At 39.9% G+C, this 57671-nt stretch carries 54 protein-coding genes, 4 pseudogenes and 1 riboswitch (1 of these 59 running past the window's edge); of the genes and pseudogenes, 26 read left to right on the forward strand and 32 right to left on the reverse strand.

Annotation, left to right across the window (positions count from 1 at the left end):
- Positions 1–174 (forward strand): annotated as a pseudogene (locus AC5YCE_RS09725) (IS982 family transposase); the annotation flags it as partial.
- Positions 175–186: 12 nt separating this feature from the next.
- Here the strand turns inward: AC5YCE_RS09725 and AC5YCE_RS09730 are convergent.
- The 8 genes from AC5YCE_RS09730 to AC5YCE_RS09765 all read right to left on the reverse strand — a co-directional run bounded on the left by AC5YCE_RS09730 (position 187) and on the right by AC5YCE_RS09765 (position 6738).
- The gene (locus AC5YCE_RS09730; protein ID WP_496125992.1) at positions 187–513 is read right to left on the reverse strand and encodes an H-NS histone family protein; all 327 of its coding nucleotides are present in this window, start codon (positions 511–513) and stop codon (positions 187–189) included.
- Positions 514–650: 137 nt separating this feature from the next.
- Positions 651–1079, reverse strand: coding sequence for an acyl-CoA thioesterase (locus AC5YCE_RS09735; protein ID WP_496125991.1), 429 nt, complete (start codon positions 1077–1079; stop codon positions 651–653).
- A gap of 7 nt (positions 1080–1086) precedes the next feature.
- Positions 1087–2280, reverse strand: a complete 1194-nt coding sequence (locus AC5YCE_RS09740; RefSeq protein WP_496171916.1) for a heme biosynthesis protein HemY — start codon at positions 2278–2280, stop codon at positions 1087–1089.
- A gap of 1 nt (position 2281) precedes the next feature.
- Complete coding sequence (locus AC5YCE_RS09745; RefSeq protein ID WP_496171917.1) at positions 2282–3124, reverse strand: hypothetical protein; 843 nt, start codon at positions 3122–3124, stop codon at positions 2282–2284.
- A complete protein-coding gene (locus AC5YCE_RS09750) occupies positions 3121–3903 on the reverse strand; it encodes a uroporphyrinogen-III synthase (RefSeq protein WP_496171918.1) in 783 nt (260 codons plus the stop codon). The genes AC5YCE_RS09745 and AC5YCE_RS09750 overlap by 4 nt, the downstream gene beginning before the upstream one ends.
- 15 nt (positions 3904–3918) lie before the next feature.
- Entirely contained in the window at positions 3919–4839 is a 921-nt protein-coding gene (gene hemC, locus AC5YCE_RS09755) for a hydroxymethylbilane synthase (protein ID WP_496171949.1), read from the reverse strand.
- Positions 4840–4933: 94 nt separating this feature from the next.
- Positions 4934–5671: a LytR/AlgR family response regulator transcription factor gene (locus AC5YCE_RS09760; RefSeq protein ID WP_496125987.1), complete on the reverse strand. Its 738-nt coding sequence runs from the start codon at positions 5669–5671 to the stop codon at positions 4934–4936.
- 56 nt (positions 5672–5727) lie between these two features.
- Entirely contained in the window at positions 5728–6738 is a 1011-nt protein-coding gene (locus AC5YCE_RS09765; protein ID WP_496171950.1) for a sensor histidine kinase, read from the reverse strand.
- 146 nt (positions 6739–6884) lie between these two features.
- Here AC5YCE_RS09765 and argH point away from each other — a divergent pair, with 146 nt between their 5' ends.
- Together argH and AC5YCE_RS09775 are read left to right on the forward strand one after the other, a co-directional pair.
- The gene (gene argH / locus AC5YCE_RS09770; protein ID WP_496125986.1) at positions 6885–8315 is read left to right on the forward strand and encodes an argininosuccinate lyase; all 1431 of its coding nucleotides are present in this window, start codon (positions 6885–6887) and stop codon (positions 8313–8315) included.
- An 11-nt stretch (positions 8316–8326) separates the two neighbouring features.
- A complete protein-coding gene (locus tag AC5YCE_RS09775) occupies positions 8327–8596 on the forward strand; it encodes an oxidative damage protection protein (RefSeq protein WP_496125985.1) in 270 nt (89 codons plus the stop codon).
- Between the two features lie 728 nt (positions 8597–9324).
- Here the strand turns inward: AC5YCE_RS09775 and phoU are convergent.
- Complete coding sequence (gene phoU / locus AC5YCE_RS09780) at positions 9325–10050, reverse strand: phosphate signaling complex protein PhoU (protein ID WP_496125984.1); 726 nt, start codon at positions 10048–10050, stop codon at positions 9325–9327.
- A gap of 231 nt (positions 10051–10281) precedes the next feature.
- Complete coding sequence (gene abuO / locus AC5YCE_RS09785) at positions 10282–11616, reverse strand: multidrug efflux outer membrane protein AbuO (RefSeq protein WP_496126000.1); 1335 nt, start codon at positions 11614–11616, stop codon at positions 10282–10284.
- Between the two features lie 285 nt (positions 11617–11901).
- Between abuO and AC5YCE_RS09790 the strand changes: the two genes are divergently transcribed.
- From AC5YCE_RS09790 to AC5YCE_RS09820, 7 genes and pseudogenes are all read left to right on the forward strand, one after another.
- Positions 11902–12960 carry a hypothetical protein gene (locus AC5YCE_RS09790; protein ID WP_496171919.1) on the forward strand — a complete coding sequence of 353 codons (1059 nt, stop codon included), beginning with the start codon at positions 11902–11904 and terminating at the stop codon, positions 12958–12960.
- A gap of 107 nt (positions 12961–13067) precedes the next feature.
- A riboswitch (TPP riboswitch) is annotated at positions 13068–13177 on the forward strand.
- 141 nt (positions 13178–13318) lie between these two features.
- Positions 13319–15214, forward strand: a pseudogene (gene thiC / locus AC5YCE_RS09795) (phosphomethylpyrimidine synthase ThiC).
- A 76-nt stretch (positions 15215–15290) separates the two neighbouring features.
- The gene (locus AC5YCE_RS09800; protein WP_496171920.1) at positions 15291–15911 is read left to right on the forward strand and encodes an NUDIX domain-containing protein; all 621 of its coding nucleotides are present in this window, start codon (positions 15291–15293) and stop codon (positions 15909–15911) included.
- A gap of 11 nt (positions 15912–15922) precedes the next feature.
- Entirely contained in the window at positions 15923–16729 is an 807-nt protein-coding gene (cpdA, locus tag AC5YCE_RS09805; protein ID WP_496171921.1) for a 3',5'-cyclic-AMP phosphodiesterase, read from the forward strand.
- A 209-nt stretch (positions 16730–16938) separates the two neighbouring features.
- On the forward strand, positions 16939–17463 hold the full coding sequence (dksA, locus tag AC5YCE_RS09810) for an RNA polymerase-binding protein DksA (protein WP_496125980.1): 525 nt from the start codon (positions 16939–16941) through the stop codon (positions 17461–17463).
- 1 nt (position 17464) lies between these two features.
- The gene (gene gluQRS, locus AC5YCE_RS09815; protein WP_496171922.1) at positions 17465–18388 is read left to right on the forward strand and encodes a tRNA glutamyl-Q(34) synthetase GluQRS; all 924 of its coding nucleotides are present in this window, start codon (positions 17465–17467) and stop codon (positions 18386–18388) included.
- Positions 18389–18582: 194 nt separating this feature from the next.
- Positions 18583–18810 (forward strand): zinc-ribbon domain-containing protein, encoded by a 228-nt coding sequence (locus AC5YCE_RS09820; protein ID WP_496125978.1) that lies wholly within the window; start codon positions 18583–18585, stop codon positions 18808–18810.
- A 108-nt stretch (positions 18811–18918) separates the two neighbouring features.
- Here AC5YCE_RS09820 and ftsW read toward each other — a convergent pair whose 3' ends face one another.
- The 5 genes from ftsW to AC5YCE_RS09845 form a co-directional block, all read right to left on the reverse strand.
- On the reverse strand, positions 18919–20115 hold the full coding sequence (gene ftsW / locus AC5YCE_RS09825; RefSeq protein ID WP_496125977.1) for a putative lipid II flippase FtsW: 1197 nt from the start codon (positions 20113–20115) through the stop codon (positions 18919–18921).
- 20 nt (positions 20116–20135) lie between these two features.
- Positions 20136–21482, reverse strand: a complete 1347-nt coding sequence (gene murD, locus AC5YCE_RS09830; RefSeq protein ID WP_496171923.1) for a UDP-N-acetylmuramoyl-L-alanine--D-glutamate ligase — start codon at positions 21480–21482, stop codon at positions 20136–20138.
- A gap of 162 nt (positions 21483–21644) precedes the next feature.
- Positions 21645–21896 (reverse strand): DUF6587 family protein, encoded by a 252-nt coding sequence (locus AC5YCE_RS09835; protein WP_496171924.1) that lies wholly within the window; start codon positions 21894–21896, stop codon positions 21645–21647.
- A gap of 60 nt (positions 21897–21956) precedes the next feature.
- Entirely contained in the window at positions 21957–23813 is a 1857-nt protein-coding gene (gene feoB, locus AC5YCE_RS09840; protein ID WP_496171925.1) for a ferrous iron transporter B, read from the reverse strand.
- On the reverse strand, positions 23810–24070 hold the full coding sequence (locus tag AC5YCE_RS09845) for a FeoA family protein (RefSeq protein WP_496125973.1): 261 nt from the start codon (positions 24068–24070) through the stop codon (positions 23810–23812). Before AC5YCE_RS09845 ends, feoB begins: the two co-directional genes overlap by 4 nt.
- A gap of 173 nt (positions 24071–24243) precedes the next feature.
- Here AC5YCE_RS09845 and xerD point away from each other — a divergent pair, with 173 nt between their 5' ends.
- The 4 genes from xerD to thrC all read left to right on the forward strand — a co-directional run bounded on the left by xerD (position 24244) and on the right by thrC (position 28799).
- Positions 24244–25161 carry a site-specific tyrosine recombinase XerD gene (gene xerD, locus AC5YCE_RS09850; protein WP_496171926.1) on the forward strand — a complete coding sequence of 306 codons (918 nt, stop codon included), beginning with the start codon at positions 24244–24246 and terminating at the stop codon, positions 25159–25161.
- Between the two features lie 197 nt (positions 25162–25358).
- The gene (locus AC5YCE_RS09855) at positions 25359–26174 is read left to right on the forward strand and encodes a DsbC family protein (protein WP_496171927.1); all 816 of its coding nucleotides are present in this window, start codon (positions 25359–25361) and stop codon (positions 26172–26174) included.
- A gap of 124 nt (positions 26175–26298) precedes the next feature.
- Positions 26299–27603 carry a homoserine dehydrogenase gene (locus AC5YCE_RS09860; protein ID WP_496171928.1) on the forward strand — a complete coding sequence of 435 codons (1305 nt, stop codon included), beginning with the start codon at positions 26299–26301 and terminating at the stop codon, positions 27601–27603.
- A gap of 56 nt (positions 27604–27659) precedes the next feature.
- Entirely contained in the window at positions 27660–28799 is a 1140-nt protein-coding gene (thrC, locus tag AC5YCE_RS09865) for a threonine synthase (RefSeq protein ID WP_496125969.1), read from the forward strand.
- Positions 28800–28882: 83 nt separating this feature from the next.
- Here the strand turns inward: thrC and AC5YCE_RS09870 are convergent, their stop codons facing one another.
- Positions 28883–29929 (reverse strand): serine hydrolase family protein, encoded by a 1047-nt coding sequence (locus AC5YCE_RS09870; protein WP_496171929.1) that lies wholly within the window; start codon positions 29927–29929, stop codon positions 28883–28885.
- Positions 29930–30159: 230 nt separating this feature from the next.
- Between AC5YCE_RS09870 and gacA the strand changes: the two genes are divergently transcribed.
- The 4 genes and pseudogenes from gacA to AC5YCE_RS09890 form a co-directional block, all read left to right on the forward strand.
- The gene (gene gacA, locus AC5YCE_RS09875; RefSeq protein WP_496125967.1) at positions 30160–30795 is read left to right on the forward strand and encodes a response regulator transcription factor GacA; all 636 of its coding nucleotides are present in this window, start codon (positions 30160–30162) and stop codon (positions 30793–30795) included.
- Positions 30796–30847: 52 nt separating this feature from the next.
- Complete coding sequence (locus AC5YCE_RS09880; RefSeq protein WP_496125966.1) at positions 30848–32419, forward strand: sensor histidine kinase; 1572 nt, start codon at positions 30848–30850, stop codon at positions 32417–32419.
- Positions 32420–32440: 21 nt separating this feature from the next.
- Positions 32441–33602: pseudogene (locus tag AC5YCE_RS09885) on the forward strand (sigma-54-dependent transcriptional regulator); the annotation flags it as partial.
- A gap of 92 nt (positions 33603–33694) precedes the next feature.
- A pseudogene (locus AC5YCE_RS09890) lies at positions 33695–33865 on the forward strand (helix-turn-helix domain-containing protein); the annotation flags it as partial.
- 69 nt (positions 33866–33934) lie between these two features.
- On the opposite strand, the gene AC5YCE_RS09895 reads toward AC5YCE_RS09890, so the two are convergent.
- The 4 genes from AC5YCE_RS09895 to lptF all read right to left on the reverse strand — a co-directional run bounded on the left by AC5YCE_RS09895 (position 33935) and on the right by lptF (position 39051).
- The gene (locus AC5YCE_RS09895) at positions 33935–35113 is read right to left on the reverse strand and encodes a S41 family peptidase (protein WP_496125965.1); all 1179 of its coding nucleotides are present in this window, start codon (positions 35111–35113) and stop codon (positions 33935–33937) included.
- Positions 35114–35148: 35 nt separating this feature from the next.
- Complete coding sequence (gene gpmI, locus AC5YCE_RS09900; RefSeq protein WP_496171930.1) at positions 35149–36696, reverse strand: 2,3-bisphosphoglycerate-independent phosphoglycerate mutase; 1548 nt, start codon at positions 36694–36696, stop codon at positions 35149–35151.
- Positions 36697–36880: 184 nt separating this feature from the next.
- Positions 36881–37951: an LPS export ABC transporter permease LptG gene (lptG, locus tag AC5YCE_RS09905; RefSeq protein WP_496125963.1), complete on the reverse strand. Its 1071-nt coding sequence runs from the start codon at positions 37949–37951 to the stop codon at positions 36881–36883.
- A complete protein-coding gene (lptF, locus tag AC5YCE_RS09910; RefSeq protein WP_496171931.1) occupies positions 37951–39051 on the reverse strand; it encodes an LPS export ABC transporter permease LptF in 1101 nt (366 codons plus the stop codon). Before lptF ends, lptG begins: the two co-directional genes overlap by 1 nt.
- 142 nt (positions 39052–39193) lie before the next feature.
- Between lptF and AC5YCE_RS09915 the strand changes: the two genes are divergently transcribed.
- The 4 genes from AC5YCE_RS09915 to AC5YCE_RS09930 all read left to right on the forward strand — a co-directional run bounded on the left by AC5YCE_RS09915 (position 39194) and on the right by AC5YCE_RS09930 (position 42048).
- Positions 39194–40633: a leucyl aminopeptidase gene (locus tag AC5YCE_RS09915; protein ID WP_496171932.1), complete on the forward strand. Its 1440-nt coding sequence runs from the start codon at positions 39194–39196 to the stop codon at positions 40631–40633.
- Positions 40626–41033, forward strand: a complete 408-nt coding sequence (locus tag AC5YCE_RS09920; RefSeq protein ID WP_496171933.1) for a DNA polymerase III subunit chi — start codon at positions 40626–40628, stop codon at positions 41031–41033. Before AC5YCE_RS09915 ends, AC5YCE_RS09920 begins: the two co-directional genes overlap by 8 nt.
- Before the next feature lie 38 nt (positions 41034–41071).
- Complete coding sequence (blhA, locus tag AC5YCE_RS09925) at positions 41072–41692, forward strand: cell division protein BlhA (RefSeq protein ID WP_496171934.1); 621 nt, start codon at positions 41072–41074, stop codon at positions 41690–41692.
- A gap of 137 nt (positions 41693–41829) precedes the next feature.
- On the forward strand, positions 41830–42048 hold the full coding sequence (locus AC5YCE_RS09930) for a hypothetical protein (RefSeq protein ID WP_496125958.1): 219 nt from the start codon (positions 41830–41832) through the stop codon (positions 42046–42048).
- A 93-nt stretch (positions 42049–42141) separates the two neighbouring features.
- Here AC5YCE_RS09930 and AC5YCE_RS09935 read toward each other — a convergent pair whose 3' ends face one another.
- The 7 genes from AC5YCE_RS09935 to glnK form a co-directional block, all read right to left on the reverse strand.
- The gene (locus AC5YCE_RS09935; RefSeq protein WP_496171935.1) at positions 42142–42687 is read right to left on the reverse strand and encodes a VTT domain-containing protein; all 546 of its coding nucleotides are present in this window, start codon (positions 42685–42687) and stop codon (positions 42142–42144) included.
- Between the two features lie 113 nt (positions 42688–42800).
- Positions 42801–43460: a riboflavin synthase gene (locus AC5YCE_RS09940; RefSeq protein WP_496171936.1), complete on the reverse strand. Its 660-nt coding sequence runs from the start codon at positions 43458–43460 to the stop codon at positions 42801–42803.
- 29 nt (positions 43461–43489) lie between these two features.
- On the reverse strand, positions 43490–44782 hold the full coding sequence (locus AC5YCE_RS09945; protein WP_496125955.1) for a DNA adenine methylase: 1293 nt from the start codon (positions 44780–44782) through the stop codon (positions 43490–43492).
- A gap of 1 nt (position 44783) precedes the next feature.
- Positions 44784–45890, reverse strand: coding sequence for a bifunctional diaminohydroxyphosphoribosylaminopyrimidine deaminase/5-amino-6-(5-phosphoribosylamino)uracil reductase RibD (ribD, locus tag AC5YCE_RS09950; RefSeq protein WP_496171937.1), 1107 nt, complete (start codon positions 45888–45890; stop codon positions 44784–44786).
- A 41-nt stretch (positions 45891–45931) separates the two neighbouring features.
- The gene (gene nrdR / locus AC5YCE_RS09955) at positions 45932–46393 is read right to left on the reverse strand and encodes a transcriptional regulator NrdR (protein ID WP_496125953.1); all 462 of its coding nucleotides are present in this window, start codon (positions 46391–46393) and stop codon (positions 45932–45934) included.
- A gap of 170 nt (positions 46394–46563) precedes the next feature.
- Positions 46564–47964 (reverse strand): ammonium transporter, encoded by a 1401-nt coding sequence (locus tag AC5YCE_RS09960; RefSeq protein WP_496171938.1) that lies wholly within the window; start codon positions 47962–47964, stop codon positions 46564–46566.
- 61 nt (positions 47965–48025) lie between these two features.
- Positions 48026–48364: a P-II family nitrogen regulator gene (gene glnK, locus AC5YCE_RS09965; RefSeq protein ID WP_004650081.1), complete on the reverse strand. Its 339-nt coding sequence runs from the start codon at positions 48362–48364 to the stop codon at positions 48026–48028.
- A 275-nt stretch (positions 48365–48639) separates the two neighbouring features.
- Between glnK and AC5YCE_RS09970 the strand changes: the two genes are divergently transcribed.
- The gene (locus AC5YCE_RS09970) at positions 48640–48867 is read left to right on the forward strand and encodes an accessory factor UbiK family protein (RefSeq protein ID WP_496125951.1); all 228 of its coding nucleotides are present in this window, start codon (positions 48640–48642) and stop codon (positions 48865–48867) included.
- Positions 48868–48944: 77 nt separating this feature from the next.
- Positions 48945–50432 (forward strand): YifB family Mg chelatase-like AAA ATPase, encoded by a 1488-nt coding sequence (locus AC5YCE_RS09975; RefSeq protein ID WP_496171939.1) that lies wholly within the window; start codon positions 48945–48947, stop codon positions 50430–50432.
- Positions 50433–50507: 75 nt separating this feature from the next.
- Here the strand turns inward: AC5YCE_RS09975 and AC5YCE_RS09980 are convergent, their stop codons facing one another.
- Both AC5YCE_RS09980 and AC5YCE_RS09985 read right to left on the reverse strand, forming a co-directional pair.
- Complete coding sequence (locus tag AC5YCE_RS09980) at positions 50508–51269, reverse strand: TorF family putative porin (RefSeq protein WP_496171940.1); 762 nt, start codon at positions 51267–51269, stop codon at positions 50508–50510.
- Positions 51270–51628: 359 nt separating this feature from the next.
- A complete protein-coding gene (locus AC5YCE_RS09985) occupies positions 51629–52396 on the reverse strand; it encodes a TorF family putative porin (RefSeq protein WP_496125948.1) in 768 nt (255 codons plus the stop codon).
- Between the two features lie 470 nt (positions 52397–52866).
- On the opposite strand from AC5YCE_RS09985, the gene AC5YCE_RS09990 reads away from it, so the two are divergent.
- Entirely contained in the window at positions 52867–54165 is a 1299-nt protein-coding gene (locus AC5YCE_RS09990) for an OprD family outer membrane porin (protein ID WP_496171941.1), read from the forward strand.
- Between the two features lie 93 nt (positions 54166–54258).
- Here AC5YCE_RS09990 and ppa read toward each other — a convergent pair whose 3' ends face one another.
- Both ppa and AC5YCE_RS10000 read right to left on the reverse strand, forming a co-directional pair.
- On the reverse strand, positions 54259–54795 hold the full coding sequence (gene ppa, locus AC5YCE_RS09995; RefSeq protein WP_496171942.1) for an inorganic diphosphatase: 537 nt from the start codon (positions 54793–54795) through the stop codon (positions 54259–54261).
- 119 nt (positions 54796–54914) lie between these two features.
- Positions 54915–55313, reverse strand: coding sequence for an MAPEG family protein (locus AC5YCE_RS10000; protein ID WP_496171951.1), 399 nt, complete (start codon positions 55311–55313; stop codon positions 54915–54917).
- 271 nt (positions 55314–55584) lie between these two features.
- Between AC5YCE_RS10000 and AC5YCE_RS10005 the strand changes: the two genes are divergently transcribed.
- Positions 55585–55968 carry a hypothetical protein gene (locus AC5YCE_RS10005; RefSeq protein WP_496125945.1) on the forward strand — a complete coding sequence of 128 codons (384 nt, stop codon included), beginning with the start codon at positions 55585–55587 and terminating at the stop codon, positions 55966–55968.
- Between the two features lie 58 nt (positions 55969–56026).
- On the opposite strand, the gene AC5YCE_RS10010 is transcribed toward AC5YCE_RS10005, so the two are convergent.
- Positions 56027–57671, reverse strand: the 3' portion of a protein-coding gene (locus tag AC5YCE_RS10010; protein WP_496171943.1) for a long-chain-fatty-acid--CoA ligase. 29 nt of this gene lie beyond the right edge of the window; only the last 1645 of its 1674 coding nucleotides appear in the window; its start codon lies beyond the right edge, outside the window; the stop codon is at positions 56027–56029.

The following is a 57671-nucleotide window of genomic DNA, read 5'->3' on the forward strand; positions in this document are numbered from 1 at the left end:
CAGCGCAATAAAATAGAAACGTTATTCAGCCTATTGAAAGGTCAATACAATTTAGTGACGAGTAAAGCACGCAGTGTTCGTGGATTTCTCAGTGGAATTTACGCCTCGTTATGTGCATATCAATTAACCCATCGAAATAAGCCAACAATTCAAATTATTGATTCATCGGCTTAAGCAGGATTCGGGTTAAATTAGAAAATCTTCTAATTTTGCACCCTTTTCAAGTTCAGCCACCAACCAACGCGGTTGTTTGCCACGACCTGTCCAAGTGTCTGCAACATTATTTTTGTTACGGTAACGAGGCTCGACAGATTTACGTGTGGTTTTTTTACGTTTATGCGACCCATACTCAATGAATTGTTCTAAAGTCAAACCCGCTGAGTTTGCAATTTCAATAATTTGATTATAAGCATCTTCTATTGCTTGATCTTTTTTTGATTCGATTAAAGCTTCAGCCTGCGCTGTTAATTTTCTCAATTCTTCAACTGACAGATTACTAATATCTGGCATCATACATACTCCAAATGAATTCAATAAAATACTTATTAGAATTTAACATCAAAATAACTTTAGTTATAATATTTTTATTATAAACAATTATCAACTTGATCATTAAACGGTATACATAAAAAAACACAAAATTAAAAGTATTACGTTAAATGATTATTTATTTGCTTTTCCAAACGAATAATAGCCATTTTAATCTCTTCAGGAAGGGTTATTTTTTTCATTTCAATTTGATCTACACAAACAACAACTGCTTCTGCTATCGCAACAATACTATTTTGCATCTCACTGAATAAATAATATTCCATACGAAATGCAGAATTACGTATCTCTACAACCTTTGCACCAATATGTAGCGTATCTGGATAAACAACAGGTTTTAAATATTGGCATTGACTCGAAGCAACAACCGTATTAATAGCATGAGAAAATAAATTCAACTGATTGAAATACTCAATTCGTGCACTTTCTATATATCGATAATAGATCACGTTATTCACATGACCAAAGGCATCCATGTCACCCCAAGCCACCTTTTGCTCGAAGCTTACTGCACAATTTTCAACTTTCATTTTAAACTCATATTTTAACTTGCATATAATTACTATCTTTTTCAAAGACCGAATTTAACTGTTGAATCAGTAATTCATCACCATTTAAAGTCGATTTAATTCGCAAATAATTCATCATAATATTATCTGGATAGAGCTCTAAAATTTTATTTGCTTCATCTTCTCGCTCTGTTGCTTTATAGATATGCCATAAAGCAAAAGACAATATTGGCATGCTTGGATATTTTATCTCTAAATCATTTATCTGTTTTTCAACCAATAGAAAATCCGGGTTTTGTTTCAACAACTGTTGTTGAAACCACAAATAAAATACATCTTGATCAAAACGCTCATCCAGCAACCTTATAGCTAAATCACCATGCTGTTCCGCCATATCTGGAAAACGAGATAATAGTTTAAGCCACAAAACTTTAGTTTCATAAGCTAAGCTTAAAATATACTCTTGTTGCTCTAAATATCGCTCCTTCAATAATTCCAAATCATATTCAGAGGCATTATCAATATTTTTTAACAATTGAAAAAGCCAATCATATTTAGCCACAGCATCTAGATGACCGTGTTGTGTCGATTTTAAATAAATCCAAGGAAATTGAACTGCAAAAATACCCCACAGTTGAATCAGCTTTTTTTCATAGCTTTCTTGTAAGTCCACAAGCCAAGGAGATAATTGATGCCCATTCAAGAATTCTAGATGTGTCAGTGCTTGATCACCATCATTTTGGATCAAGTACGCTTTAATACGTTGTAATTCAGCCAATTCAAATGCATCGGCAGGACTATCTTCGAGGATGTTCAGTGCCTCGCTCGGTTGATTCTTTTTAATCAACAAATTCGCTTGAATGGTTTGGTTTAATAAACCCGAGTGTCCAAAAGTGGGCTGAATAAAACGCTCCTCTTGAGCTTCAGCACCCAACAACCAAAGAACCCCTAATTGTTCATAACTATGTAAATCTTTAAAACTTGTCACATGCTGTATTTTTCTTTTTTCTCGATTTAAATATCTTTTTATAACAATAGCGCAAACTCTAATGATGAAGCTGAAAAACAATACCGTAAAAACAATGACCCATACATTAGTTTGCAACTGTATACCGTGCCAAAGTACATAAACATAGCCACCACCTACGCCATAACTAAGCACACTCATCAAAGCAAATAATAACAGCGCGATTACTGCATAAATCATGATGATCTGCTTCATTCTATGACTCCAAAATAGCTAAGCTACTTAATTTTGGTACTGGATTCATTTTGTTCTGCTTAAGCTTAATTATGCTTTGTTTTAATTTTTGACTATAACCATCTGGAAGTTTTTCTAATTCACTAATCATTAAATCCAGCATAGATTGATATTCTAAAAACTCTCCACGTGTTAGCGCCTGCTGAGCCAATATCATACGCAATTGGATTTCTTTCAAAGTCAGTTTTCTATTGATCAGTACTGGCGTATTTTGTTCAATACGATCTAATTTAAACCAATGACTCCACCAAGATTGCTGACCATCCTGTACTAACTTTATTTCTGATGAGTTAAGTTCTGTTTTAAGATGACGTTCAATCGATTGTAAAGCTTCAGACAGTTGCTCTTGTTGGGTCGCTCGTGAAGCAACATACTGCTGTATGACGAGTTTATCCTGAGCTATGGCTTGATGCAGAGCCAATTTCAAAGTTTCAGCGAGGTCATTTTTTTCGACGCTTTGATCAGTTTCATTTAACTGTTCAAGCGCATAAATATATTGTTGCTGCTGAATTGCAAAATTGACTAACTCTAATCGTTGTTTAATCAAAGTTATAGGATTTAATCCTGCAATTTCATTATCAGTCTGTTGCTCTTGAAACTTGGGATGACTTTGTGAAGTAGGTGCAGGTATAGATTTTCTCTGTAATGAAACCAATTGATCATTCACATGTGCTGCAGTCTGCTCAGCTTTACGCAAATTATTCTGTGTTTCGAGTAGCTGTTTTTGCATCAGCACCACATCATAACTGAGCTTAGCAAGCCAACAGAGCATTAAAATGCCGATCACATAGAGAAATTTCTTCATAGCACCTTTTTCAGATCATTTATGGTACGCACAATCAGACGAGGATCTAAATCATCGACACGCGTCATGTCAAAATCAATATTTAGATTTTTTTTATCATCTTTCAGCAATTGATACAAACGCTCACCCAAAACCAAGATGTGACACTGTTGTAAAACATCTAAATGCTGTTCACATAGCTTTAACCAATTTTTCCAGCTCGCCTCACTACTGATACACATCCAATAAGGTGGCTTAAAATCACGAGTTAAGCTTAACAATGTTTGAAAATTCACATCAGCATTTTCAGGGCAAAATCGCTCATACAATACAAAGTTGAGTACCTTTCTTTGTTGTTGCTGAAGTGATTGCATCATAAATTGACGACCGCCTTCCCCACGCCAAAATGCAATATTTTGATCTGGTTGCAAATGTTCAAACAGCGGTAAACTCAACATCCCTTCTGAGGTTTCAACCTCTGGAATATGACTTTCAATACCATAACGCTTTAATGCATTCGCAGTCTTTTTACCTACAGCAACCCATTGAATATGAGCTAAATCACTGATCGTAAGCCCTGAATGCTCTAAATACGATAGTCCGATTTCAACAGCAGTAGGACTGACGACAACAATAATTCGAGTTGACTCTAATTTTAAATAGAGTTCTTGAAGTGATTGATCAAATGGTCGCGCACGCAGCTCTAACACAGGCAAAACAACCACTTTGAAATTAACCTGCTCAAGACATTGTGTTAATGCTTGAGCACGATCAGCTGGGCGAGTATTTACAAACAGCATGTGATGATTTAAAGCTTATTGATAAAGTGCTTTAAGTAATTCACCCGCACCCTGATCTAATAATTTTTTAGCAAGTTCAATACCAAGTTCCTCAGCATCATTTGGATGACCTGAAACTAAAGCCTGTAGCAAAACTTGACCATCAACACTACCCACTCGACCTTCTAGGTGAAGTTGATCATTGTTTAAAGTTGCAAATCCAGCAATAGGTACTTGGCAACCCCCTTCCAGATAAGCATTAAATGCACGCTCAGCACGCACACAAGCATTCGATTCTTGATGCATTAACGGCATAATCAAATCCAATACATCTTGATCTTGACTACGACACTCTAAACCTAGCGCACCTTGCCCTACAGCAGGCAGACTCACCTCTGCAGATAATGTATGTCGAATACGATCATTCAGATTTAAACGTTTTAATCCTGCACTAGCCAAAATAATCGCATCGTACTGACCTGCATCGAGTTTTGATAATCGTGTTCCTACATTTCCACGTAAATCAAGAACCTCTAAATCTGCACGTTGTTTTAGAATTTGGCTTTTACGGCGTAAACTTGAGGTGCCTAGCTTGGCACCTTGAGGTAAATCATCAAAATGTGCATATTGATTCGATACAAAGGCATCAAATGGATCTTCACGCTCGCAAATCACTGCAAGCTCCAAACCTTGAGGCAACTGCATTGGCACATCTTTCATTGAGTGCACTGCAAGATCAGCACGACCATCCAGTAAGGCAGCTTCAAGCTCTTTAACAAATAAACCTTTACCACCAATTTTTGCCAAAGGTGTGTCTAGAATCTTGTCTCCTTGCGTTACAAAAGTAACCAATTCAACTTTAAGACCTACATGCAAGGTTTCTAATCGCTCACGAATATGTTCTGCTTGCCATAATGCAAGTGGACTCTGACGCGTTGCGATTTTTAAGGTTTTGATCATTTCAGCACTGCCAAACTTTAAACACCCTAAACTTACCCTGCTATATCAAAAATGCAAGTAAATAATTTAGGACTTAGCATTAAGATCATATTCAAAAGTTTTGAATTCTCTCTCTCAGCATTGGCAAATGACGTCGACTCACAGCCAATTTTTCACCTAGTTCACGACATCTGACTTGATATTGACCAGAGGCAACCAATTCCAAACCATCTAAATAATCCAAAGCAATTAAAGCATTTCGATGTATTCGAATGAACTTATTCGCAAATTCTTGCTCTAAATCCTTTAGCGTTTCATCAATCAATACACTGCCATTTTTATGTCTCACCGTGACATATTTTTGATCGGCTAAGAAATAATAAATATTTTCAATTGGAATGAGCTCCAATCCTCGATAGGTTTTTGCAGCAATCTGCTGTCTTTGCGCTTTTTCTTCCATATGTTCTTTTTGTTCTAGCTGAGACAATTGGGCCTGCGTTAGTTTGGTCACATTCTCTAACACTTGTTCTAGTTCTATTTTTGAAATGGGTTTAAGCAAATATCCTTTTGCTTGAGACTGAATTGCAGTTAAAGCGTGCTCATCGTAAGCCGTACAAAATACCACTGCGGGCATCGGATGGATTTGATTTAAATGCTGTGCACAAGTCAGACCATCCATTTCAGGCATCTGAATATCAAGTAACACGACATCAGGTTCATACTGTTGGACATAATCAATTGCTTGCTGACCATGATGCGCCGTTGCAACCACATGATGCCCCAATTGAGTCACCAGTCGTGATAATCGTTCGACGGCGAGTGGTTCATCATCACAAATTAGGATGTCCATTGCTCCTCCTTGGCTTGAGTTAACGCTGTTTATTTTAATATGTTAACTTGAATTTTCTACTTATATCGGTATTGGACAAAGGTTGTGAAAATTCCATTTCCTGCGTGGCTTCGAAATTGCACCTGATATCCAAAGTGCGCTTTCAATCTCTGCTTTACATTATCTAAAGCAATACCATTGCTCTCCCTCATTGCCATTTTATCTGCAATAAACGGGTTAGTAATGACTATAGTGACTTGATTTTGCAATATTTCAACCAGTATCCCAATTTTGCCATCAATCAACTTTTTCTCAACGCCATGAAAGATACTGTTTTCAATCAAGGGTTGTAAAGTCAAGATCGGGATCAAAACCTCTTGAATTCGTTCAGGTTGTTGGATGTTCCACTCTACTTCTAAACGACCACCCAAACGTATTTTCTCAATCGACAAATAGTGCTTACACAGCTCAATTTCTTCTTTTAAAGACACCAGTTTCATCTCTTTAAAACTGGCTCTAAACAAGCGAGACAAATCGATTAACATTTGTTCCGCTTTATCAGGATCACTTCCAATCAAGCTCACTACACTATTTAAACTATTAAATAAAAAATGTGGATGGATCCTTGCTTGCAACGCTTGAACCTTCGCACTGAGCTCACTATTTTGCTGTTTTAACCATTCATCACGGACATAGATATATCGCAAACAAAAGGCACCTAATAGCACCCCATAACTACTGTGTAGTACCAATTGTTCTATTAATATTCGGTATGGAAAATTTTGTAAGGAAAAATTTCGACCATAGTAGATTACGATATTTAATACCGTACTACTGAGCAAAATAATCCCTTGTAATAACAGAAAACCGATCAGAATCGCTTGCAACGGAGAAATTGATCTCAATTGCTTTTGTAAAAAATCAGCCGTTGCAACAAAAGCCAAGATCACCCAATTGATATAAAGAATATAAGAAATAACATGTGTCCATTGCAGATTTTGCCAAGACTGTGCTTCAGCCAAAGAAAGCAATAAGGACAAAACGATGCTGGCAATAACAAGCTCAACGAGATATTGTCTTTCCCCAATTGATTTAAAGAAATTTAAATGCATATCATCCTTTTTGTCATTTACTTCATTATCTAACCAATTATCGTTGTTCAAGGCTTCGGCAAGTGAAGTTGAATTTGCTATACTCTGATTCAAATTACTGCTTTAAAGTTTGTTGAGCTCTCATGACCACTTCTTCTCATTCCTCAAATCCGTCACAAACTCAAACTTCGGGTATGTGGGGCGGTCGTTTTTCTGAAGCGACTGATGCTTTTGTTGCTGAATTTACAGCATCTGTTCAATTTGACCAACGCTTTTATAAACAAGATATTGCAGGTTCCATTGCACATGCAACTATGCTTGCAAAAGTCGGCGTACTGACCAATCAAGAACGTGACGACATTATCGAAGGCTTAACTGCAATTAAAGCAGATATTGAAGCTGGTCATTTTGAATGGCGCATTGATTTAGAAGATGTGCATATGAACATTGAGTCGCGTCTAACTCAACGCATTGGTATCACAGGTAAAAAACTACATACAGGTCGTAGCCGTAACGACCAAGTGGCAACTGATATCCGTTTGTATGTCCGTGACGAGATTGATGCAATTTTGCAGTTATTACAAAAATTACAAAAAGGTATTTTAAGTCTTGCGGCTCAAAACACCGATACCATTATGCCTGGTTTTACTCATTTACAAACCGCACAGCCTGTGACCTTTGGTCATCATTTAATGGCTTGGTTTGAAATGCTGGTTCGTGACTCTGAGCGTTTGATCGACTGCCGTAAGCGTACCAATCGTATGCCATTAGGTTCCGCTGCGCTTGCTGGTACAACCTACCCAATCGACCGCGCATATACGGCTGAACTTTTAGGTTTTGAAGCTATTGCTGAAAATTCACTCGATGCTGTATCTGATCGTGATTTTGGTATTGAGTTCAATGCAGCAGCATCTTTAATCATGATGCATTTATCTCGTATGTCAGAAGAACTGATTCTTTGGACATCTGCACAATTTAAGTTTGTAAACATTCCAGATCGCTTCTGCACAGGTTCTTCAATCATGCCGCAGAAGAAAAACCCAGATGTTCCTGAGCTGGTACGTGGTAAAACAGGTCGTGTTTATGGCGACTTAATGAGCTTATTAACACTCATGAAAGGTCAGCCATTGGCGTATAACAAAGACAATCAGGAAGACAAAGAACCTTTGTTTGATGCAATTGATACCGTTCGTGGTTGTCTAATGGCTTTTGCTGACATGATCCCTGCACTCGTTCCTAACATTGAAGTGATGCGTGAAGCAGCACTACGTGGTTTCTCTACGGCAACCGACCTTGCAGATTACTTGGTTAAGAATGGCGTTGCCTTCCGTGATGCACACGAAATTGTCGGTAAAGCAGTTGCTCTCGGTGTTCAAGAATCTAAAGATTTGTCTGAATTAACACTTGAGCAACTACAACAATTCTCTGATTTAATTCAAGCGGATGTATTTGAAAAAGCATTAACACTTGAAGCATCTGTGAATGCACGTAACCATATTGGTGGTACTGCACCGACTCAAGTGGCTGCTGCTATCGAACGCGCTCATACACGCTTAGAAGCCCTTTACGCTTAAGGAACTTAAAGATGACTCGACAAGTATTTTGCCGTAAGTATCAAACCGAAATGGATGCCTTAGATTTTGCTCCGTTCCCAGGTGCAAAAGGTCAGGAATATTTTGATACGGTATCTAAACAAGCGTGGGGTGAGTGGCTTAAACATCAAACGACGCTGATTAATGAGAAACGTTTAAACGTGTTTGAACCTGATGCTAAAAAATTTCTTGAAGAACAACGTGAGAAGTTTTTCAGTAATGATGAAAGTCTCGAAAAAGCTGAAGGCCTAAAGCCTGAGTAAAAAAGAAGGCATTGCTTTATTTTTTACGCAGGACAAACACCCAAGGTTTACGTAGGCTTCGACCAAAAAGAATCACCGTAACAGGTGATTCTTTTGTATGTACAGCTCTAAAATTAGGCAAGATAAGCTAAGCGCGTAGTTTCAGCATCGAAAAGGCTTTAAAAGACCCTTTCTGAATACTTCAAATAAAGCCCATTTATTTTAATAGAGCATATTGAGTTAGGGATAGAAAAAAGAGCTTAAAAATTGTTCATAGCATTAAACGCATTCGACCTCAGATTAATTTAAGATTGACTTATTAGCAGCAAAATAATTCAGTGAGCTGAATTAGTGATTAAGATCATTATTGTCAATGTCAAAATATGACATTGTTTAAATATTATCAAATCTAAACAAAGAGTTAACTTTACATTAAAGCGAATTATCTTTACATAGCGTCACAATAAGCCAGCTGACGATTACACTAAAACGCGTTATATTAATTTCATCACAAAAGATTGAGTTAATGTAAAATTTAACACAGTTGATAATATTATACTGATCCCTTAATAAAGATTCAGTTTTCCTTCCTAGATTTCCCCCAAAATCTAGGAATTTTTTTGTCTTCAAATTGACTATTCGTTTGACATATATACCAATACCCACTCTAACCAGCATTTAGTCCGTTAAATAAAGAGCAAGACATAAAAAAGCCTCAATAACATTGAGGCTTTTGAGATTCCATCAGATCAATGTCCGCCTTGAACCTTTTCTTCAATCTCTTCAACGCTGGTATGACGTACATCAAAACCTTTCGCCATATAGATCACTTGCTCGGAGATATTGCGAGCATGATCCCCAATACGTTCAAGTGAACGTAGAACCCACATGACATTTAATACACGAGAAATATGACGCGGATCTTCGATCATATACGTCATCAGCGTCCGTGTAGCCGATTGATATTCACGGTCAATATCGGCATCTGCCAACAAGACTTTTAATGCTTGTTCTGCATCTACACGTGCAAAAGCATCGAGTGCATCATGAATCATCACGCGAACCTGATTTCCAATATGGCGAGTTTCCATATAACCACGAGGCGACTCACCTTCTTCACATAAATTCTGAGCAATACGTGCAATTTTTGCAGCTTCGTCACCGATACGCTCTAAATCCGTATTCGCCTTTGACATCGCGATCACCATGCGTAAATCACTTGCAGCAGGATGACGGCGTACTAAAATCAACGTTAAACCTTCATCAATTTCACGCTCATATTGATTAACGGCATTGTCTTGAAATTGAACATCGATTGCTAAATTCACATTGGTATCGAGCAACGCGTGAATTGCATTTGCAACTTGTTGTTCTACCAAGCCCCCCATGGTCATAAATTTGGTATGCACATCCTGTAAATCTTCATTAAATTGAGAAGAAATATGATGGCTAAGAATAGGGTTACTTGGGCTCAAGATGCTTCACTCCATACGATGTACTTCTGTTTATAACAATTCATTCTGACAAAGTGAGTAAATACTACAACTCTGCTATTTTAAAGCCGTATTAAACACCCAAATTATGAACAATTGATGACAAAGACCAATACAACTCTGATACTGATCCATTTACGATTAGATCAAATCTCAACTTCGATCTCTGATGCTCAAATTGGCTTACAAAATGAGAGGAAATCCTAAATCTGATTATTTATAAGTCAGCCAGGCATTCATTTGACGAATTTCATCTTCATTCAACTGTCCGACGGATGCCTTTAATTTCAGAACATTCATGACATAATCATATTGCGCATTCACAAATTCTTGTTTTGTTGAAAATGCATTGCGTTGAGCCAAAAGTACATCCACCATATTTTTCAAACCTTCATCATATTGCGCTTTTGATGCTTTGGAGACTAAGGCAGATGACTCCATTGCAGCCTTGCGGGCTTGTAACGTTGCCTGATCGGTTTCAACCTGCAAATACGATTTTTTAACATCGGTATTGGCTTTACGAACTGCGGCATCTAACTGCGCATCTGATTTTTGAACGATTCTTTTAGATTTTTCAATATTGGTTTTGGTTCGACCACCTGTGAACACATTCCAATTCATTTCCACGCCCACTTGGTCAAACTGTCCATCACTTGAAATCATGGTTTTAGGGCTTTGTGCATTATAACCATAGGTCGCAACAGCATCGATTTGCGGATAAATCGCAGCCTGTTCAACACGGCGTTGATCATTGGCATATTGCAACTGCAACCGAGCTTGTTGAATTTCTAAATTTTGATTTTGCGCTAAATTGACCCATTCATTTAATACATTTGGCACAGGCTTTTGGTATTGAAAATCATCACGCAATACTGCCAATTTTTCTTGATATGGACCAATCAATTGTGCCAACTGTTCTTGCGCTAATATGAGTTGCACACCCGTTGCAATACGGTTGGCACGGGCATTTTGATATTGGGCATTGGCTTCACTCACATCACTTTTTGCAACCAAGCCTTCGCGCAATTTAGCATTCATCGTATTGAGTTGTTCTAAGAGCGCTTTTTCTTCTTGAGCATTGGTCGCAGTTAGGCTTTGTTGACGAAGTACATTAAAATAAGCATCCGCAACATTGAGCAAATGTTGTTGACGTTGAAGTTTTAAATTAACTTCACTGAGTTGCACTGAAGTCTTCACCTGCTTATAGCCTTGCCATGCATCAACCCGAAAAATCGGCTGCCTTGCTGTAATCGCAGCCTGCTTGGTCGTTGAGGTGCTACTCATTAAATTCGATCCAGCAAAAACGCCACTACTACTCGACTCATTCAAGTCTTGATGCTTACGGGTCACATTTCCAGAAACGGTCACCGTCGGCAGTAAATACCCTCTTGCAACTCCAACATCCAGTTGATCTGCTTGATATTGATATAAATTGGCTTGCCAGTTTGGGTCGGCAGTTTTAGCGCGTTCATACGCTTCTACCAAATCCAAAGCTGAACAAAGCGGACTAAGTAAAAATAAGCTAGTGAGGACTAAGGTTCTTTTCATCATTTTTGTACATAGCCTTAAGCACTTGAATAAAATAATCTTTGCGTTTCATCAAACATTGATATTAATGCCAACATGATCTTTTTACGTATCATTTTTATTACATTTTTTCAGTCTGATGACTTTTCAACAATCAGTGACATAAATACCACTAGACTAATGCAAAATCTGCTTACCGATTAACCATTTATTGCGAATCCGATACAATTTATAGCTTTGAAGCACGCTACCATCAGCAACAATATTGCACAACTCACTGCTTTTCAATTCATCCCCGATGGTCAAATGAATTTAAATTTTAAATACAGCTCATCTTATCCACTTCTATTCATGTTTATAGCTTGTGCCATGCTGGGTGCATGTAATAAACCCATCTTACCTGAAGAAGTCAAAACTGAAATTAAGCAACAACAAAAGAACAGTGTGTTCATACCCGATGTCGATGCAATCTGTAGCAATTTAAAAAAAGAAATGGCTGCAATGTCAGCTCAACGAACCACATTTGCTTTAGAAGAAATCAACCGTGATATTCGTCTGTGTTTACCGCTGATTAGCGCTGAAGAGCAAAAGCGTTTGATGAAGATGGCGGATCAAATGTATGCAAACTTTTTGACCGTTGACCGGACACCTGAGCAACAACGTGCCTTTGACCAATATGCCTTTGACCAATCCCCCTTTCCAACGATTCACCAAAGTCATATAGAACAACTTCATCCACGTGATCAATATCTGCTTCGCCATAAGGGCCAGGCTTATATTGAGCTTAGCGATCTTGGTGCTGGAAAAACAGCTTATACGCGAAATTCACAATATCTTGCCAAAGTGTTCGCACCTTATTTCCCAGAAGCTCAAAAAGCATTCATGGTTGAACTGGGTCAACAAAATCAAACTTCAACGTTTAATAAAAATACCTTAATGATTTCACCACAAGAGACATTACAGCGAGCATTATTTTGGGAATCCTACCTAAAAAAGTATCCTCAAAGCCCCTTAAAGAGAGATGCGGAATATTTACTGAATGCATATAGTCATTTTTTCTTTATCGGGTTACCTGACTCTCCTGTATCAATCAACTTTGAAGGGTCGATTGATATTCAGCCTTCCACCTTAAGTGAAATTGAGCAACTGGCTACACATCAAAACAGTATATTGGCCGAACAAGCTCATCGCTTTCTTAAGTTTATTGAGTTAGACAGTGAGCAACGTACAAAAATAGCGGCCTCTCAAGTAGGAGATATAACACCACAAGCTCAATTAAGACACTACCTAAACTTAAAACCCATTGATTTAACACAAGCTCAAACACGTAACTGTTTTACTGATGCGATTTGCCGTTCCTATTAATCTGATGTTTTCTTTTCTCCCATCTCTATTCTTTTAAATCAAAAAAAAGCCCATTCAATCGATCAGGCAATTTCAATAATTTTTTTGAAGATATGCTAGTATCTTCACATCGCTTGACGGAGCGCGAGTAATCCCTCGCTGAGATCATCTAATGAAGATGAGTACCGTTGAACCTGATCAGGTTAAGACCTGCGTAGGAATCAAGCCATCTAAAAACTAACGCACCCATTTGATCTATTTCAGTGAAAATAGCTTTATTGATAGCAATAAAATTGTAAATAAAGCAAAGAAATAGAATAAATCGCCACCGTTTTTGGTCGTGCTTGATTCGTTGATGTCATTCATAAGGATCATTGCAATGAACCAATTAACGAATCTCACCTCTTCTGATCTCTCTGCTCAACATGAGCAAGATGCTAAAGATCTGACTCGAATTTTACCCGCATCTCGTAAAGTGTATATCCAAGGCTCACAACCAGATATTCAAGTCCCTGTACGTGAAATTTCACTCTCTGACACCCCGACAGGGTTAGGTGGTGAAACAAATATTCCCATTATGGTTTATGACACATCTGGTGTGTATACCGATCCGAATATTGTCATTGACCTCAATAAAGGTTTGCCGAACGTTCGTGAAAATTGGATTGAACAACGCAACGATACCGAAATTTTAGACACGCTGAGTTCCAAATTTGGGCAAGAGCGTTTAAAAGACATTCGAACAGCAGATATTCGTTTCAAACATATTCAAAAACCACGTAAAGCGAAACGTGGAAAAAATGTCACTCAAATGCATTATGCCAAGCAAGGCATCATCACTCCAGAGATGGAATACATCGCAATTCGAGAAAATCAGCGACAACTCGATGGTGTAGATACGCGTCAACATGGTGGGGAAAATTTTGGTGCAAAGAATTTAAGACAAATCACCCCTGAGTTTGTCCGTAAAGAGGTCGCGGAAGGACGTGCCATTATTCCTGCCAATATTAACCATCCTGAAATTGAACCGATGATTATTGGGCGTAATTTTTTAGTGAAAATTAATGCCAATATCGGAAATTCAGCACTTGGTTCAAGTATTGATGAAGAAGTTTCAAAAATGACCTGGGCAACCCGCTGGGGTGCGGACACGATTATGGATCTGTCTACAGGCAAGAATATCCATGAAACTCGTGAATGGATTATCCGTAACTCTCCGGTTCCAATTGGTACTGTTCCGATCTATCAAGCTTTGGAAAAAGTGGATGGTGTGGCCGAAGACCTGACCTGGGAAATTTTCAGAGATACGCTCATTGAACAAGCCGAACAAGGCGTGGACTATTTCACCATTCATGCAGGCGTACTTTTAAGATATGTTCCTTTAACTGCAAATCGCCTCACAGGTATTGTGTCCCGTGGTGGTTCGATCATGGCACAGTGGAGCCTCGCGCATCATCAGGAAAATTTTCTCTACACGCATTTCGACGACATTTGTGAAATTATGAAGACCTATGACGTCTCTTTCAGCCTAGGAGATGGTTTACGTCCGGGCTGTATTCAAGATGCCAATGATGAAGCTCAATTTTCGGAGCTCAGAACTTTAGGTGAACTGACGCACCGTGCTTGGGAACATGATGTTCAAGTGATGATTGAAGGTCCTGGTCATGTTCCCATGCATATGATCAAGGACAATATGGATCTCCAACTCGAAGTTTGTAAGGAAGCGCCTTTCTATACCCTTGGACCTTTAACCACTGATATTGCACCAGGCTATGATCACATCACCTCTGCCATCGGGGCAGCGATGATTGGGTGGTACGGTACAGCGATGCTCTGCTACGTCACACCAAAGGAGCATCTTGGCTTGCCCAATAAAAAAGATGTGAAAGATGGCATCATTACCTACAAAATTTCAGCGCATGCAGCCGATCTAGCCAAAGGTCATCCAGGTGCTCAAGTGCGTGATAATGCCCTTTCTAAAGCACGTTTTGAGTTCCGTTGGGAAGATCAGTTTAACCTCAGTTTAGATCCGGATACTGCCCGATCCATGCACGATGAAACCATGCCAAAGGATGCGCATAAGTCAGCGCATTTTTGTTCAATGTGCGGACCAAAGTTCTGCTCAATGAAAATTACTCAAAATGTGAGATCTTATGCGCTTCATCAAAAAGATGCGATGAGTTGCGAGCAAAGCGATCAGTAAATAGAAATAGGTTTGGAAACCATGAAAATGGAATTTCAAAAACAAGGGGAAAAATTGTATCAACAGCAATAAATTCATAAATTTTTATTTGTCTTTCTAAAATCTTCGGTTAGGATGAAAAGAATAATTTCATCCTAACTTTTGACGAATGAAAATCCTTCAACAAGCAACATATAACAATAAAGATTTTGAAATTCATTCTCGTGAATATCTCTATAAAGGATTTATTCAGATTGAGAAAGTCAGCATTCGCCATCAACTTTTTAATCAAACGGCCTATACCGCACTCATTCATCGTGAATTGATTCATCGTAAAGAAGCTGCCGGTGTACTGATTTATAATGACCAGCAACAACGCTTTGCTTTAATTGAACAATTTCGTATTGGTGCCATAGATGATAAGGTATCACCTTGGCAGTTAGAAATCATTGCAGGCGTTTTAGATGGAGATGAATCACCTGAAACCTGTATTCGCCGTGAAAGCTTAGAAGAATCAGGGTGTGAAATTGATCAGCTAGAACATTTATTTAGCTTTTACCCTTCAGCCGGTGCATGTGATGAAATTTTCCATTTATATGTTGCTCAAGCTGAATTACCTGAACAAGGGGGCATCTTTGGGATGCCCGATGAAGGTGAAAATATTCAACTTCATCTTCTCAACTATGCACATTTGGATGAACTCCTCAAATCACGCCAGCTTAGAAATGCCCCTGTGATTATGGCTTTGCAATGGTTGAAACAACACCTTGTACTAAACTCAAATTCATAGCGTGATATGCGATGACAGTATTAAAAAAACAACAAAGCACTGAAAAAATCATTATTCAAATCACTGATACGCATTTGATGGATCAGGTCAGCTCCACTTTTGTTAAAATGAATCCTGAGCAAAGTTTCCATGCCGTGATTGAAGACATTTTAAAAAATTATTCAGATATTGATGCCATTGTTCATACAGGTGATTTAGCCCAAGTGGCTAAACCTGAAACCTATGCTCGTTATCAGCGGTATATGCAAAGCTTGAATATCCCTTTTTATCAAATTCCTGGGAATCATGACAATGCCATCCATTTTCCATTTTTAACGCCTGAGCCCATGCCTGGAGTACTGTCTTTTGCCAATTGGCGTGTTATTTTGCTAAATAGCGCTGTTGCGGGTAAAGTTGACGGTTGGATTCAAGCTGAACAGATTCAACATTTACGTGAAATATTAGAACAAACCCAACACAATAATGTGATCGTCGCTTGTCACCATCATCCGCTCGAGATGCAATCACATTGGATTGATCAACACAAACTAAAGAACAGCGATGAATTGAAAGATGTTTTGGCAGAGTATCAGCAAATTCGTGCCGTGATTTGTGGTCATGTGCATCAAGATTCGTTGAATATCTGGAATCAAATCCACTTTCTATCGACACCATCCACGTCTGTTCAATTTAAACCTAAAAGTTATGATTTTGCTTTAGATAGTGTTGCACCAGGTTACAGATGCTTACTTTTAAAAGACAATAGTACCTTTGAGACGCAAGTTCATCGCTTAACTCACTTTACACAGCATATTAATCAAGATATTTCAGGATATTAGCTTTTCTTTTGATTGAATATCGATTAGTTTATTCGACCAAATGGATTTGTATAAAGATAAAACCCGATATACATCACTTTCATCTTTAGTAAAAAATCTATATGATGACGCCCCCGATGGCTCCAATCTATCGGGAGCGATAAAAATATTTGGATATCACCATATTTTTTACGTACACATATATACGTATATGATGAGGAATGCCCTTTATGGCGAATGAAAACCAAAATCAAGTCTTGGATGATGCAAACACTGTAGTGGAAGAGAAAGCTAAACGTGTGCGTAAAACCAAGCCAAAGGCTTCTGAAGGCGGTACAACAGCAAGTCTATTTGGCATCGAGCCTTATCAGCCGAAAAAAAATGAAGAATACATGTCCGAAGGACAGCTTGAACATTTCCGCAAAATTTTATTGGCGTGGAAAGAAGAGCTTATGTCTGAAGTCGACCGTACTCTAAACACCATGCAAGATGAAAATACTGCACTTCCAGACGTAAATGACCGCGCAACTCAAGAAGAAGAGTTTGCGATTGAATTACGTACTCGTGATCGTGAGCGTAAATTGATTCGTAAAATCGAGCAGTCTATTGAAACGATCAAAAATGATGATTACGGTTTCTGTGAAACGTGTGGTATCGAAATTGGTCTGCGCCGTTTAGAAGCACGTCCAACTGCAACATTATGTATTGACTGCAAAACTTTGGCTGAAATCAAAGAGAAGCAAAACAACGGTTAATATGTATTCGAATAATCCCCTCCTCACTTCTCCTTTGCACAAGGAGGAGACAGATCAGGTGGTGGCTTATCGGGGTCGGTTTGCGCCTTCGCCAACCGGCCCTTTGCATTTTGGCTCATTGATCACTGCAGTTGCTAGCTATTGCGAAGCCAAATCTCAACACGGGCAGTGGCTTGTTCGTATTGAAGATACCGATATGCCGCGTATCTATTCTGGCAGTGAAGAACATATCCTCAAATGCTTAGATGCATTCGAACTGCATTCAGACAGCGAAATTATCTTCCAAAAAGATCGCCTCGAACTCTACCACGCAATACTCGAACAACTCCATCAACAAGCTTGGGTGTATGCATGCCAATGCACACGTAAGATGCTGGGTTCAAATCATATCTATCAAGGCACTTGTCAGGGTTTAAATTTAGCCTTTGAAGATCAAGCCATTCGACTCAAAGTGAATGACGAGCTGATCTGTTTTGATGATCTATTGCAAGGCACACATTGTTCGAACTTAAAACAAGATTTGGGTGATTTTGTCCTAAAACGCCGTGATGGCATTATTAACTATCAACTGGCAGTCGTGGTGGATGATTACTTGCAAGGGATCAATCATGTCGTTCGTGGTTCAGACCTTTTGGACAATACGGAAAGGCAAATCTGGTTAGGACGGATATTGGGTTACCCTGAGATCACTTATATGCATTTACCCTTAGCGATGAACGATCGTGGTGACAAGCTTTCTAAACAAAACCATGCTCAAGCACTCAATATTCAACATGCACCTGAATTACTGTTAAAAGCGCTCAACGCATTAGGTCAACAAGCTGTCGACTTAGATCGACCACGAAATATGCTTATACAAGCTGTTCAACAATGGGATCGAAATCGTATACCCAAAGGCACAACGATTCATGGAATTTTTGAATAAGATTCGAACTTGATGTGACGCAATCAAAATTAAGACTTTATAAAATCATGCTTGACTCATAAAAGTGATTCAAATGATCTTTAATCACAAGATATGAACAGTTTTTATCTGCTTTTGTATCTATATTGATTTCAACCTGATCATTTAGATGGAATGCTTAAAGTATTCATCCTCTTCAATCATAGGAGCTTGATATGTTTTTTATTTTTGGTGTGGGACCTAAAACAATGAAGACAGACAAAGGACAATTTTTATGCCCAGTCTGCAAAACCTATAGCGCGTATGAAATGAAACAACAGCGCAACTATTTTTCTTTATTTTTTATTCCGTTGATCCCACTTTCAAAACCTAAGTCAGGACAAGTCGTTTGTCTAAACTGTGGAACACATATGCCACCGATGGTCTTAACCAATCATCCTTAAATCAATGTTTTCACCCTTCAAATACCCAACAAAAAAGCAGAACATCTAAATCAATAGAAATTCTGCTTTTTAATATTTTGAATGAACCGATCGAAGATTCGAGTCAAATTAGAAACTTGACTCTTCTTTAGCGCTATTTTTCTCTCGCGTTGTTGCATCAATTTTCAACATCAAACTGATCATTACAGCACACATAATGAGAGATGAACCACCATAACTAATGAAGGGTAATGTTAAACCTTTGGTTGGCAAAATCCCTAAATTCATACCCGCATTTACAATAATCTGCAGTAAGAAAATAATACTGATGCCATAAGCCAAATAGCCTGCACGCAGATATTGATGCTTAAGCGCACGATGACCGATCTTAATGCATGAAGCCACCATCAGAAAAGACAACACCATGACGGTGGTAATCCCCAGAAAGCCGAACTCTTCTGCCAAAATGGCGAGCATAAAGTCGGTATGTGCCTCAGGCAGATAAGACATCTTTTGGATGCTGTGACCGAGTCCAACACCGAACCATTCTCCACGACCAAACGCCATGAGTGCATTGGTCAACTGGTAACCTGTACCGAGTGGATCTGCCCAAGGGTTGGTAAAGGAAATCAAACGCTCAAAACGATAAGGCTCAAATACAATCAAAAATCCAAATGCGCCCAGAATCGCACCGAGTGCAATACCGAATTGAATCAGCGGTGCGCCTGCTAAGAAGAATACACCCAGCATCGTCAGCGCAATCACCACAGTTGCTCCTAAGTCTGGTTCTGCAATAATCAAACCCACTGTTAATAGCATAATCACACCTAAGCGGATTAAACCTTTAACGTTGTTTCGAACCTCTTCGGCACGGCGTACCACATAATCTGCAGTAAAAATCGCCATCATCAACTTGGCAGCTTCTGTGGGTTGGAAGGTAAATCCAGCCACACGAATCCAACGGGTCGAACCATTGACTTCTGAACCGACGACCAATACCGCGATCAGTAATACAATGGTCACCAACCACAAGGGAAAGGTATTCTTAAACCATGTATTCAGCGAAATACGATATGCCAACAGCGCTGCGACAAACGCAACTACAATTGAAATCGCGTGACGAATGACATAGTGAAATGGATTTTCATGCAATCGTTCTGCATACGGCATCGACGCCGAACCCACCATGACTGTACCAATACATAGCAATACAATCACACAGAAAATCAGTACATTTCTAGGCGTAATTTCACTGGGTACACGAGGCAACCAGTGATTATATTTTTGAGAAATTTTATTGATCGTTGTCTGAGCCAACCCAGCCATAATCTATTCCTTGTTCTTTTTTAATGTAGCTCATTCACTAAAGCAACAAATTGATGACCACGCTGTGGATAGCCACTAAACATATCAAAACTCGCACATGCTGGTGACAGTAATACCACATCATTCGCTTGAGTGTGTTGTTGACACAGTGCAACCGCTTCCGCTAAAGATTCAGCATGCAATAAGGTCGTCGTACCTTCAACTGCTTTTTCAATCACAGGACGATCTTCACCGATCAACACGGCAACTTTTGCAAACTTAGTAAGTGACTCACGCAGTGCGGTAAAGTCCTGACCTTTACCTTGACCACCCAAAATAATCGCCACTTTACCTTGCTCAACTTCAATTGCAGCACCCAAACCATCCAATGCAGCTAAGGTTGCACCGATATTCGTGCCTTTAGAATCATTGTAATAGCGAACACCATTGACATCTTTCACAAACTCACAGCGATGCTCCAAACCTTTGAAGGTTTTAAGCGTTTCAAGCATTGAGTCTAAAGGTAAATCAATCGCCTCACCCAAAGCCAAACATGCCAAAGCATTTGCTACGTTATGTGTACCTTGCATATACATGTCTGAACTCTTGAGCAAACGTTCACGACCACGTGCTAACCACATCGTGCCATCCGTCTCACGTAACACACCATATTGATTCATATCAGGTGCGTTCAAACCAAAGCTTTGCATGGGTGTTGCATCTGGAACCAGAGGACGTGTTAAAGAGTCATCACGGTTATGGACAACTTTCTTCACCCCTTGGAAAATACGATGCTTGGCCGTGTGATAGCCCATCATATCGCCATGACGATCTAAATGATCTTCGCTCAGATTTAATACGACAGCAACTTCAGCATTGAGATTTGATGTCGTTTCTAACTGAAAGCTTGATAACTCTAAAATATAGAGCTCAGGATCATCTTTGGTGAGATCCAAAGCAGGACGTCCCAAATTCCCCCCTACCGCCACTTTTTTTCCGGCATTTTCAGCCATCAAACCAATTAAGGTCGTCACGGTACTTTTTGCATTTGAACCGGTAATTGCCACAATAGGTTTATCGGTTGCACGGCGTAACACCTGAATCTCACTGATCACAGGAATGCCTTTGGCAATCGCCACTTGAATTTCAGGTAGTTTTGGATCTAAACCTGGACTGATAATGATTTCTTCTGCACTGAGCAATAATTCTTGATCAAATTGACCAAAACTGGTTTGTACCTCTGCAGGAATTTGATCATGACCCGGAGGGACAGCACGGGAATCGGTGACTGCAACACGGTAGCCCTTCTCATGTAAAAAATTGACTGCTGAAACACCCGAAATTCCAAGTCCAGCCACAACTTTAAGCCCACCGCGTTGTATTAACATTTTACCCCACCAGTATTGATATTTTTAAATCTGCAAAATGTTAGCACTTTGCCGTTTTTATTGCTTTTTTTGTTTTCATTTTATGACAATTATTTTGTGTCCGTGCGTAAAAAAAGCCGTCTAAATAGACGGCTTTTTTTTAATCGAAACATCAAACTATGATTACTTCCACTTCACCGCTTGAATTTCAGATTTGTTGGCACTTTTTTCTTCAGTTGCAGGACAACTACAATTACCTCCACAACCTGAAGCCAGCGTGGGTTGTAACCATTTGGCTAATTGATTCAAGCCTCGCTTATCACATGCCGTCGATAAAGAAGAGAAAACTGAATTTGAAGTTTTCGGGAAAACCTTCTTAAACACAACAACCGTACTCCAAAGCACCAAAGCAGCAATAATTGCAATTTCAATCATGTCTTTCTCCTCAATCACTTACACAAGATCAATTACGTAAAATCATTTACACACGATCATTTATACAAAGATGCGTGAAGCGATTTGATATGTTAAGAACGCCATTAAATAAGCCAAACCAAACAAGTACGCCGTCATGATGCCTACAGTTTTCCATGAACCTGTCTCACGACGAACTGTCGCCAATGTCGGTAAACAATGTGGTGCATAGATAAACCAAACCAAGACAGCCAAACCAGTTGCCATTGACCATCCAAGCTCACCACCGCCACTAATGATTGCCGCAAGACCTTCAGACATGGCATCTTCATCGACTGTAGACAATGCATAGATAGTACCCAATGCAGCCACAGCAACTTCACGTGCAGCCATCGCAGGAATCAATGCAATACAGATCTGCCAGTTGAAACCGAGTGGTGCAAAGATCGGCTCTAACACATGACCCAACATGCCAGCCAAGGTGTAGTCAATCGCAGGAAGCGTTGCACCTTCAGGGGGTTGTGGGAATGTACACAAGAACCAAAGCAAGATAGACAATGCAAAGATGATCCCACCGACACGCTTTAAGAAAATCTTGGCACGATCAAGCAAACCAATCCAAATATTCTTTAAGTCAGGAAAACGATAGCTCGGTAATTCCATCAACAGCATATGCTGTGATTTATCTTTATGGAAAAATTTAATCACAAAAGACACACATAGTGCACTGACAATCCCAGCCATATACAAGCCAAACAACACTAAACCCTGCAGATTGAAAATCCCACCCACCGTTTGATCAGGAATGAATGCTGCAATTAACAGAGCATAGACAGGCAAACGTGCTGAACACGTCATCAAAGGTGCGACAAAAATCGTGGTTAAACGATCTCGTGGATCACTAATGGTCCGTGATGCCATAATCCCGGGAATCGCACAGGCAAAACTTGAAAGCAGTGGAATAAATGCACGACCTGATAGACCTGATTTATACATCAGCTTATCGAGCAAAAATGCTGCTCGTGGTAAGTAGCCTGACTCTTCTAAAATCAAAATGAATAAAAACAGGATTAAAATTTGTGGTAAGAAGACCAACACCCCACCAGCACCCGCAATGATCCCGTCCACGACCAAACTATTGAGTAAGGGATGCGAAATACTGCCTCCAACCAACTCACCAAGCCATCCGAATAAGCTTTCAATACCATCCATAAATGGTGCAGCCCAAGCAAAGACAGCTTGGAAAATCACAAACATCATTAGGGCTAGGCTAATTAAGCCCAAAATTGGATGTAAGAAAATTTTATCCAGAAAAGCTGAGCGCTTGTCATCTTGCTCAATGAATTGCACGGCATCATGAACAATCGCTTCAACTTTTTCATGATCTGTGCCCTTCAAACCTGTGAGTTCAGTTTGAGGAACGGTATATTTGCCTTGATCCAAGGCATTCATTAGGTTTTCAATGCCTGCATTACGCACAGCAACTGTTTCAACAACAGGGATACCTAGACGCTCAGACAACTTTTGGGTATTGATCTGCATACCACGACGGCGTGCTTCATCCATCATGTTTAAAACAAGCAACATTGGACGACCCAAATTGATCATCTCAAGTACAAGCCCTAGATGTAGCTTTAAGTTGGTTGCATCGACCACACACAAGAACGCATCTTGCTGACCTTCTTCTGCAATTTTACCTTGCACAACATCGCGGGTAATTTCTTCATCAGGACTGGTTGCATCTAAACTATAAGTCCCTGGCAAATCCAATACACGAACTGGCTTGCCAGAAGCTAAAGTAAAATGACCAACTTTACGTTCAACGGTCACACCTGCATAGTTCGCAACTTTTTGGCGTGTCCCCGTTAAATGGTTGAATAGAGATGTTTTACCGCAGTTTGGGTTACCTACAAGGGCAATACGTAATGCATCACTCATGCAGATGCTCCCTCAAGTTGAATTTCAATTTTTTCAGCTTCATTTTTACGCAGTGCAAATCGTGTAAATCCAATTTGGATTAAAATCGGGTCACCACCAAAGATCCCTTTGGTAATCACCTGCACTTTTGTACCTGGAATAAAACCTAGAGTTTCTAATCGACTCGCGACCAAATCGCTTGAGATTTCGCCATCCAAAGTTCGATTCACTTTGCTAATGATGGCTGATTGTTTAACCTTTAAATCAGATAAACGCACTGCATCCAACCCTTTAATATTTTGAACAGTATACAAACAAATGAGAATAATTACCAAATAAGCTAGATAATGATTCGCATCTGTTATAACACATCAAATTCAGATTATTATGATAATAGGGTCAATTAAACCAATCATATTTATCGGTTTAATAAATTAATTTTGAGAGCATTATGCTAAATAAAAAACCGCGTATTCCTGTTGCAGTAAACATTCCAAAACAGCTGTTCTTTTTACAAAGCTTTAAAGATTACTTGATTGCACAAACCGTCAGTCCGCATACGCGAAATGCCTATCTCTCTGATTTAATTCAATGCAGTCAGGCAACATCCAAATCTATGCAAGATTGGAATCACGATGATATTTCGGATGTGCTCATTTATCTAACTAAAATCGGGAAAAGCCCACGTTCTATTGCGCGGACACTTTCAGCACTCCGATCATTTTATAAGTTTTTAAGAGAGCAAAAACTCAGAACAGACAATCCTGTTGCATCGCATAAAACACCGAAGCTTGGTCGTGCTTTACCTAAAGACTTATCAGAACAAGATGTCGAAGCTTTGATTCATGCACCAGACACCAATACGGCGTTAGGGCTTAGAGATCGCGCCATGTTCGAAGTACTTTATGCATGTGGTCTACGGGTCAGTGAATTAATTAATCTCCGAATAGATATGATTAATCTAAATCAAGGCTATTTACGAATTCTTGGAAAAGGCAATAAAGAACGTCTTGTGCCATTGGGGCAAATCGCGGCAGAGTGGATTGAGAAATATATTCAAGAGTCTCGTCCACAACTCTACAAGTCTGCAACGGATTATCTTTTTTTGACCCAACATGGTGGCATCATGAGTCGTCAAAATTTTTGGTATGCCATTAAGCGCTATGCCTTACAAGCCAATATTCAAACAGAACTATCGCCACATACTTTAAGACATGCGTTTGCAACCCACCTGCTCAATCATGGTGCAGATTTACGTGTGGTACAAATGCTGCTGGGTCATAGTGATCTGTCAACAACACAAATTTATACCCATGTAGCGCAAATTCGGATGCAACACCTTCATGCCACACACCATCCTCGTGCTTAATCCACTAAGTCATGCCTTGAGAAATAAGATATTTTTAAATTCTAACGTTTAAGTTTAGGGTTTGGGTGGTCATCAAAGATTGAAGCTAGATATTAGTGATAAGCCAAGCGCAACAGTCATCTAAGTTTTTTGAAACATCGTCTTTTTTTGGTATGCTTGTCCCTCATACAATAATGTAAAACTTTAAAGGGTTGTTTATGCATTTTACCCGTTCAAAATTAGTATTGATGTGCGCACTCGCAACCAGCTTTATGCTCACAGCCTGCTCTGAATCCGATCAACCTAAAAAGGATGATGGCACTCTTACAGCAACCGCACCTGCCACAGGACAAGCATCTAATCTGACTGAACGTAATGCACAACAGCGATTGATTCAAAATTTAGAAAAGAATTTTAAAACCGCCAAGATCAATGCCAAAATTATTGAAATCAAAGCCACTGAAGTACCAAATATTTATTGGGTGAACTTAGAAGGGATGTCTCCGATTTACACCACAGCCGATGGGAAATACTTAATTGAAGGTGAACTCATTCGTTTAGGTGATAAAACTTTGCATAACGTCGGTGAATCATTCCAATCCGAAGTCAGCAAAAAAGCCCTAGCTTCTTTGAAAGTTGAAGACTTGATTGTGTATCCAGCCAAAGGCAAAACCAAGCATGTCGTGTATGTATTTACCGATATTAGCTGTCCGTATTGCCACAAATTGCATGAACATATGGATGAGATCAATTCGGCTGGAATCGAAGTACGTTATATCGCGTGGCCAAGAGGCGATCAATTTATTCCTGCTATGCAAAGCGTTTGGTGTAGTGCTGATCGTAAAGTTGCCTTTGATCAAGCCATTGCAGGTGCTCAACTTCCACCAGCAAGTTGTAAAAATCCTGTTGTAGATCAATACAAACTCGGACAAAGTATCGGCGTAAATGGTACTCCTGCGATCTACAATGAAGCGGGTGTTTATTTGGGTGGCTACCTGACACCAGCAGAACTATCCAAACGCTTAAATAACTAATATTTATAAATTAAATTACTGTTTTTTATACCTAAAGATAAATATAGATATGTGCTAGAGATTGGCTGGCTTTTTAGCTATGATCTAGCATCAACAAAATTTTTAAACTAATTTGGAGTGTGACGTGAAACCAGTTCGTCTGGCTATACTCGGTCTAGGAACCGTAGGTGGTGGAGCCCTTAAACTATTACAAGAAAACGCTGCTGAAATTAGACGTCGCACCGATCGTGAAATTCAAATTACACATGTTGGAACTCGCCGCCCACGTCCAGATCTTAATCTTGCTGATTCGGTTAAACAAAGTGCTGATTTGATGGAAATTGTCCGTCAGCCCGATGTTGATGTTGTCGTCGAAGTGATGGGTGGCATCCACCCTGCTTATGAACTCATCATGGAAGCCATGAAGCATGGTAAGCATGTGGTTACGGCAAACAAAGCTTTACTTGCTGAGCATGGTACTGCCCTGTTTAAGGCTGCTGATGAATATAAAGTACAAATTGCTTATGAAGCTGCAGTTGCTGGCGGTATTCCAATCATTAAAGTGATTCGTGAAGGTCTATCTGCTAACCGTATTGATTGGCTTGCAGGCATCATTAACGGTACAGGTAACTTTATTCTTTCAGAAATGCGCGAAAAAGGTCGTACTTTTGAAGATGTACTGAAAGAAGCTCAAGAACTTGGCTACGCAGAAGCGGATCCAACATTCGATGTGGAAGGGATTGATGCTGCACACAAGCTGACTCTGTTAGCCTCAATTGCTTTTGGTATCCCACTTCAGTTTGACAAAGTATTCACCGAAGGCATCAGTAAAATTACAGCGCAAGATGTAAAATATGCTGAAGAGCTGGGTTTCCGTATCAAACACCTTGGCATTGCACGTCGTGCTGCACATGGTGTCGAACTTCGTGTACATCCGACCCTGATTCCAGCTGAAGAATTATTGGCCAATGTAAATGGCGTGAAGAATGCTGTTCTTGTTCAATCCAATGCTGTTGGTCCAACGCTTTATTATGGCGCTGGTGCAGGTGCGGGTCCTACAGCTTCTGCTGTGGTTGCTGATGTGGTCGATATCGTCCGTGACATTCTCTACACAGAAGATGGTGCAGGTACAATTCCACAGTTGGCATTTGAAAATCTAAGCGACTTGCCTATTTTAAGCCGTGAAGAAATGACCACAGGACACTACATTCGTCTTAATGCCGAAGATCAAACAGGCGTTCTTGCAGATGTGACGACTATTTTAAGTCGTGCAGGGATCAGTATCGATGCCATCATGCAACAGCCGCGCTTAAAAGATTTAATTCCAATCGTGATTTTGACTGATCCAATCGTTGAATCAAAAATGGATGAAGCTTTAGCACAAATTCAAGCTTTGCCAGCAATTCATGGCGAAATTGTGCGAATTCGTTTAGAATCGCTTGATAATTAATCGGGTTGAGGGGATGATTCCCCTAACCAAGCTCTACATACAATTGGAACATCATCATGTCGAATCCAACTCGTTATACTGGTTTAGTTGACCGTTATCGCGACCGCTTACCAGTGTCTGCAACAACTCGTGCAATTTCATTAGGCGAAGGTAATACGCCACTGATTAAGCTTGAGAATATTCCAGGCATTATTGGTAAAGATGTTGAAATTTATGTGAAGTACGAAGGTTTAAACCCGACTGGTTCATTTAAAGACCGTGGTATGACCATGGCTGTGACAAAAGCAGTTGAAGAAGGCTCTAAAGCGATTATCTGTGCATCTACAGGTAATACCTCAGCGGCAGCGGCTGCTTATGCGGCACGTGCAGGCATCAAAGCGTTTGTTCTTATCCCAGAAGGCAAAATTGCCATGGGTAAAATGGCGCAAGCGATGATGTACGGTGCGATCACCATGCAAATTCGCGGTAACTTCGATGACGGTATGCGTCTGGTGAAAGAAGTGGCTGACCAAGCGCCAGTCACGATTGTAAACTCAATCAACCCGTACCGTTTGCAAGGTCAAAAAACCATTGCTTACGAAATCGTAGAAGCGCTAGGTCGTGCGCCTGATTACCACTGCTTACCGGTAGGTAACGCTGGAAACATCACGGCACACTGGATGGGTTATACAGAAGCTGTTGCAAACCAGTCGAAAGACGAGTTTGAACAAGTGGTTTATGATGCTACTACTGATCAGTTCACAGGTCCAAAACCTGCGGGCTTACCCATCATGGCGGGTTACCAAGCTTCAGGCGCTGCGCCATTCTTACGTGGTGGCCCAGTCGAAAACCCTGAAACAGTTGCAACTGCTATTCGTATCGGTAATCCACAAAGCTTCAACCATGCTAAAGCTGTGGTTCGTGATTCAAATGGTTGGTTTGATGAATTGACTGATGCTGAGATTTTGGAAGCTCAACGCTTACTTTCTATGTATGAAGGTGTGTTCGTTGAACCAGCTTCTGCTGCTTCTGTAGGCGGTGCAATCCGTGACATCAAAGCAGGTAAAATCAAAGAAGGTTCAGTGATTGTATGTACAGTCACGGGTAATGGTCTTAAAGATCCTGATACAGCGATCAAACAATGCCAAGATGCTGTCATGCTTTCAATTGATGCAACAATGGATCAAGTGAAAACATCTATTCTTTCAAATATGTAATTTCATCTTCTGAATGAAAATAAAAAGCCCTGCAATTGCAGGGCTTTTTATTTATCACATCATGATGAGATAAATAAAATGCGTTAGATGCGTTTTGGTAATTGGCTCGCCCAATTCATCAAACGTGTCGCATCATTGGTACGTGCTTGGCTATTACTCGCCCCTAATAATACAACGACTGCAGGACGCGAATTATTTAAAGTCGTATGCATCACGACACAACGACCTGCTTCGTTAATAAATCCTGTTTTAGAGATATTAATATTCCAACCACCATTACGTACCAATGCATTGGTATTATTTGATTTAAGGACACGATAGCCTAAATTAAAATCATAACTTGGGGTGGTTGAGAATTGACGAATCAAGCCGTACTGAGATGCCGTACTCACCAAAATGCCCAAATCACGTGCTGAAGCCACATTGCGTGGATCTAAACCACTAGATTCAGTAAATCGACTAGAGGTCATGCCTAACGCACGTGCTTTCGCATTCATCGCGTTTACAAAGGCTGTACGTCCACCTGGATAAGTGCGTGCCAAAGCTGCCGCAGCAGGGTTCTCAGATTTCATCAGTGCAAATAGTAAAGCTTCAGCACGATTCATCGTATCGCCAGCACGCAAGGTTGAACTTGAATTTTTACCGCCCGCACCAGCAAAATCAATTTGCTGCAAAGTGATATTTTCAGACATGTTTAACTTAGCATCAGCGATAACCACAGCCGTCATCAGCTTGGTTACCGAAGCAATAGGTAAAGCAGTATTGGTATTTTTACTGTAGAGCACTTCGCCTGTTTGTGCATCCATCACTAACGCAGCGCGTGCATTGACAGAAGGCTGACTACTATAACTATTGGTATCTAAAATACGAACGGACTGCGCACTGGGGTTCTGATTCACCACCCCATTCGATTGGCGAATGGTGGTGGTTACCGTTGTCGTCGCCTGTGGTGTGTCAACGTCATTCTGAATGGTTGAAGCACGATCATTATTGAGTAATTGGCTCGCATCTTCCGATGACCAACTAATGGCTGCTTGACCCGTCGAGTGATTTACAAGTTCTGCAGAGCTCAATGAACTCAAACTGAGTAGTACTGATGCACTCAGTACATGCATTAACGTTTTTCCCATTTTTTTCACGATAACTTACTCATTTCATAGAGGTTCTCTGCATAATTGCGATTCACCTCAAATATGACTTACATTTACACGCAAACGTGATTAATATTAAACCACGTGATTATGCACATTATTTTAGTAAAGATTAGGAATAGGATTGCTATTTTTGTTATGACAATGCAAGTATTTTTTGCATTGTGTAACAAAATAATTGTGATGAGAATAAATAAAAGGGGGTATGAGTGATCACGGTTTTAGTGGTAGATGACCATGAATTGGTTCGAACAGGCATTTGCCGAATGCTAGAAGATCAAGACGGTATTCAAGTCATTGGTCAAGCAGAATCAGGCGAAGAAGCAATTAATATCGTGAGACAACAACATCCGAATGTTGTGCTCTTAGACGTCAACATGCCTGGCATTGGTGGTGTGGAAACCACGCGTCGTCTTTTACAAACAGCACCGGACACCAAAGTTCTAGCCGTGAGTGGTTTGTCAGAAGAACCTTACCCGTCTCTATTGCTTAAAGCAGGTGCACGAGGTTATATCACCAAGGGAGCACCGATTACTGAAATGGTTCGTGCCATTAATAAAGTCATGCAAGGTGGTAAATACTTTAGTGCAGATATTGCAGAACAGTTGGCAAGTTCTTATTTATCCGATACACAGACCTCGCCTTTTGACTCATTATCGGAACGTGAAATGCAAGTGGCTATGATGGTGGTGAACTGTATCAGCGCTCAAGAAATTTCAGATAAACTTTTTGTCAGCGTTAAAACCGTCAACACTTACCGCTACCGTATCTTTGAAAAACTCAATATCGACAGCGATGTCAAGCTTACGCATCTCGCGATTCGTTACGGATTAATTAAGCCTTAATTTTAAGAATTGCTCATAAACTTAGTAATTTTATACACTCAGGTCGATTTGTATGATGCCTACGGGATCCATTCCGCTTTATCAAACGATTTATCGCATAGGCACGCTATACACCAATTATCGACTGATTATTGCTTTAAGTCTGACGCTGATTTTTCTGATCACGATTGAAGACTCATCCGATCATTTTGAATATCCGACTCTTTATTTCTATGCCCTAATTAGTTACAGCGCTTTGAGTCTGGGTCAATTGCTCTTACTCAAATATTTTCCAGATACTTTAAGTAAACAAATTCTCGCACTCTATATTGTAGATTTGGTGTTTCTCAGTGTACTCACCTTTGCCTTGGGCGGACCGAACATTTCGATTGGTTTGCTGTTTGTCATCTGTGTCTTTACCTCGAATTTTTTACTGAATAAACATCAAGCCTTATTTATGACTCTGGTGGCTGTCATTTGTGTCGTTTATCAACAGTTTTTTGGCAGCTTATTCACGCAAACCAGCTTAAATAATATCGGGAATAGTGCTTTTTTAGCTTTTTTATTTTTTGTGGTTTATGCACTTGGTCAATTTGCGATTCAGCGCTTTCACGTTTTAGAATCACTGAATACTTTTCAATCCAATGAACTGTTTAAACTTCAAAATATCAATCGTTATATTTTGGAGCAAATCGAAGTCGGTTATTTGGTTTTAGATGAAAGTTTTAAAATTGTCGTCAGTAATCCTGCTGCATGTACGCTGTTAGGTATTTCACCTCTCTATGCGCATGAGCAATTTCATCTGGCGACCTTTCAACCTGATCTTTATGACATTCTTCGACAAAAAACCATTCATGATGGTGAACGCTTCCAATTTGAATCTATTCAATCGACCTATACTGTCGATATTCGCATTCAAAATCTCATTGTTCCTAACCAAGCCCTGACTTTACTGACGCTTGAGGATACTCAAAGATTGAACCAAAAAGTGCAACAATTAAAACTCGCTGCCTTGGGTCAACTCTCTGCAAGTATCGCACATGAAATTCGCAATCCATTGGCAGCCATTGTTCAAGCCAATGAATTAAATGCTGAAAGCGACGATGATCAAAGACGATTATTGAACACGATGATTTCTAAACAAGCACAGCGTATTGATCGAATCATCACAGATACCTTGGATATGGCTAAAAATCGAAAAACTGATAGCTCGATAATTGGATTGTCATCTTTCATGAATGAATTAATCATTCAAGATTTATCAGATATACAACACCAAATTAAATTAGATGTTGATCCTGATCTTCATACTCAGTTTGATGAACCACAATTACGCCAAGTGATGATTAATTTGATCCGTAATGCAATTCGACACAATGCCTCAGATATTGAGCAAATTTTAGTTCATGTCTATACACATAATGCTATGATTCATATCGATGTGGTAGATTTTGGTCAAGGTATAGCTCAAGAAAATTTATCACAACTGTTCCAACCATTTTTTAGTACCGAAATCAATGGAACTGGTTTAGGATTGTACTTATCACAAAGTATATGTGAAGCAAACCAAGCCAAGCTTTCTTATGTAGAGCGACAACAACAAGGTGCTTGCTTTAGAATTGAGTGCCAATTGATAAAATTGTAACTTTTTGGGTTTTTTGGGGATATGGCAAAACAACAACCATTGGTTTTATTGATCGATGATGAGCCTGATTTATGTATGTTGATGCAAATGACGCTATCGCGTATTGGTGTCAAAACGCATATTGCACATCATCTGGCTCAAGCGAAGCACTTTCTAAGCGAATATAAATACGACGCTTGTATTACCGATCTTAATTTGCCTGACGGTAATGGGATTGATCTGGTCAAATATGTCACGCAACATTATCCGAAAACGCCAATCGCTGTATTAACCGCCTACGCCAATATGGATATTGCGATATCGGCATTAAAATCGGGTGCTTTTGATTTTGTCAGTAAACCCATTAATCAACAGCATCTACATCAATTGGTCAAAAAAGCATTGAACGTTCCGGACGTCGATCCAAATATTGATCAACTCCCTCTAGAACAAAAAATGCTGATTGGATGTTCTGAAAGCATTAAAACCCTTAGAGAATCTATTAAAAAAATTGCACGTTCGCAAGCTCCTGTTTTTATTACAGGTGAATCAGGTACAGGAAAAGATATTGTTGCCAATTTGATTCATCAGTTGAGCAACCGACATGATCATCCATTTGTTGCGATTAATTGTGGTGCAATCTCTGAAGAATTAATGGAAAGTGAGCTTTTTGGACATACCAAAGGTTGTTTCTCAGGTGCAACTGAAGATAAACAAGGACTCATTTTAAGTGCGGATGGAGGCAGTTTATTTTTAGATGAAATCGCTGAATTGTCTCTAGCCATGCAAGCCAAATTGCTGCGTGCCGTACAAGAAAAGAAAATCCGACCTTTAGGCAGTGAAAAGGAAATTGAAGTAGATTTTCGAATCATTAGTGCCAGTCACCAAAACCTTGAACAATGGGTTCAACAAGGTAAATTCAGACAAGATTTATTCTTCCGTATTCATGTTATGGATGTACGAATTGCTCCTTTACGTGAAAGACCCGAGGACATTTCGGTCTTGGCAAATCATTTTATTCAAATCATTTGCACCGACTGGGGAATTCCACTCAAAAAACTATCTGATAAAGCGATAAAGTTTTTATCCAATCAACACTTTCCAGGCAATGTGCGCGAGTTACGCAATGTGATAGAACGCGCGATTACTCTAAGTGATGATGATTCTATTGAGATTGAACATTTACAGTCCAGTGCGCTTCGTACGCAGAATTATGCTCCTGAACTACCAATAACAGCTCACGTACAACCACCAATTGCTGTGCAATCTGTTCAAGAGAATAAATTAGACTATCGACTACCGGAAGAAGGACTCGAACAATATTTAGAAAAAGTAGAGAAAGAAGTGCTGATTAATGCGCTTAATTTAACCCATTGGAACAGAACACTTGCTGCTAAAAAATTGGGAATGACCTTTCGATCACTGCGTTACCGACTAAAAAAGTTCGGATTAGATACTGACGAATAGTTTTTGATTGCGAGCAGAGAATTTTTAAATCGAACACATCATGTTCAGAATAATTGATGAGTGCTTAAATCATTTAGCTCTCAAGAGTTGATCTGCCGAATGTAGAAGATAAGTTTCTTCCTTCATCTCATTCGGCCATGGAAATTGAATATTAGGCACAATTCCTTGTCCGTCGATAGCATGGCCATTTGGCGTCAAATAGTGTGAGACTGTCATTTGTAAGGCAGCACCATTTTCGAGTGGAAATAGTTTTTGGACGACACCTTTACCATAGCTTTTATCGCCAATAATCGTTGCACGACCTAATTCTTTCATCGCAGCAGTAAAGACTTCCGCAGCAGATGCAGAACGATTATTAATGAGTACACCCAGTTTCAACTGACTGAATTCATTCCCAGGTAAAGCTTGAAACTGCTGATCACCTTCAGAGCGACTTTTTGTCGAAACAATCGTCCCCTGATTTAAGAATAAATCTGCAGTTTCAACCGCAGAAGATAATAAACCACCCGGATTATTGCGCAGATCAATCAACACCGCTTTTAAACGATGATTATTCTGATGTTCTTCGATCAGTCGTTTAATTTCATTGGCTGTGTCTTGCTGAAAAACTTTAACTTTTAAGACAAGTACTTGATTACTAAGCATGCTGGCTTGAATATCAGCCACATCCAATTTTTGGTTACGAATCAAACTTAGTACCGGTGTTGAAGGGGACAACTGGATTTGTATCGCTGTACCCATTGCACCATTAAGAACATCATCCACCTGACCTGCATTGAGCTGTTTTAATTCCTGCTGATCAATTTTATAAACAGTCAAACCATTCTTTAAACCCAATTTGGCTGAGTCAGCGTCTGGTTTCAAATTTTTGATCTGCCATTGAGATTGGATTGCATCATAAGCCAAACCAAAATCGACTGTGGCAAGATCACCTTCAGTGTATTGTAAGAGTTGACGGTATTCATCTGAACTAAGATAACGTGAATAACGATCTAAGCCACCGACTAAGCCTTTAATCGCTTGAAGAAATAAAGCATCGTCAGATTTTTCACTAACATAATTATCTTTAACCGTGCCATAAATCTGCACAAATTGCTGAATAGACTCAATCGGAACTTCAGCAACATTTTCAACCCATTCATCATTGGATTTCAAGGCTGCGAATCCTTTTGAATCCGCAACAGCAACAGAATGAACCGTCATCAAAAGCGCAATAGCGACTAAGCTTTGGTGCCAATTTCGATTCATTCTATTGTCCTTTTTATTTTATTTTAAACATGCTCTTATGATTTTAATGTCACAAGATTACGCCCTTTCATATCACTTGGGATTGGTAAATTCATTAAGCTCAACAACGTTGGTGCGACATCGGCAAGCACACCACCTTCTGCAATTTCCGCAGGCGTTGGGCCAACATAAATGAAAGGCACATGCTCAGTGGTATGCTGTGTGTGTACTTGACCGCTGACATAGTCTTGCATTTGTTCAACATTACCATGATCAGCTGTGATCAGCATATGACCTTTTTGTGCCATAACAGCATCATAGACACGACCAAGACTGATATCCACCGCCTCAACTGCTTTCACTGCAGCATCAAATACACCTGTATGTCCGACCATATCACCATTGGCATAGTTCACCACCAATAGATCAAACTCACCTGAATTGATCGCAGCAACCAACTCATCTGTCACTTCATAAGCACTCATTTCAGGCTTTAAATCATAAGTGGCTACATTTGGAGATGGAATCAAAATACGTTTTTCACCTGGATATTCATCTTCACGACCACCACTAAAGAAGAAGGTCACATGCGCATATTTTTCAGTTTCAGCGATACGTAATTGAGTCTTACCTAAATTTGACAGATATTCACCAATGGAGTTCACCAACGGCTCAGGCATATAGGCAACTGGTGCATCAATCGTTGCTTGGTAACGCGTTAACATGACAAATTTCGCTAAATTTGGCACAACTTGACGTTCAAATCCTGCAAAGTCTTTTTCAACAAATGCTTTGGTGATTTCACGCGCACGATCGGCACGGAAATTCATAAATACAATGCTGTCGCCATCTTCAACTTTCGCAATCTCACCGATACGCGTTGCTTTCACAAACTCATCAGACTCATCTGCTGCATAAGCGGCTTCTAGACCTTCAATAGCAGTGGTAACGGTACGCGCTGCCTCACCTTCAGTCAGTAGTCGATAAGCCTGTTCGACACGATCCCAACGATTGTCGCGATCCATGGCAAAATAACGACCAATCATGGTTGCGATACGACCTTGACCTGGATATTGAGCAAATAAAGCATCTAATTTTTCTAAAGAAGGTTGAGCACTTCTTGGCGGTGTATCACGACCATCTAAGAAGGCATGTAGATAAACTTGAGCACCACGTTTTAATGCCAACTCAGCCATCGCGACAATATGATCTTGGTGAGAGTGAACCCCTCCTTCCGACAATAAACCGAGAATATGCACGGCTTTATCATTTGCTTTGGCTTTTTCTACAGCATCAATCAGCACTTCATGTTCGAAGAACGCGCCAGTACGAATATCTTTGGTAATACGAGTAAAGTCTTGATACAACACACGCCCTGCACCAAGGTTCATATGACCCACTTCTGAGTTACCCATTTGACCATCAGGAAGACCGACATCTTCACCTGAACCTGAAATTAAACCATGCGGATGATTGTTTTTCATAGCAGTTAAATTCGGCGTTTTTGCTGCTAAAAATGCATTATCCTCTACCGCTTCACGATGCCCCACACCGTCCATAATTACCAATACGTGTGGGATTTTGCCAGCAGTTGCATCCGTCATGATGTACACTCTTTTGTTTACAAATTAATCAATCTATCTTACCTTTTTTCAAGGTAAGACTCTATCTGAACACGATGGCTTTGACTCATCTCCACCATCTCATGTTCAATTTAAAAAATCTTTTACTTCACACTGATCGGACACAATGATCATATAAAGCAATAATAAAGTAATAAAAGAAAGCTTAACGCGCACGATAAAGCAGGTAGCTCCCCACTCCGAACATTAAAATAATAGGTAAAAATACAAACCATGCAGGTGAGGGTGAATACACTAAACTTGCATAACCCAAGAAATCTTGTAAGTAATAAAAACCTAAACCAACAAAGAGCGCAATCACTAAGCGAAAACCCATTGACTGTTGGCGTAAGGGTCCAAAGATAAACGAACAAGCGATCAAAACCAAAGCCAACAAGGCAAATGGAGCACTGACTTTTTGCCAAAATGCCAATAAATAGGTCTTCGGTACTTGGCTGTATTCATGCATATAACCCATGAAGCTAATCAGTTGGCTCGGTGCTAAATCTTCTGGATCAATGGTCACCATATGCACGTATTTCGGTTGCAAGGCCAAAGCCAAATCTTGCTTCTTGGTTTGAAGCATTTGTGAATCACCTGTTTTCAGAATATCCACTTGTTGAGCATTTGTTAAGCTCCACTGACCGTTTTGAATAAACTGACCACTTTCTGCTTTTAACACTGAATTTAAACGATATTCATTGTCAAAGTCATACATATCTACATTGTTCAGTTTCCCTTGGGAATTTGCATAATCAATATAGATATAGCGCTGACCTTCGCGCGTCCAATAGCCTTTCACCTCACCTAATTCAGCTGCAGAACGGTGACTTTTGACACTTTCAGCTTTTTCGCTGGTATAAGGAATCACATATTCACTTAAGGCAAATGAAAGCACGACCAAAAGCATCGCTGAGCGCATGACCCAACCCACGATACGCCATAGGCTGATCCCCGATGCACGCATGACAATGAGTTCACTGTTCGATGCCAGCGTCCCTAGGCCCAAGACCGCCCCAATTAAGGCTGAAATCGGTAAAATTTCATATAAATACTGAGGTGCACCCCAAAGGACATAAATCAGTGCTTGCCAAGCGCCATAGCCTTCTTTCAAGCTTCCCAATTCACCCATATAGGTAAAAAGTACCTGTAAAGCAGACAAAATAGCGGTTGCACCGAGCATCGCAAGTGCAGTCGTCTTGGTCACATGTTTGGCGACAATTCTACGTGCTAACATTAAGATCTCACCTGCTCAATACGCTTTTTCAATTTAGGCGCTAATTTTTGTTTTCTGGAGAAAATAGCGGCAGCCACTGCATAAATCAATAACACAGCAGGATATGCCCACATCCCCATTTCATCTTTAGATACACGCGTTTTAATCGCCATCAATGCCACAATCAAACTGGCAAAAATCAGTAAGGCAGGGAATAATTTTAAGTAACGCCCTTGGCGAGGACTCACCTCAGACAAGGCGGTGGCTAACATCAATGCCACGATCATGGTGAAAGGGACAAACAATCGCCAACCTAATTCACTCGCAACCACTGGATCTTGGCGTGCTTCAAGCAATTGACCGATCGGTAAGGCTTCAACTTCAGCGCTTTCAAATTTTGCTTCTTTATCACTTTCTAGCCGTAAACGATAGGACTCAAATTCGGTTTGGCTGTACTGCGGACTGTTTGGATAAATCTCATATCGGCGACCGAGTGTCAGATCAACTACACTCGCTGAGTCATCTGCCATTTCTACACGTGTCGCTTCTTTCGCCAAAATCATGACATCGGGCTTACCCGCTTTTTCGGCACGTTGATAAAAGAAGACTTCTGTTAAATTCTTACGATCGTCTGACAAGGAACCTGCATAGATTGTATAAGGCCCCGATGAGATAAATTCTTTAGGTCGTACCAAGTCAAAGCCTGAACGCACCGCCTGACTGGTGGTTAGCTGTTCAAATTGACGAATCCCCCAAGGTGACATCCACACCATCAAAATCGTTTGCACCACCAAAAAACACACGGTTAATGGCATTAATAAACGTGCTAACTGGTTTCGACTCACCCCACTTCCATTGAGTACCGCCATTTCGTGATCGACATAAAGTCGACCAAAAACCAACATCAAACCAATAAAAAAGCCTAGAGGTAAAATAAGGGTCAAGAATTCGGGTAAACGATAACCAATGATGCTAAACAAAATACTGGCATCTAAACGTCCTTGTGCTGCCACACCAAAATACTTGATCAAACGCCCACCCATCATAATGAGTGTCAGTAAAGATACGACGACTAAAGAGGTCGACAAAACTTGTTTGACGAGATAACGTCTGATAATCAAAGTAATCTTCCAAAATGGGGTGAATTCGGCTAGCGCTAGTTTACCCGAATGTTAAAAATATAAAACCTCATTGAAATTCTATCATTGGTAGTGGTTCAATGGTTTAATGATTTAAAACGTCTCATTAGGCACACATAAGCATATGAAACTTACTATTAATACGTCATTTCCCGAGAATTCGTCTAGCCAACATTTGTTGATTTTAGTTGATGCTGAAAATATTCAAACTCAATATACAATCAACGGCTTAGACCAAGCGATTCAAGCGACACAGTTTAAAGCAACACTTAATGAAAGCTTAGCTTTGATTGGAAATATCCAACAGCAAGCCAACAGTGCTTTACTCGGTTTAGATAAAGCAGCTGAGCTGAAGCCTGCTAAACTTGCGAAAATCGCACAAAATATTATCAAAGCGACACAAAAAAAATTCAAACACATCAGTATCGATATCTCTGCATTGCCTGTGGAGCATCATTACTTATTTGCCTTGGCTTTAACGCAAGCAGATTACCGCTACGATCAATATAAATCTAAAAAAGCTGAAACAATTTTAGAACACATTGATTTGATCGCGACTGAATCAACCTTGGATGATACACAAATTGCATTAATTGCTGCCGTTGAACAAGGTCAATCTACAGCGCGTGATTTAGGCAACTGCCCTCCAAATATCTGTTTCCCAGAGTATTTAGCTGAACAAGCGCTGCAACTTGCTCAAGAATTCCCAGCGCTTGTAAAAGTGACTGTGCTCGATGAACAGCAATTGGCTGATTTAGGCATGAACGCTTTCCTCGCAGTGAGTAAAGGTTCTGAACGCCCAGGTCGTGTGATTACCATTGAATATCTTGCAAAAACAGAAGATGCTCCAGTGGTTCTCGTGGGTAAAGGTGTGACCTTTGATACTGGTGGTATTTCTTTAAAACCAGGCTTAGGCATGGATGAGATGAAATACGATATGTGTGGTGCTGCATCTGTTCTAGGGACAATGCGTGCACTTTGCGAATCTAAACTTCCAATTCATGTAGTCGGTGCAATCGCTGCTGCTGAAAACATGCCTTCTGGTCATGCAACACGTCCAGGTGACATCGTTACGACCATGAGTGGTCAAACCGTTGAAATTCTAAATACAGATGCTGAAGGTCGCTTGGTGTTATGTGACACGCTCACCTATATCAAACGCTTTAATCCTGCATTGGTGATTGATATCGCAACCTTAACAGGGGCCTGTGTTGTTGCACTCGGTTCTGTACTCTCGGGTCTATTCTCACCTGATGATGAATTGGCTCAAGAGATTGAAACAGCAGGTCAACAATCCTTTGACCGTGTATGGCGTATGCCCGTGATTGATGATTACCAAGAGCAACTGGATTCACCATTTGCAGATATTGGGAATATTGGTGGACCGAAAGCAGGTGCAGTCACTGCTGCTTGTTTTTTACAACGCTTTACTCGCGACTATCGCTGGGCGCATTTAGATGTTGCTGGTACAGCATGGAATTCGGGTGCCGCCAAAGGGGCTACAGGTCGTCCTGTTCCACTTTTAGTTCAATTCCTTGCAAATCGTGCGAAGCAGAATGGCTAAAATTAGCTTTTATCTTTTTGAAAAAAGCCCTGAACGACAAGTCGAAAGCACTTGTCGTTTATGTCGTAAAATCTTACGACAAGTGGCCAAAATTTGGATTCACTGCCCAGATCAAGAGGTTCAACAGCAGTTAGATGAACGGTTGTGGAGCTTTGATCCACAATCTTTTTTGGGGCATGGAATTGATCAAGTTGATTCACCTATCTGTATTTCTGCGGGATTACCCGATCAATCAGACTGGATTGTTTTTAATTTTAACAATCAGCCACTTGAACAAGCGATGCAATTTAGTCACATTATTGAAATTGTTGAGAACGACGAAGCGGCTAAGCAAGTCGGCCGAGAAAAATATAAAGCTTATCGTCGACTCGGTATCTCTCCACAAACCCATAAGCTCTAACAGAATATGCATAATACCTTTGAACAAGGAGAAATACGGTGACACTTAATGTCGGTCAGGATTTTAAGAAACGCTGGCTCGGTGCGCCTGAAGCCGTACGTGAGGCTTTTTTAGATGATTTAGGTCGTATCAGTGATTTACTCACGCCTGAGTCCAATATACAAACGTGGCTGGACAATGATCAAAGAGCTCAACAAGTTGCACAACTTAAAATCGAACAAGCCTATGCCGATGAAAAAGCACGTCTAATTGAAGCTACACGTATTCGTAAACAACTGGCTTTAGAAAAATCATTGGCTGAGAAACGCGCTGAACAAGATGCCTTTAATCAGCAGTTGATTCAAGATGAACTCACCCGCTTTCAACAACAAACGCAAGACCTTCATGCCTTACGCCAAGACATTGATCAAGAAATACAACAATATAGTGAACGCTACACTAAAAACCCGGATGAAGTCTTCAACTTTGCTCGTGGCAGTGTCCACATCAGCGATAATCAAATCCAAAATGAACTGGAGAGCGTTCGATTAAGATTAGAACTTGAAGCAGAAATCCAAATTGAAGAAGCAGTAAAAATATTCCGTGAAAAACTTAAAATCGCGGCTCAAGAAGAAATTGAATATATATTGAAACACGCAGAAGATGAAAAAAATGCATAAAATGGTGCGTTTTTCATTCTAATTAAACTTTGTCATTAAACTGAAATATTATTGAAACAAGATATTCATATTCCGATGTCATCGGAATTTTACCCATTTATAAATCGACTTATTTTACTTTAAATTAGGAAATTCAAATGGATATTTTGAATCAACTCACAAACGAAATTGAAAAATTATCGGTTGGAGAGAAAAGAAATATTACTGCTCAAGAACTTTTTTTGAGCCGTAATGATTTCCAGTCTATTTCAGCCTATCTTACTCGCGAAGCTGAAAAAGGACATTTTTCAATTTCTAAACATTCAGAAATGACCTCCCATCTTGCACCCATATCTCTTACCGTTATAAAACACTAAATACAGATACCGATAAGCCCACAAAAGTGGGCTTATTTTTTTCAATCAATTTTATTTCAATACTTTGAATTATCATGGTGTCATTGATCGTTATTATAAAATTGAAATAACTGTCGACAACGTTTCTCCAACACCATAGCCAATTGCCAACAATACACCGATCCAAACAAATCCGCCCAATACGTTATAAAGCGTAAAACTCGCGAAATTCATATGCGTGGCACCCGCAGCAAAAGGTGCAAAAGAACGGACAAAAGGAATAAACCGTGCGACCAAAATGGTCTTACCCCCATGTTTGATAAAATAGTAATTGGTCTTTTCAATATATTCTGGCTTGAGATAACGCGTGTGTTTATTAAAATATTTGAGTCCCAGCCAACGACCTGTGTAGTAATTGACGGTATAGCCCAATACACTGGCAATAAATAAGGTTAAGCCCATATAATTTAAATGAATGAGTTCAGTTGTAGAACATAGCGCACCGATCGCGATCAGCAAACTATCACCGGGCAAGAAAAACATAAAAACTGAACCCGTTTCAGCAAAAATTACCAAGAATAAAATGGCATAAATCCAAACACCATACTGCTCTAATAGCATCGGCAGTAATTGTTCAAGATGTAGTAAAAAATCAATCATTCACACGTACTCGTTGCATGTTGTTTCTCCACATCATTTCTAAGATATAAAGTTAAATGTTCACAAAATAAAACAGCCTAATAAATTAGGCTGTGTTCTATTTTAGTCTGTTTTTAGCGCAAAAAACCATTGGCAGCTAAAAAATCCATACTCAGTTTTGATTCAGGTTTCTGTTCAGCAGCCCGATCACCCAAGAGTAAACGTTCAATATAACGTGCTAAAACATCCACTTCTAAGTTGACCTTCGTGCCAGTTTTCCATGTCCCAATATTGGTTCTTTCAGCTGTGTGCGGAATCAAATTTAGACTTAAAATATTTCCACGCAAGTGATTAATGGTCAAGCTGATCCCATCCACAGTTACAGAACCTTTTCCAGCCAAATACTTTGCGATCTCAACCGGTGCAGTCACTTCAAAATACAAAGAACGTGCATCCTGACGAACCACGGTAATTTCACCCACAGCATCGACATGACCACTGACAATATGCCCGCCAAAACGTGTGGTCGGTAGCATGGCTTTCTCGACATTGACAGGCTGCCCAACTTTCCATTGCCCCACAGTTGAGCGGTTTAAGCTTTCACGAGAAACATCCGCAGCATACCAATTGTCACCCCAGTCAATCACAGTTAAGCAAATACCATTCGTTGCAATCGAGTCGCCTAAATGTACGTCTGACATATCCAAGTTACTTTGAATACGTAAACGAATATCGCCACCTACACTTTGAAGACTTTCAACTTGACCTAAACTTTCAATAATGCCTGTGAACATATCTGTATCTCTAAGTATTCTTTCATTTTTTACCACAAATCGAGCTGTGTCGCGACGCCTGTCGCATCGACACCACCTAACTCAGCATAGTGATGCAACTGACCCAATAACTGACGAATCGGAGGCCCCGATTTGGCATGTGTATCGGTAATTACAATAAACTCAAGCACGCGTGCACGTTCAGATTGACGTTGTTTACTGACACGATAGCGTGGGACATCTTGCGTCAATAAAGTGACACGACCACGCTCTAAATTGGCTTTAAGTAAATCACCCGCTTCAATATTACCATCGGTTGAATAACTGGTCAGAATGTAACGTGCATTGATGGTCGACAATAACTTTTCATAGGCTTCTTTGGCATATTTTGAAGAGTTATAAGGACTTGGGCGTTCTTTACGCCAAGCACGATCAATTCCACTTTTATAACCTTTGGTGTCTGGTGTCGGTAAATCGACTTGATCCCATAAGGTCAATGCATTGAGTACATGATAGTTACTGCTGTATGCATGCTGATTATACGGTGGATCTAGATAAGCCACATCGACTTCAAAACCGCTCATCTGATTCGCCAAATGTTGCGCATCAACACACCACATTTCAGCCATAGGCACCTTAGGGTCGCCTATTTCACAAAAACGATTCGGCGTTAACCACAATAATGACTCAATCCGTTCCAATGCGGTTTGCGTCTTGCCACCCCAACCATGGTGAAAGCTTTTAAATACACCAGAGGTGTTACTGACAAAGCTCGCTGAATAGAGAAGTGGTGACAATAAAGCACTCATTTCAACATCATCGATTGCACCTTGAGCCTGCCACGTTGCAATTTGCTGACGAATCGCGTCAATTTTCATTCCATTACGGCGTTTGAAGAACAAACGATCTCGACTTGGATCATAAATTTCGTCATTGCGGGGGCAAAGGTTATGCGTGACCCAACCTTTGACTTCAGGTAAGCGGTTTAAATAATCTAAGGCCTTTTGATAACCACCTAACTCTTTAAATGGAGGGGCATCTGTGCAAGATAAGATCGCATTATTCAATGCATGACTATATGGTTCCCAGTCATTGGCAATCACACGATAGCCATTCTGACGAGCCAAACGTGATACCACGCCACTACCTGCAAAAAAATCTGCAAAAATAGGCGCACGAGCATTTTTATTGTTCAGCGTTCCTGTGCTTTCTAACGCTTCTAAAATAAGATGCAATAAACGACGCTTGTTGCCTAAATAAGGCACAAGTTGATTAAATAAGTATTCATCTGTAGTTCGTGCTGCATGACGACGTTTATGGTAAACCGTTGACTCTGAATTCATACTAACTCTTAGAAGGGGTGAGTTTTAAACGGATATCGCCACCCACTTGGGTAAGCTCATTCAGTTCAAAACGAAGTTGTTCTGCCATACTGATAAATTCAGCATTGAACATGGCACGAGCAGATTGACCAAGAAAAGTTGGTGCAATATAGCTGATCATTTCATCAACCAAATTTTCCTGCAAAAAAGCAGTCGAAAGGGTTGCACCTGCCTCAATCAATACATCATAAATTTGAAAATCTTTTAATGCTTTTAACAAATCAGTGAGCGACTGAACTTCAAGCTGAATCACGCCAAGCTGAGCCAGTTCTGGACGAAAAGGTCCCATGACCATGACTGTTTCTGGATGATCCAATAACTTTGCATCTAAAGGTAAACGGCCTTGACGGTCTAAAATAACACGCTTCGGCTGTACAATCTGTTCGACATTCGCATCAGGCAGTTGACGTACATTGAGTTGGGGATCATCCGCTAAAACAGTTTCAATACCCGTGATTACTGCGCCTGAGATGGCACGCCAATGTTGGACATCCAAACGTGCTTCGCTTCCTGTGATCCATTTTGATTCACCTGAAGCCATCGCAGTCCGCCCGTCAAGACTGGATGCAACTTTTAATCGGACATAAGGCATACCTGTGAACATTGCCTTTAGAAAGCCTTTGTTCAATTGTTTGGCTTGTTCTTCACATATCCCTACTTCGACTTGGATACCTGCTTGACGCAAAATATCAATACCCTTACCTGCCACCAATGGGTTTGGATCCATACATGCAACGACAACTTTCTTGACACCTGCTTCAACCAAACCTTTAGCACATGGAGGCGTTCGACCATAATGTGCACAGGGCTCTAGAGTTACATATGCAGTCGCTCCACGCGCAGTTTCACCTGCTTCACGAAGTGCAAAAACTTCCGCATGGGGTTGACCTGCTTGAGGATGAAAACCCTGACCAACCATCTGCCCATCTTTGACAATCACACAACCGACATTTGGATTGGGTCGCGTTGTATATTGCCCTTTTCGAGCCAAAGCAATCGCAGCGCGCATCCATGCTTGATCTTGCTGATGTGAATCAAGTTGATTCGGCTCATGGGGAAACACAGACATAATTTTCCTAAATCTGAAATGAAGAACAATGGCGCAGAATGTTAATCAGAATCTCGATTTTGCATTTGTTCAATTTGACGACGAAATGCTTCTACATCTTGAAAATCTTGATAAACCGATGCAAAACGTACATAAGCGACATGATCCAGTGCAAACAATGCCTTCATCACAATTTCACCAATGGTACGTGATCGAACATCACGCTCACCCAAACGGCGAATTTGCAGTTGAATATCACTGAGCACAGTTTCAATCTGCTCTTGTGTTACAGGACGCTTTTGTAATGCATGCATCAATGAACGGCGAAGTTTTGCCTCATCATAAGGTTCATTTTTACCATCAGATTTGGTGACACGCGGCATCACGACTTCAAAACTTTCAAAAGTCGTAAAACGTTCATTACAAGAAATACATTCTCGGCGACGACGAATTTGACAGCCTTCAGCAGCTAAACGAGAGTCTATGACTTTACTGTCTGCCGCGTTGCAAAATGGACAATGCATAGCGTTTTAATTGAACAATTTGTATTTGAGCTTAGTGTAGCAAAAAAATATTCGATTGTTGAGCTTTCCTCAATATATAGAAAAAAAACAGCCCATCGGGGCTGTTTGATACAATATATTGATATTTCTTTTTAGCGAATCTATTGTTTCATTGAATCTATCATAGTCAATTATTCAATGCGTTCACCATGTTGACTCAAATCGAGACCCATACGTTCGTCATCATTTTCAACACGGATACCGATCACAAGATCAATCACTTTAAGAATAATAAATGTTAATACTGCTGAGTAGGCGATCGTTGCCAGTACACCTTCAACTTGTACCCATAATTGACTTATGACATTCGTCGGTGCTTTATCTCCCATGATGAATTCGCTGGCAAAGAATGCGGTCAAAATTGCACCCACGATACCACCGACACCATGTAGACCAAAGGCATCCAACGAATCATCTGCTTTCAGTGCACGTTTAAGCGCAGTAATACCCCAGAAACATACGACACCACCGATCAGACCCATTGCCAATGCACCATCAACAGTCACAAAACCAGCAGCAGGTGTAATCACAACCAGACCCGCCACAGCACCCGATGCTCCACCAAGTACAGAAGCTTTACCACGAACCACTTTTTCAGTGATTAACCAAGCAATTGTTGCTGCCGCTGCGGCAACTTGAGTCACAACCAATGCATAACCTGCTGAACCATTCGCGCCCAAAGCAGAACCACCATTGAAACCAAACCACCCAACCCAAATTAAACTTGCACCGATCACAGTCAATACAAGGTTATGCGGTGCCATTGATTCACGACCTAAGCCCATACGCTTACCCAGCATGTATGCAGCCACTAGACCAGCAACACCAGAGTTAATATGGACAACCGTACCACCGGCAAAATCTAGTGCACCGTCGTTACCTAACCAACCACCACCCCATACCCAGTGAGTAATCGGCGCATAGACCACGATTGACCAAATGGTAATAAAGGCTACGAAAGCTCCAAATTTCATACGCTCTGCGATCGAACCTGTAAGGATGGCTACAGTAATAATGGCAAAGGTCATTTGGAAAATAACAAAGAGAATTTCAGGAATCGTACCAGTGAGTGCTTCTGTCGTGATGCCAGACAGCATGACTTTGTCTAAACTACCGATAAAGGCATTTCCTTCACCAAAGGCAAGACTATAACCGACTGCAACCCAAGTGATACTTACGATTGCTGCTGCAACAAAGCTATGCGCCATTGTGCTCAATACGTTTTTCTTACGAACCATACCGCCGTAGAACAACGCCAAACCTGGAATCGTCATTAAGAGTACAAGTGCTGTGGACACTAAAATCCATGCTGTATCACCTGTATCTAATTTTGGTTGTTCTTTTACAACTGGAGCCTCAACCGCTGTTGGTAATTCTGCAACAGTATTAGGGGCAACAGCTGAAGATGCTTCAGTTGCAACAACTGCAACACCTTCTGTCACTACGGGTTCTGACACAACAGTCTCTGCCCATGCAGCAGAACCACCTAAAAGTGCGCCAGATAAACTCAGCGCAAATAGCATCTTTTTCATTCGTATCCCCCAACCTCATTTTTTTGCGAGTTAGGTCTAACTCAGCAAACTTCGTGCCAAATTAAACAGCGTCTGCGCCAGTTTCACCTGTACGGATACGGATAACTTGCTCTAAGTTAGTTACGAAAATTTTTCCGTCACCAATTTTGCCAGTGCTTGCTACACGTGTGATTGATTCGATCACTGAATCAACCATTTCATCACTGATTGCAATCTCAATTTTGACTTTTGGTAGGAAATCGACGACATATTCAGCACCACGATAAAGCTCTGTGTGACCTTTTTGACGACCAAATCCCTTCACCTCTGTGACGGTAATTCCTTGAACGCCAATTTCAGAAAGTGCTTCACGCACATCATCGAGTTTGAATGGTTTAACGATTGCTGTTACAAGTTTCATGTTGTTTTCCTTCGGCTTTTTTCACCAGTAAGGTTTTATGTTCAAATTTCATGCCAAAACTTCATAATGGTTGGGGTGATTAATCCATTTCGGCAAGAAACATCTTATACCTTATTTTATACTTCTACGGATGTTTAAGCTTTAAAAAAACATACAATTTTTGATCGTAAATATTCATCTTGTTATTGGTTTGTCCTATGCTCTATGCTTATATGTAGGGGCTACAGAGAAGCGATGTTACAATGCAAATCAATACCCTGTATTTTGGATAGCACATGATCGAAACATTATTACAAGCTATATTAGAACAGCTAGATCAACCTAAAAAAGACGTTGAAAATAATTTACGTGCATTGCTTAATGAGGCGGTCACTAAAATGGATTTAGTCTCTAAAGATGAAATTGAGCGTCAAAAAACTGCCCTTTCAAATGCCAATACACGCCTTGATCAACTCCAGCAGCAAGTCAAAGCTCTAGAAGCGCTGATTCAGCAGAAGCACTAAAACTGCACTCTAATTGTGCATAATGAAAACAAAACGATTAAAAATAAATCAAAAATAAAAATATCAGGTTTAGAACTATGTCTTTTGCAAAAATATATACCCGAGCTGTACTTGGCTTACATGCCCCTCTCATTGAAGTAGAGGTGCATGTCAGTCAAGGCTTGCCCTCTCTGACCATTGTCGGCTTGCCTGAAGCTGCTGTTCGCGAAAGTAAAGATCGTGTCCGTTCTGCCATTATCAACAGCGGTTTTCTATTTCCTACCAAGCGTTTAACCATCAATCTTGCGCCTGCTGACTTGCCTAAAGATGGTTCTCGACTGGATCTTCCTATTGCTTTAGGCATCTTGATTGCATCAGGGCAACTCCCTGAAAATGTCACAGATGAATATGAATTTATTGGTGAGTTGGCATTAGATGGTCTATTACGACCTGTCAGTGGAACCCTAGCTATTGCGATGGCTTGTCAGCTCGCTCATCATAAATTGATGCTTTCTAGGGCAAATGCGGATGAGGCTTCTCAATTACCTGATTTTGAAGTGTTTGGGGCAAAAAGCTTAAAAGAAGTCTGTGATCATTTTCTAAAAACGCACCCTATTGATGCATTTTCAAGCACAGTTAAAAAGCAGAATAATATGTATAAGCATGATCTGGCTGATGTCAAAGGACAACTGAGACCACGACGTGCTTTAGAAATTGCCGCAGCGGGAGGTCACTCAATCTTATTTAAAGGGCCGCCTGGGACGGGTAAAACATTATTGGCTTCTCGCTTGTCCAGCATTTTGCCTCCACTGACAGCGCAAGAAAATTTGGAAGTTGCCAGTATTTATTCTATCGCTAATACGCAACATCTTTTTGGACAGAGACCCTTTCGAGCACCTCATCATACGGCTTCAGCCGTTGCATTGGTCGGCGGTGGTTCTCATCCTAAACCGGGTGAAATTACACTCGCCCATCTTGGCGTTTTATTTTTAGATGAGCTTCCTGAGTTTGACCGTAAAGTCTTAGAGGTGTTACGCCAACCGTTGGAATCAAAAGAAATCGTAATTTCTAGAGCCTCTCGGCAAATCACTTTTCCTGCGAATTTCCAATTCATTGCAGCAATGAATCCATGTCCTTGTGGTTATGCATTTAATCAAGACAGCCGCTGTCAATGTTCTGCTGAATCGATTAAGCGTTATCAAAATCGAATTTCGGGTCCTTTACTCGACCGTATTGATTTGCATATCGATGTTCCGCCATTAAAATCACAAGATTTACAAGATCCCAAACCTGTTGAAAATTCTGAGACTGTCAGAGCGAGAGTGATTGAAGCTTACCATCTTCAAATGAAACGACAAGGATTTTTGAATCAGGCATTGACCCCTCAACAATTGGAAATCTATGCGCTTCTCGATGAGCCTTCACAAAATATCATCGCTATGGCGCAACAACGTTTGAATCTTTCAGCACGTGCTTATCATCGTATTTTACGCGTTGCTCGTACCATCGCAGATTTAGACCTGAGTGAAAAAATTCAGTCCTCTCATTTGACTGAAGCATTGTCTTATCGAGAACAAAATACTTAAATTATTGAATGGACTCATTCATCTAAAAATAACCTACATAAAAAGCCCATTCTTGGGCTTTTTCCTTTTAAAGTATTAGAACGTATTGGTTAACGTAAACACCGCGCCTGTTTCATAACCACGTTTAACACTAGAACTCATACCATCCGTATCAACATTTGAGCCCACAGCGGCTAACTCAGCAGTCACACTTGGAAGTGCTTTAAAGTTATACGTTAGCCCTGCTTTCCAGTCGATATAATTGTCATCACCATTGAAAAACTCATCTTCATCAATAGTTGTATAACCGACACCTACGACACCACCAAAACCCGAAGATCCCAGTGGCGCAGAATAAGTGGCATTGACATTCCAGCTGTCTAAGTCAGCACCTGCATAGTCATTGGTAAAATTCACATTGGTTAAAATACCATCGCCCGCTATTAAAACGTCATTGAATGTCATTTTTCCATAAAGTTCTAACCAGTTCAGATCGCTAGCGCTTGGGTAATTGTAATAAACCAAACCGACATCCAATACTGGCTTACTTGCGAAATTATCCAGTGTGGTTGCATAACCAATCGAAGGATCAAGCTCTAAGCTTGGGGAGCCTTCACCAAAATCTACATTTGAACCCCATAGACCAAAATAAAGACCCGAAGTATGACCCAGTGTAAAGCCAGCTTGTACAGCAGGATCACTCGAGGTTTGAGTCAAACCACGGAAACGATAATCTGAAGTGACTGCCGCCGAACCACTAAAACTTAAGCCATATGGTAAGGCTGGAGTTTCTGCAAAAGTGATGGTTGATGCAGATGTAGCAACTGCTAGACCGAGTGCTTTTAAAGTTAGTTTCATTTGATATTCCCCTACATCATCGCTTAAAGGCTTTTTTGTGATAATTGATAAACTCGTAGGATGAATAGCAATAGCTATGCCAAATCTTTAAAGACAAATAGCTAAAACTCGATATTGAATAAGCAAATTATTATTTTTAAATGATATTTAAAACAACTCAAACACCTAATTTCTTGATCAATATCCATATTTTACAATAAAAAAAGGATTTCTCATTTTTTAAACTCAGCATCAATTCAATTTATACTTTCTGGAAATATGCCTTTTTTTGAGACTAAAACTTAACTACGCCATAAATTTACGCATAAAAAAAGTGCATCGCCTAGCGCGATACACTTTTGATTTATTTAAAAACCGTTTTAAAAACTATATGTCACAGCATAAACCAAATGATCTTTGAGTTTTTCATCATAACGATCTCGACCGCCCCAGATATAATCTAAACTCATTTCAATACCTGTATCGAGCAACGGTTTACTGAGTCCTAAACGAACTTCATTCATTGCGAAATCATGAGCTGTTTGGACAATAGAATCATCGCGACCATCATTATAAATAGAAGCTCCCACACTGGTATTCAAAGAAAATTCATATGGCAATGCATAACTGTAGGCAGCACTAAGGTAAACATCTCCTGCGTTACCATAATCTGCGTCTGCTAAACTTACCGTGAGGCCTAAGCTCAAATCTTTATAACTCACATCATTCACCAGATCATAGCCCGTGGTAGAGCGCTTTTCTGTCCGATCATCGTTATAAGTATGACCACCATTTTGATAAACATAGGCCATGATTTGTGAGCTATAGCTCCAATCATCATTGATCGAATTTGCAAAACCAATAGAGAAATCATGTTCTGAACCGTGATCTCGCCCTTTGGGATCATAATCTAAAGTTGATCCCCAATAACCAACAAAAACGCCGCTGTTATGGGTATAGGTTAAGCCACCTTGAAGTGCGATATCATCATTTTCGACACCACCACGATAAATATATTTAGTGACTGCACCAATATTTCCAGAAACCACACCATTTAAAATTGAAGGCTTGTCTTCTGCAAAAGCATTTGTAGCTAAAACTGTTAGGGAGATACCCAAGCTTACAACTAATTTTTTATGAATTAACATTACATTTCACACCGATTATTTGTTGGTATTGTATTCAAATAAAAATAAATATTGCTAAAAATTTAGATTTTTAATGATGAATTGAATGTTGAAAGCTAAAAACTTATTGATGCATCGGATTTATGTATCGGAAAATCATCTGATTCGCGATGTACTTAATTTATCCAAAAAGAGTGTTTAACATTCTTATAGAAAAAATTAATTTGAAGAATTTCTAAAATAATTTTAATCATTTGAAAATAAAAAAATGAAAAACATCTATCAATTTATGCCCACTTTTTACTAAAACAATGTTTTTTATAATTTTAAATAATGTTAAAGCTTTATATTTCAATCAATCTTCCCAACGCTCCATATACCAACATCTTATAACCATTTGATGAAAAAAAATTATAATGAATTATAATTTGTTATACATTGTGTATACATTTAATTTCACATTCATAATCATTTTGTATGAGGCGCCCCCAATGCAAAAATCACAAAAATTAACATTAGCAGTCCTCATTCAAGCTGCTTTGGTTTCAACTGCTTTTGCAAGTGAACAAAGCGAGTCTAAAGGCTTTGTTGAAGATGCTGAAGGATCAGTACTATTCCGTACAGGTCATTTACATCGTGACAAAAAAAATGTAGCTCCCGGACTAGATAATAGCTCCACAGCTCAATCAGCAATTTTTAAATTGGAATCTGGCTTTACTCAAGGCGTTGTTGGTTTCGGTGTTAATGCTGTAGGTGATGCATCTATTAAACTTGGTAAAAATGGTCATACTGGAAATAATATGATTCCAGTACACGATCAGCTCAATGCTGATGGTACAAAAGATGCATATGATCATTGGGCACGTGGTGGTGCGAGTGTAAAGGCACGTATTTCAAATACGACAGTTGAATATGGTACTCAAGTTCTAGATCTTCCTGTGCTTGCAAGCAATACAGGTCGTATGGTTCCTGAGTATTTTGAAGGCGTTTTAGCGAAAAGCCGCGAGATCGAAAACTTAGAAGTTGTAGCTGGTAAATTCACCAAAAATCAAATGTCTGAGCAAATTTCTACTGATGAAAATAAGCTTGATAGTGCAATTGTTTGGGGTGCTAAATACAAGTTTAATGAGCAAATTAATGGCTCATACTATGGTATCGACAGTAAAAATGCTTTAGAGCGCCATTATGTAAATGCTAATTTTAAACAACCTTTAGCAAATAATGCTTCATTAACGTATGACTTCAGTGGTTATCGTACCGAATGGGATAAAGGGGCAAGCGCATCATCTTCAACATTAGATGCGAACTCAGATGATCGTAGCAATAATATTTGGGCAATTTCAGGTTCTTATAATACTGGTGCACACAATGTAATGTTGGCTTACCAACAAAGTACAGGTAATACCGGTTATGCATATGGTGAAAATGCTGATGGCTTCCAAAGTATCTACCTACCAAACTCTTATTTATCTGATTTCAACGGTCGCGATGAAAAATCAGTTCAAGTTCAATATAGCGTAGACCTAGGTCAATATGTTACTCCTGGATTAAGTTGGACTTCGGCATATGTTTATGGTTGGGACATCGATACCGCAACAGATAGTAATGCAAAAGAAAGTGAAATCTTTAACCAAGTGAAATATACCGTTCAATCTGGTTTTGCGAAAGATGCTAGCTTACGTGTGCGTTATTCTCATTATCGTAATGATGATGCTTATGCAAATGACTACTACATGCCAGATACGAATGAATGGCGTTTATTCTTAGATATTCCTGTGAAATTATTTTAATTTCTAGCAAAATCTAAGTCATAAAAAAACCTGCACAATGTGCAGGTTTTTTTATTTAGCCTTAAAACAAAAGACTAAATATACAAATAACAATTATTTGTTTGCTTCAGCATATGCAGCGATTGAGCTAAGAACTTCTTGCTTAGCTACGTCAGAACCTTCCCAACCACTCAACTTAACCCATTTGCCTGGCTCAAGATCTTTGTAGTGTTGGAAGAAATGTTCAATTTGGCTGATCAATAACGGTGGAAGATCCGTATATTCTTGAATATCTTTGTAGATTGGTGTCAATTTGTCATGTGGAACTGCAACAAGTTTAGCATCTACGCCACCGTCATCTTCCATATTTAATTTACCCACTGGACGGCAACGAATCACAGAACCTGGTTCAACTGGATGTGGAGTAACCACTAACACGTCTAATGGATCGCCATCTAAAGACAGTGTATTTGGTACATAGCCATAGTTCGCTGGGTAGAACATTGCTGTACCCATGAAACGGTCTACAAACAAAGCATCAGAATCTTTATCAATTTCGTACTTAATCGGAGCTGCATTTGCAGGAATTTCGATAATTACATAGATATCGTTTGGTGCGTCTTTACCAGCTGGAATGTTACTGTAGCTCATAGGAAACTCTTTAACAATGTAGTGTTCAATAGTTAGTGTCGATTATAACGCTTTATCAAGCAATCATCATTCGATTATACATTTGCAAGAATATATTTGGGTATGTCTATCGGTCAGTTTTACATTAACCGAATCACCAAGATCAATAAATAAATTGGACATGCCATCGACAAGAACCAAATAATTGATCGTAATGTCGAAAGATTCAATAAATAACAAATGCCGTAGATCGCACGTAGCACAATGTATGCCCCACCAAGCATCATGATAATGACTTGTGAAATCACCATATATTCAGCCATTAAAATGGATGCAATAAATAATGGAAGACTTTCAAAACTATTTTGTTGGGCAGCATTCGCACGTGCAGCCAAACCTGTGGATTTCGCTAAAAACTCGCGTGGGTTCTGATTATCTTTGACGTTAAAACCAGCTGCGACTTTCGCAATGATGGTAAAAACGTACGGCATTAAACAGGCAATTAAAATTAAATATATGATGCCATCAATCCCATACATGAATTTTCTATCCAATAATTTCTTATAGGTCATATCATAACCCGAATCCTGCTTAAAGAAATGAGATTATTCATCTTGAGACTTACCCATCATTTTGAGCATAAAAAAGTCTATTCTTTGGTCTGATAACACTAAAAACTAATCATAAAATTACATTGAGCTTATGATTTTAAAGAAAAATCCTTATCCGCGATTCGGGTTATCATAGCATGGTGTATATGCGATAATTTTTGCTAAATTATTGCGTTTTGAAAATTTCATTGGAACGGATATGGCAAATTCTGATCAGAAAGAACTGTTTGATGTATTAGATCAACAACACGTACAGCAGAAAAAAGTCGATCGTGTACTTTATTTTGTTTTGCCTATCGTTGCATTTTTAATTTGCGTGATCTGCGCCAACTTAAATTGGCAGTCCACGTTAGGAACTTTTTTAGTCCTCTGGATTGCGTTTTATGCTGTTGGAATTAAGCGTGCTAATTTAAAATTATGGCTACTCTTTGTCAGCATCTATAGTTTGGTTGATATCTATTTCAGTTATCACGGCGCCATTCCTTTACAAGCAGTCGGACGTCATGCAGGAACCATGATGACATTTGTCGGTATTGTTGGTATTAGCCGTCCATACATTGATCGTTGGTTTATGAAAAAATAATACTCTGTTCAGATTATAAAAAAAGCGCCCGAGGGCGCTTTTCTTATCTGGTAATGAATTATTTACGCAAATCTTTACGTAAGATTTTACCCACGTTAGATTTCGGCAATTCATCCAAAAATTCAACATAACGTGGGCGTTTATAGCCTGTTAAATTCTCTTTAGCATAAGCAAGTACTTCTTCTGTAGTTAATGAAGGATCTTTCTTCACGACAAACAGTTTCGGTACTTCACCTGATTTCTCATCCGTCACACCAATTGCAGCCACTTCCAATACTTTTGGATGCGTTGCAATCACTTCTTCAATTTCAGAAGGATAAACGTTAAAGCCAGAAACCAAGATCATGTCTTTTTTACGATCAACGATTTTGACATAACCACGGCTGTCCATGACGCCAATATCACCTGTACGGAAATATCCATCAGCAGTCATAACTTTTGCAGTTTCGTCCGGACGGTTCCAGTAGCCCTTCATCACTTGCGGACCACGAATCGAGATTTCGCCCTGCTCGCCAAGTGCAAGATGATTACCATCATCATCCAAAATCGCAACATCCGTTAAAGGCAATGGAATACCAATAGTGCCGCTGAATTCTTCAGATGCAGGTGGGTTTGCTGTTGCAATTGGAGAGGTCTCAGATAGACCATAGCCTTCAATAATATTAGTGCCCGTAATCTTTTTCCAAGCAGCAGCAGTCGAAGGCAATACAGCCATGCCACCACCCATCGCCATTACCAGCTTACTGTGATCAAGCTGTTGGAATTCTTCGTTGTGCACCAAAGCATTAAACAAAGTATTGACTGCAGGGAAGAAACCAGGCTGATATTTGCGAAGCTCTTTAATCACCGCAGGTAAATCACGTGGGTTTGGAATCAAGACATTCGCTTGACCTTTGTACATCCCGTAAAGCGCACACACCATAAATGCAAAGATATGATAAAGCGGTAAGGCACAGAAAATGCGATCATCTTTAGATCCATCTGCTTTACCAAATTTACTTTGGAAAATACCATCCGCTTGCAGCAAGTTAGCGACAAGGTTGCGATGAGTTAACTCTGCACCTTTAGAGACCCCTGTTGTACCACCTGTGTATTGCAGTACAGCAGTATCACTTAAAGAAATCGTTGGACGCTTATAATTGCTGACATTGGCTTTTGCCATTGCTGCATTAAAGGTTACATGTCCCGGAATGTTCCATGCAGGAATTTGTTTGCGCACTTTACGCAATACAAAATTCACCAATGTACCCTTAAGCGTACCGAGCATATCCCCTACAGAAGCCACAATCACATGTTTGACTGGTGTTTTACCAATAATCGCTTGGTAAACCGAAGCAAAGTTTTCAATGATGACCAAAGCTTCAGAACCTGAGTCATTTAACTGATGTTCCAATTCACGTGCAGTATAAAGTGGGTTCACGTTTACAAGAACTAAACCTGCACGGAATACACCTAAAGCAACCACTGGATACTGTAGAACGTTAGGCATCATCACTGCTACACGCGAACCTTTGGCTAAACCTAAACCTTGTAGGTAAGCAGCAAATTGACGACTGGCAACATCGAGTTCATTGAACGACAAAGTTTTATCCATGAAGATAAAAGCATCACGCGAACCAAATTTCTGGAAATTACGTTCAAAAATATCAATAAGAGAAGTATTTTCCGGTGGCAATTCTACAGTTTCTGGAATCCCAGTCTTT

It is taken from the genome of Acinetobacter sp. CY79 (genome assembly GCF_059515845.1).

Bases quoted from the DNA above. Each gene is read 5' to 3' on its own strand.
- AC5YCE_RS09730 (WP_496125992.1), bottom strand. From the start codon at position 513: ATGATGCCAGATATTAGTAATCTGTCAGTTGAAGAATTGAGAAAATTA.
- AC5YCE_RS09735 (WP_496125991.1), bottom strand. From the start codon at position 1,079: ATGAAAGTTGAAAATTGTGCAGTAAGCTTCGAGCAAAAGGTGGCTTGG.
- AC5YCE_RS09740 (WP_496171916.1), bottom strand. From the start codon at position 2,280: ATGAAGCAGATCATCATGATTTATGCAGTAATCGCGCTGTTATTATTT.
- AC5YCE_RS09745 (WP_496171917.1), bottom strand. From the start codon at position 3,124: ATGAAGAAATTTCTCTATGTGATCGGCATTTTAATGCTCTGTTGGCTT.
- AC5YCE_RS09750 (WP_496171918.1), bottom strand. From the start codon at position 3,903: ATGCTGTTTGTAAATACTCGCCCAGCTGATCGTGCTCAAGCATTAACA.
- AC5YCE_RS09760 (WP_496125987.1), bottom strand. From the start codon at position 5,671: ATGGACATCCTAATTTGTGATGATGAACCACTCGCCGTCGAACGATTA.
- argH (WP_496125986.1), top strand. From the start codon at position 6,885: ATGACCACTTCTTCTCATTCCTCAAATCCGTCACAAACTCAAACTTCG.
- AC5YCE_RS09775 (WP_496125985.1), top strand. From the start codon at position 8,327: ATGACTCGACAAGTATTTTGCCGTAAGTATCAAACCGAAATGGATGCC.
- abuO (WP_496126000.1), bottom strand. From the start codon at position 11,616: ATGAAAAGAACCTTAGTCCTCACTAGCTTATTTTTACTTAGTCCGCTT.
- AC5YCE_RS09790 (WP_496171919.1), top strand. From the start codon at position 11,902: ATGAATTTAAATTTTAAATACAGCTCATCTTATCCACTTCTATTCATG.
- AC5YCE_RS09800 (WP_496171920.1), top strand. From the start codon at position 15,291: ATGAAAATCCTTCAACAAGCAACATATAACAATAAAGATTTTGAAATT.
- cpdA (WP_496171921.1), top strand. From the start codon at position 15,923: ATGACAGTATTAAAAAAACAACAAAGCACTGAAAAAATCATTATTCAA.
- dksA (WP_496125980.1), top strand. From the start codon at position 16,939: ATGGCGAATGAAAACCAAAATCAAGTCTTGGATGATGCAAACACTGTA.
- gluQRS (WP_496171922.1), top strand. From the start codon at position 17,465: ATGTATTCGAATAATCCCCTCCTCACTTCTCCTTTGCACAAGGAGGAG.
- AC5YCE_RS09820 (WP_496125978.1), top strand. From the start codon at position 18,583: ATGTTTTTTATTTTTGGTGTGGGACCTAAAACAATGAAGACAGACAAA.
- ftsW (WP_496125977.1), bottom strand. From the start codon at position 20,115: ATGGCTGGGTTGGCTCAGACAACGATCAATAAAATTTCTCAAAAATAT.
- murD (WP_496171923.1), bottom strand. From the start codon at position 21,482: ATGTTAATACAACGCGGTGGGCTTAAAGTTGTGGCTGGACTTGGAATT.
- AC5YCE_RS09835 (WP_496171924.1), bottom strand. From the start codon at position 21,896: ATGATTGAAATTGCAATTATTGCTGCTTTGGTGCTTTGGAGTACGGTT.
- feoB (WP_496171925.1), bottom strand. From the start codon at position 23,813: ATGAGTGATGCATTACGTATTGCCCTTGTAGGTAACCCAAACTGCGGT.
- xerD (WP_496171926.1), top strand. From the start codon at position 24,244: ATGCTAAATAAAAAACCGCGTATTCCTGTTGCAGTAAACATTCCAAAA.
- AC5YCE_RS09855 (WP_496171927.1), top strand. From the start codon at position 25,359: ATGCATTTTACCCGTTCAAAATTAGTATTGATGTGCGCACTCGCAACC.
- thrC (WP_496125969.1), top strand. From the start codon at position 27,660: ATGTCGAATCCAACTCGTTATACTGGTTTAGTTGACCGTTATCGCGAC.
- AC5YCE_RS09870 (WP_496171929.1), bottom strand. From the start codon at position 29,929: ATGGGAAAAACGTTAATGCATGTACTGAGTGCATCAGTACTACTCAGT.
- AC5YCE_RS09880 (WP_496125966.1), top strand. From the start codon at position 30,848: ATGATGCCTACGGGATCCATTCCGCTTTATCAAACGATTTATCGCATA.
- AC5YCE_RS09895 (WP_496125965.1), bottom strand. From the start codon at position 35,113: ATGAATCGAAATTGGCACCAAAGCTTAGTCGCTATTGCGCTTTTGATG.
- gpmI (WP_496171930.1), bottom strand. From the start codon at position 36,696: ATGACGGATGCAACTGCTGGCAAAATCCCACACGTATTGGTAATTATG.
- lptG (WP_496125963.1), bottom strand. From the start codon at position 37,951: ATGTTAGCACGTAGAATTGTCGCCAAACATGTGACCAAGACGACTGCA.
- AC5YCE_RS09915 (WP_496171932.1), top strand. From the start codon at position 39,194: ATGAAACTTACTATTAATACGTCATTTCCCGAGAATTCGTCTAGCCAA.
- AC5YCE_RS09920 (WP_496171933.1), top strand. From the start codon at position 40,626: ATGGCTAAAATTAGCTTTTATCTTTTTGAAAAAAGCCCTGAACGACAA.
- AC5YCE_RS09930 (WP_496125958.1), top strand. From the start codon at position 41,830: ATGGATATTTTGAATCAACTCACAAACGAAATTGAAAAATTATCGGTT.
- AC5YCE_RS09935 (WP_496171935.1), bottom strand. From the start codon at position 42,687: ATGATTGATTTTTTACTACATCTTGAACAATTACTGCCGATGCTATTA.
- AC5YCE_RS09940 (WP_496171936.1), bottom strand. From the start codon at position 43,460: ATGTTCACAGGCATTATTGAAAGTTTAGGTCAAGTTGAAAGTCTTCAA.
- AC5YCE_RS09945 (WP_496125955.1), bottom strand. From the start codon at position 44,782: ATGAATTCAGAGTCAACGGTTTACCATAAACGTCGTCATGCAGCACGA.
- ribD (WP_496171937.1), bottom strand. From the start codon at position 45,890: ATGTCTGTGTTTCCCCATGAGCCGAATCAACTTGATTCACATCAGCAA.
- nrdR (WP_496125953.1), bottom strand. From the start codon at position 46,393: ATGCATTGTCCATTTTGCAACGCGGCAGACAGTAAAGTCATAGACTCT.
- AC5YCE_RS09960 (WP_496171938.1), bottom strand. From the start codon at position 47,964: ATGAAAAAGATGCTATTTGCGCTGAGTTTATCTGGCGCACTTTTAGGT.
- glnK (WP_004650081.1), bottom strand. From the start codon at position 48,364: ATGAAACTTGTAACAGCAATCGTTAAACCATTCAAACTCGATGATGTG.
- AC5YCE_RS09970 (WP_496125951.1), top strand. From the start codon at position 48,640: ATGATCGAAACATTATTACAAGCTATATTAGAACAGCTAGATCAACCT.
- AC5YCE_RS09975 (WP_496171939.1), top strand. From the start codon at position 48,945: ATGTCTTTTGCAAAAATATATACCCGAGCTGTACTTGGCTTACATGCC.
- AC5YCE_RS09980 (WP_496171940.1), bottom strand. From the start codon at position 51,269: ATGAAACTAACTTTAAAAGCACTCGGTCTAGCAGTTGCTACATCTGCA.
- AC5YCE_RS09985 (WP_496125948.1), bottom strand. From the start codon at position 52,396: ATGTTAATTCATAAAAAATTAGTTGTAAGCTTGGGTATCTCCCTAACA.
- AC5YCE_RS09990 (WP_496171941.1), top strand. From the start codon at position 52,867: ATGCAAAAATCACAAAAATTAACATTAGCAGTCCTCATTCAAGCTGCT.
- ppa (WP_496171942.1), bottom strand. From the start codon at position 54,795: ATGAGCTACAGTAACATTCCAGCTGGTAAAGACGCACCAAACGATATC.
- AC5YCE_RS10000 (WP_496171951.1), bottom strand. From the start codon at position 55,313: ATGTATGGGATTGATGGCATCATATATTTAATTTTAATTGCCTGTTTA.
- AC5YCE_RS10005 (WP_496125945.1), top strand. From the start codon at position 55,585: ATGGCAAATTCTGATCAGAAAGAACTGTTTGATGTATTAGATCAACAA.